Origin of the sequence: Lysinibacillus sphaericus (genome assembly GCF_006864135.1) — a bacterium.
Lineage (GTDB): Bacteria > Bacillota > Bacilli > Bacillales_A > Planococcaceae > Lysinibacillus.
Window position 1 is genome coordinate 1 of the sequence record NZ_SADV01000005.1, and the last position, 57,671, is coordinate 57,671.

60 protein-coding genes (1 of these 60 running past the window's edge) are annotated in these 57,671 nt (G+C 36.5%); 25 read left to right on the forward strand and 35 right to left on the reverse strand.

What is annotated here, in order from left to right:
- Positions 1-130: 130 nt before the first annotated feature.
- Positions 131-1,810 (reverse strand): formate--tetrahydrofolate ligase, encoded by a 1,680-nt coding sequence (locus C7Y47_RS07570; RefSeq protein WP_142508223.1) that lies wholly within the window; start codon positions 1,808-1,810, stop codon positions 131-133.
- 444 nt (positions 1,811-2,254) lie between these two features.
- On the opposite strand from C7Y47_RS07570, the gene C7Y47_RS07575 reads away from it, so the two are divergent.
- On the forward strand, positions 2,255-2,455 hold the full coding sequence (locus C7Y47_RS07575) for a cold-shock protein (RefSeq protein WP_132358884.1): 201 nt from the start codon (positions 2,255-2,257) through the stop codon (positions 2,453-2,455).
- Positions 2,456-2,534: 79 nt separating this feature from the next.
- Here C7Y47_RS07575 and C7Y47_RS07580 read toward each other — a convergent pair whose 3' ends face one another.
- Entirely contained in the window at positions 2,535-3,320 is a 786-nt protein-coding gene (locus C7Y47_RS07580; RefSeq protein WP_142508224.1) for a VOC family protein, read from the reverse strand.
- Positions 3,321-3,483: 163 nt separating this feature from the next.
- Between C7Y47_RS07580 and C7Y47_RS07585 the strand changes: the two genes are divergently transcribed.
- Together C7Y47_RS07585 and C7Y47_RS07590 are read left to right on the forward strand one after the other, a co-directional pair.
- On the forward strand, positions 3,484-3,972 hold the full coding sequence (locus tag C7Y47_RS07585; protein ID WP_142508225.1) for a flavin reductase family protein: 489 nt from the start codon (positions 3,484-3,486) through the stop codon (positions 3,970-3,972).
- 136 nt (positions 3,973-4,108) lie between these two features.
- On the forward strand, positions 4,109-4,651 hold the full coding sequence (locus C7Y47_RS07590) for a carbon monoxide dehydrogenase (protein ID WP_142508226.1): 543 nt from the start codon (positions 4,109-4,111) through the stop codon (positions 4,649-4,651).
- Positions 4,652-4,737: 86 nt separating this feature from the next.
- Here the strand turns inward: C7Y47_RS07590 and C7Y47_RS07595 are convergent, their stop codons facing one another.
- The 3 genes from C7Y47_RS07595 to C7Y47_RS07605 form a co-directional block, all read right to left on the reverse strand.
- A complete protein-coding gene (locus tag C7Y47_RS07595; protein WP_142508227.1) occupies positions 4,738-4,893 on the reverse strand; it encodes a YezD family protein in 156 nt (51 codons plus the stop codon).
- Between the two features lie 299 nt (positions 4,894-5,192).
- Positions 5,193-5,867 carry a phosphopantothenoylcysteine decarboxylase domain-containing protein gene (locus C7Y47_RS07600; protein WP_142508228.1) on the reverse strand — a complete coding sequence of 225 codons (675 nt, stop codon included), beginning with the start codon at positions 5,865-5,867 and terminating at the stop codon, positions 5,193-5,195.
- Between the two features lie 97 nt (positions 5,868-5,964).
- Positions 5,965-6,840 (reverse strand): LysR family transcriptional regulator, encoded by an 876-nt coding sequence (locus C7Y47_RS07605; RefSeq protein WP_142508229.1) that lies wholly within the window; start codon positions 6,838-6,840, stop codon positions 5,965-5,967.
- Positions 6,841-6,974: 134 nt separating this feature from the next.
- Here C7Y47_RS07605 and C7Y47_RS07610 point away from each other — a divergent pair, with 134 nt between their 5' ends.
- Positions 6,975-7,874 carry a DMT family transporter gene (locus C7Y47_RS07610; protein ID WP_142508230.1) on the forward strand — a complete coding sequence of 300 codons (900 nt, stop codon included), beginning with the start codon at positions 6,975-6,977 and terminating at the stop codon, positions 7,872-7,874.
- 116 nt (positions 7,875-7,990) lie between these two features.
- Here the strand turns inward: C7Y47_RS07610 and C7Y47_RS07615 are convergent, their stop codons facing one another.
- The 3 genes from C7Y47_RS07615 to C7Y47_RS24875 all read right to left on the reverse strand — a co-directional run bounded on the left by C7Y47_RS07615 (position 7,991) and on the right by C7Y47_RS24875 (position 9,435).
- On the reverse strand, positions 7,991-8,338 hold the full coding sequence (locus C7Y47_RS07615) for a general stress protein (RefSeq protein WP_142508231.1): 348 nt from the start codon (positions 8,336-8,338) through the stop codon (positions 7,991-7,993).
- A 219-nt stretch (positions 8,339-8,557) separates the two neighbouring features.
- Positions 8,558-8,998 (reverse strand): Dps family protein, encoded by a 441-nt coding sequence (locus C7Y47_RS07620; protein ID WP_142508232.1) that lies wholly within the window; start codon positions 8,996-8,998, stop codon positions 8,558-8,560.
- Between the two features lie 266 nt (positions 8,999-9,264).
- Positions 9,265-9,435 carry a hypothetical protein gene (locus tag C7Y47_RS24875; protein ID WP_185903430.1) on the reverse strand — a complete coding sequence of 57 codons (171 nt, stop codon included), beginning with the start codon at positions 9,433-9,435 and terminating at the stop codon, positions 9,265-9,267.
- A gap of 910 nt (positions 9,436-10,345) precedes the next feature.
- Between C7Y47_RS24875 and pepF the strand changes: the two genes are divergently transcribed.
- On the forward strand, positions 10,346-12,160 hold the full coding sequence (gene pepF / locus C7Y47_RS07625) for an oligoendopeptidase F (protein WP_142508233.1): 1,815 nt from the start codon (positions 10,346-10,348) through the stop codon (positions 12,158-12,160).
- Positions 12,161-12,383: 223 nt separating this feature from the next.
- Positions 12,384-13,367 carry an SEC-C domain-containing protein gene (locus tag C7Y47_RS07630; protein WP_142508234.1) on the forward strand — a complete coding sequence of 328 codons (984 nt, stop codon included), beginning with the start codon at positions 12,384-12,386 and terminating at the stop codon, positions 13,365-13,367.
- A gap of 298 nt (positions 13,368-13,665) precedes the next feature.
- Here the strand turns inward: C7Y47_RS07630 and C7Y47_RS07635 are convergent, their stop codons facing one another.
- Complete coding sequence (locus C7Y47_RS07635) at positions 13,666-13,857, reverse strand: zinc-finger domain-containing protein (RefSeq protein ID WP_142508235.1); 192 nt, start codon at positions 13,855-13,857, stop codon at positions 13,666-13,668.
- A 413-nt stretch (positions 13,858-14,270) separates the two neighbouring features.
- Here C7Y47_RS07635 and C7Y47_RS07640 point away from each other — a divergent pair, with 413 nt between their 5' ends.
- Together C7Y47_RS07640 and C7Y47_RS07645 are read left to right on the forward strand one after the other, a co-directional pair.
- On the forward strand, positions 14,271-14,663 hold the full coding sequence (locus C7Y47_RS07640) for a ribonuclease HI family protein (protein ID WP_142508236.1): 393 nt from the start codon (positions 14,271-14,273) through the stop codon (positions 14,661-14,663).
- A 360-nt stretch (positions 14,664-15,023) separates the two neighbouring features.
- The gene (locus C7Y47_RS07645) at positions 15,024-15,698 is read left to right on the forward strand and encodes a C40 family peptidase (protein ID WP_142508237.1); all 675 of its coding nucleotides are present in this window, start codon (positions 15,024-15,026) and stop codon (positions 15,696-15,698) included.
- Positions 15,699-15,737: 39 nt separating this feature from the next.
- Here C7Y47_RS07645 and C7Y47_RS07650 read toward each other — a convergent pair whose 3' ends face one another.
- Together C7Y47_RS07650 and C7Y47_RS07655 are read right to left on the reverse strand one after the other, a co-directional pair.
- Positions 15,738-16,934, reverse strand: a complete 1,197-nt coding sequence (locus C7Y47_RS07650) for an MFS transporter (RefSeq protein WP_142508471.1) — start codon at positions 16,932-16,934, stop codon at positions 15,738-15,740.
- Entirely contained in the window at positions 16,934-17,332 is a 399-nt protein-coding gene (locus tag C7Y47_RS07655) for a MarR family winged helix-turn-helix transcriptional regulator (protein WP_142508238.1), read from the reverse strand. Before C7Y47_RS07655 ends, C7Y47_RS07650 begins: the two co-directional genes overlap by 1 nt.
- A 234-nt stretch (positions 17,333-17,566) precedes the next feature.
- Here C7Y47_RS07655 and C7Y47_RS07660 point away from each other — a divergent pair, with 234 nt between their 5' ends.
- The gene (locus C7Y47_RS07660) at positions 17,567-18,121 is read left to right on the forward strand and encodes a DJ-1/PfpI family protein (RefSeq protein ID WP_142508239.1); all 555 of its coding nucleotides are present in this window, start codon (positions 17,567-17,569) and stop codon (positions 18,119-18,121) included.
- Between the two features lie 37 nt (positions 18,122-18,158).
- Here C7Y47_RS07660 and C7Y47_RS07665 read toward each other — a convergent pair whose 3' ends face one another.
- The 4 genes from C7Y47_RS07665 to coaW all read right to left on the reverse strand — a co-directional run bounded on the left by C7Y47_RS07665 (position 18,159) and on the right by coaW (position 20,266).
- On the reverse strand, positions 18,159-18,470 hold the full coding sequence (locus C7Y47_RS07665; protein WP_366151261.1) for a DUF3889 domain-containing protein: 312 nt from the start codon (positions 18,468-18,470) through the stop codon (positions 18,159-18,161).
- 111 nt (positions 18,471-18,581) lie between these two features.
- Complete coding sequence (locus C7Y47_RS24880) at positions 18,582-18,725, reverse strand: hypothetical protein (protein WP_185903432.1); 144 nt, start codon at positions 18,723-18,725, stop codon at positions 18,582-18,584.
- A gap of 21 nt (positions 18,726-18,746) precedes the next feature.
- Positions 18,747-18,935 (reverse strand): hypothetical protein, encoded by a 189-nt coding sequence (locus C7Y47_RS07670; RefSeq protein ID WP_049667178.1) that lies wholly within the window; start codon positions 18,933-18,935, stop codon positions 18,747-18,749.
- A 494-nt stretch (positions 18,936-19,429) separates the two neighbouring features.
- The gene (gene coaW, locus C7Y47_RS07675; protein ID WP_142508241.1) at positions 19,430-20,266 is read right to left on the reverse strand and encodes a type II pantothenate kinase; all 837 of its coding nucleotides are present in this window, start codon (positions 20,264-20,266) and stop codon (positions 19,430-19,432) included.
- Positions 20,267-21,025: 759 nt separating this feature from the next.
- Between coaW and C7Y47_RS07680 the strand changes: the two genes are divergently transcribed.
- A complete protein-coding gene (locus C7Y47_RS07680; protein WP_142508242.1) occupies positions 21,026-21,847 on the forward strand; it encodes a squalene/phytoene synthase family protein in 822 nt (273 codons plus the stop codon).
- A 57-nt stretch (positions 21,848-21,904) separates the two neighbouring features.
- Here C7Y47_RS07680 and C7Y47_RS07685 read toward each other — a convergent pair whose 3' ends face one another.
- Positions 21,905-22,393, reverse strand: a complete 489-nt coding sequence (locus C7Y47_RS07685) for a metal-dependent hydrolase (protein ID WP_142508243.1) — start codon at positions 22,391-22,393, stop codon at positions 21,905-21,907.
- A 202-nt stretch (positions 22,394-22,595) separates the two neighbouring features.
- On the opposite strand from C7Y47_RS07685, the gene C7Y47_RS07690 reads away from it, so the two are divergent.
- Together C7Y47_RS07690 and C7Y47_RS07695 are read left to right on the forward strand one after the other, a co-directional pair.
- Positions 22,596-23,840, forward strand: a complete 1,245-nt coding sequence (locus C7Y47_RS07690) for a ferredoxin reductase family protein (RefSeq protein WP_142508244.1) — start codon at positions 22,596-22,598, stop codon at positions 23,838-23,840.
- Between the two features lie 203 nt (positions 23,841-24,043).
- Positions 24,044-24,670 (forward strand): nitroreductase family protein, encoded by a 627-nt coding sequence (locus C7Y47_RS07695; RefSeq protein WP_142508245.1) that lies wholly within the window; start codon positions 24,044-24,046, stop codon positions 24,668-24,670.
- 212 nt (positions 24,671-24,882) lie between these two features.
- Here the strand turns inward: C7Y47_RS07695 and C7Y47_RS25225 are convergent, their stop codons facing one another.
- From C7Y47_RS25225 to C7Y47_RS07715, 6 genes are all read right to left on the reverse strand, one after another.
- Positions 24,883-24,990 (reverse strand): putative holin-like toxin, encoded by a 108-nt coding sequence (locus C7Y47_RS25225; protein ID WP_220443510.1) that lies wholly within the window; start codon positions 24,988-24,990, stop codon positions 24,883-24,885.
- Positions 24,991-25,161: 171 nt separating this feature from the next.
- A complete protein-coding gene (locus C7Y47_RS07700) occupies positions 25,162-25,389 on the reverse strand; it encodes a YdbC family protein (protein WP_142508246.1) in 228 nt (75 codons plus the stop codon).
- A 224-nt stretch (positions 25,390-25,613) separates the two neighbouring features.
- Positions 25,614-25,802, reverse strand: coding sequence for an HNH endonuclease domain-containing protein (locus C7Y47_RS25540; protein WP_255505101.1), 189 nt, complete (start codon positions 25,800-25,802; stop codon positions 25,614-25,616).
- A gap of 208 nt (positions 25,803-26,010) precedes the next feature.
- Positions 26,011-26,412, reverse strand: coding sequence for a hypothetical protein (locus C7Y47_RS25545; RefSeq protein WP_255505074.1), 402 nt, complete (start codon positions 26,410-26,412; stop codon positions 26,011-26,013).
- A 127-nt stretch (positions 26,413-26,539) separates the two neighbouring features.
- Positions 26,540-26,863, reverse strand: a complete 324-nt coding sequence (locus C7Y47_RS07710) for a nucleoside triphosphate pyrophosphohydrolase (RefSeq protein WP_142508247.1) — start codon at positions 26,861-26,863, stop codon at positions 26,540-26,542.
- Positions 26,864-26,888: 25 nt separating this feature from the next.
- Positions 26,889-27,575, reverse strand: a complete 687-nt coding sequence (locus tag C7Y47_RS07715) for a nuclease-related domain-containing protein (RefSeq protein ID WP_185903434.1) — start codon at positions 27,573-27,575, stop codon at positions 26,889-26,891.
- Positions 27,576-27,984: 409 nt separating this feature from the next.
- On the opposite strand from C7Y47_RS07715, the gene C7Y47_RS07720 reads away from it, so the two are divergent.
- Positions 27,985-28,476 (forward strand): hypothetical protein, encoded by a 492-nt coding sequence (locus C7Y47_RS07720; RefSeq protein WP_142508249.1) that lies wholly within the window; start codon positions 27,985-27,987, stop codon positions 28,474-28,476.
- 57 nt (positions 28,477-28,533) lie between these two features.
- Here the strand turns inward: C7Y47_RS07720 and C7Y47_RS07725 are convergent, their stop codons facing one another.
- The gene (locus C7Y47_RS07725) at positions 28,534-29,613 is read right to left on the reverse strand and encodes a DUF1835 domain-containing protein (protein WP_142508250.1); all 1,080 of its coding nucleotides are present in this window, start codon (positions 29,611-29,613) and stop codon (positions 28,534-28,536) included.
- Between the two features lie 174 nt (positions 29,614-29,787).
- Here C7Y47_RS07725 and C7Y47_RS07730 point away from each other — a divergent pair, with 174 nt between their 5' ends.
- The 3 genes from C7Y47_RS07730 to C7Y47_RS07740 all read left to right on the forward strand — a co-directional run bounded on the left by C7Y47_RS07730 (position 29,788) and on the right by C7Y47_RS07740 (position 32,246).
- Positions 29,788-30,969, forward strand: coding sequence for a pyridoxal-phosphate-dependent aminotransferase family protein (locus C7Y47_RS07730; protein ID WP_142508251.1), 1,182 nt, complete (start codon positions 29,788-29,790; stop codon positions 30,967-30,969).
- A 405-nt stretch (positions 30,970-31,374) separates the two neighbouring features.
- On the forward strand, positions 31,375-31,500 hold the full coding sequence (locus C7Y47_RS25550) for a hypothetical protein (protein WP_255505075.1): 126 nt from the start codon (positions 31,375-31,377) through the stop codon (positions 31,498-31,500).
- Positions 31,501-32,054: 554 nt separating this feature from the next.
- Positions 32,055-32,246 carry a hypothetical protein gene (locus C7Y47_RS07740; protein ID WP_049666523.1) on the forward strand — a complete coding sequence of 64 codons (192 nt, stop codon included), beginning with the start codon at positions 32,055-32,057 and terminating at the stop codon, positions 32,244-32,246.
- 87 nt (positions 32,247-32,333) lie between these two features.
- Here C7Y47_RS07740 and C7Y47_RS07745 read toward each other — a convergent pair whose 3' ends face one another.
- Positions 32,334-33,656, reverse strand: coding sequence for a D-serine ammonia-lyase (locus C7Y47_RS07745; RefSeq protein WP_142508253.1), 1,323 nt, complete (start codon positions 33,654-33,656; stop codon positions 32,334-32,336).
- Positions 33,646-34,119: a YaiI/YqxD family protein gene (locus tag C7Y47_RS07750; RefSeq protein WP_142508254.1), complete on the reverse strand. Its 474-nt coding sequence runs from the start codon at positions 34,117-34,119 to the stop codon at positions 33,646-33,648. Before C7Y47_RS07750 ends, C7Y47_RS07745 begins: the two co-directional genes overlap by 11 nt.
- Positions 34,120-34,306: 187 nt before the next feature.
- Between C7Y47_RS07750 and gdhA the strand changes: the two genes are divergently transcribed.
- The 3 genes from gdhA (at position 34,307) to C7Y47_RS07765 (ending at position 37,334) form a co-directional block, all read left to right on the forward strand.
- Complete coding sequence (gdhA, locus tag C7Y47_RS07755; RefSeq protein ID WP_142508255.1) at positions 34,307-35,680, forward strand: NADP-specific glutamate dehydrogenase; 1,374 nt, start codon at positions 34,307-34,309, stop codon at positions 35,678-35,680.
- A 185-nt stretch (positions 35,681-35,865) separates the two neighbouring features.
- The gene (locus C7Y47_RS07760) at positions 35,866-36,552 is read left to right on the forward strand and encodes a phosphoribosylaminoimidazolesuccinocarboxamide synthase (RefSeq protein WP_142508256.1); all 687 of its coding nucleotides are present in this window, start codon (positions 35,866-35,868) and stop codon (positions 36,550-36,552) included.
- 134 nt (positions 36,553-36,686) lie between these two features.
- Positions 36,687-37,334 (forward strand): YIP1 family protein, encoded by a 648-nt coding sequence (locus C7Y47_RS07765; protein ID WP_142508257.1) that lies wholly within the window; start codon positions 36,687-36,689, stop codon positions 37,332-37,334.
- A gap of 41 nt (positions 37,335-37,375) precedes the next feature.
- Here C7Y47_RS07765 and C7Y47_RS07770 read toward each other — a convergent pair whose 3' ends face one another.
- The 4 genes from C7Y47_RS07770 to C7Y47_RS07785 all read right to left on the reverse strand — a co-directional run bounded on the left by C7Y47_RS07770 (position 37,376) and on the right by C7Y47_RS07785 (position 44,825).
- Positions 37,376-38,578 carry an NAD(P)-dependent malic enzyme gene (locus tag C7Y47_RS07770; protein ID WP_142508258.1) on the reverse strand — a complete coding sequence of 401 codons (1,203 nt, stop codon included), beginning with the start codon at positions 38,576-38,578 and terminating at the stop codon, positions 37,376-37,378.
- Between the two features lie 422 nt (positions 38,579-39,000).
- On the reverse strand, positions 39,001-39,831 hold the full coding sequence (locus tag C7Y47_RS07775) for an MBL fold metallo-hydrolase (RefSeq protein ID WP_142508259.1): 831 nt from the start codon (positions 39,829-39,831) through the stop codon (positions 39,001-39,003).
- Between the two features lie 562 nt (positions 39,832-40,393).
- Positions 40,394-41,203 (reverse strand): sulfurtransferase, encoded by an 810-nt coding sequence (locus tag C7Y47_RS07780; RefSeq protein ID WP_142508260.1) that lies wholly within the window; start codon positions 41,201-41,203, stop codon positions 40,394-40,396.
- A 10-nt stretch (positions 41,204-41,213) separates the two neighbouring features.
- Positions 41,214-44,825: a dynamin family protein gene (locus tag C7Y47_RS07785; protein ID WP_142508261.1), complete on the reverse strand. Its 3,612-nt coding sequence runs from the start codon at positions 44,823-44,825 to the stop codon at positions 41,214-41,216.
- An 853-nt stretch (positions 44,826-45,678) separates the two neighbouring features.
- Between C7Y47_RS07785 and C7Y47_RS07790 the strand changes: the two genes are divergently transcribed.
- Together C7Y47_RS07790 and C7Y47_RS07795 are read left to right on the forward strand one after the other, a co-directional pair.
- Entirely contained in the window at positions 45,679-46,104 is a 426-nt protein-coding gene (locus C7Y47_RS07790) for a DUF4183 domain-containing protein (protein ID WP_142508262.1), read from the forward strand.
- Positions 46,105-46,133: 29 nt separating this feature from the next.
- Positions 46,134-46,454 carry a DUF4183 domain-containing protein gene (locus tag C7Y47_RS07795; RefSeq protein ID WP_142508263.1) on the forward strand — a complete coding sequence of 107 codons (321 nt, stop codon included), beginning with the start codon at positions 46,134-46,136 and terminating at the stop codon, positions 46,452-46,454.
- Positions 46,455-46,773: 319 nt separating this feature from the next.
- Here the strand turns inward: C7Y47_RS07795 and C7Y47_RS07800 are convergent, their stop codons facing one another.
- On the reverse strand, positions 46,774-47,388 hold the full coding sequence (locus C7Y47_RS07800) for a pyroglutamyl-peptidase I (protein WP_142508264.1): 615 nt from the start codon (positions 47,386-47,388) through the stop codon (positions 46,774-46,776).
- Positions 47,389-47,968: 580 nt separating this feature from the next.
- On the opposite strand from C7Y47_RS07800, the gene C7Y47_RS07805 reads away from it, so the two are divergent.
- The 4 genes from C7Y47_RS07805 to C7Y47_RS07815 all read left to right on the forward strand — a co-directional run bounded on the left by C7Y47_RS07805 (position 47,969) and on the right by C7Y47_RS07815 (position 51,392).
- Entirely contained in the window at positions 47,969-48,424 is a 456-nt protein-coding gene (locus tag C7Y47_RS07805; RefSeq protein ID WP_142508472.1) for a chemotaxis protein CheX, read from the forward strand.
- A gap of 358 nt (positions 48,425-48,782) precedes the next feature.
- A complete protein-coding gene (locus tag C7Y47_RS25555) occupies positions 48,783-48,905 on the forward strand; it encodes a hypothetical protein (RefSeq protein WP_255505077.1) in 123 nt (40 codons plus the stop codon).
- A 347-nt stretch (positions 48,906-49,252) separates the two neighbouring features.
- Positions 49,253-49,747 carry a cytochrome c oxidase subunit II gene (locus C7Y47_RS07810; RefSeq protein ID WP_142508265.1) on the forward strand — a complete coding sequence of 165 codons (495 nt, stop codon included), beginning with the start codon at positions 49,253-49,255 and terminating at the stop codon, positions 49,745-49,747.
- Positions 49,731-51,392: a b(o/a)3-type cytochrome-c oxidase subunit 1 gene (locus C7Y47_RS07815; protein ID WP_142508266.1), complete on the forward strand. Its 1,662-nt coding sequence runs from the start codon at positions 49,731-49,733 to the stop codon at positions 51,390-51,392. The genes C7Y47_RS07810 and C7Y47_RS07815 overlap by 17 nt, the downstream gene beginning before the upstream one ends.
- A gap of 601 nt (positions 51,393-51,993) precedes the next feature.
- On the opposite strand, the gene C7Y47_RS07820 is transcribed toward C7Y47_RS07815, so the two are convergent.
- The 5 genes from C7Y47_RS07820 to mdh all read right to left on the reverse strand — a co-directional run.
- Entirely contained in the window at positions 51,994-53,490 is a 1,497-nt protein-coding gene (locus tag C7Y47_RS07820) for a carboxypeptidase M32 (RefSeq protein WP_142508267.1), read from the reverse strand.
- A gap of 218 nt (positions 53,491-53,708) precedes the next feature.
- Positions 53,709-54,158 carry a CcdC protein domain-containing protein gene (locus C7Y47_RS07825; protein ID WP_142508268.1) on the reverse strand — a complete coding sequence of 150 codons (450 nt, stop codon included), beginning with the start codon at positions 54,156-54,158 and terminating at the stop codon, positions 53,709-53,711.
- 500 nt (positions 54,159-54,658) lie between these two features.
- On the reverse strand, positions 54,659-55,663 hold the full coding sequence (locus tag C7Y47_RS07830; RefSeq protein WP_142508269.1) for a serine hydrolase domain-containing protein: 1,005 nt from the start codon (positions 55,661-55,663) through the stop codon (positions 54,659-54,661).
- Positions 55,664-55,684: 21 nt separating this feature from the next.
- Complete coding sequence (locus tag C7Y47_RS07835) at positions 55,685-56,509, reverse strand: MerR family transcriptional regulator (RefSeq protein ID WP_142508270.1); 825 nt, start codon at positions 56,507-56,509, stop codon at positions 55,685-55,687.
- A 363-nt stretch (positions 56,510-56,872) separates the two neighbouring features.
- A protein-coding gene (mdh, locus tag C7Y47_RS07840) for a malate dehydrogenase (RefSeq protein WP_142508271.1) crosses the window boundary here: on the reverse strand, positions 56,873-57,671 show its 3' portion. It continues 146 nt past the right edge of the window; 799 of the gene's 945 nt are visible here — the last part of the coding sequence; its start codon lies beyond the right edge, outside the window — the gene reads right to left on this strand; the stop codon is at positions 56,873-56,875.

The following is a 57,671-nucleotide window of genomic DNA, read 5'->3' on the forward strand; positions in this document are numbered from 1 at the left end:
CTTTTTTCTCATTATAAACAAAAGTACCCTATAGGATAGACTTTTTTCAAAGTGTCTATCTTATAGGGTACAGTTTACAACTTAAAGGAGCAGCTTTTGTATTTATATGTTCTTTTGTAATTCTTTCACTCTAGAACAACCCTACCGCATGTCCTTCATTATCAACATTCATACGCAAAGCAGCTGGTGCTTTTGGTAAACCTGGCATTGTCATAATATCCCCAGTTAAGCATACAAGGAAGCCTGCACCAAGTTTTGGAATGACTTCGCGAATAGTGATTGTAAAGCCTTCTGGACGTCCTAAAAGACTTGGTTGGTCTGATAATGAATATTGCGTTTTCGCCATACAAATCGGTAAAGAATCCCAACCGAATTTTTCAATTTGGGCAATTTGTTTTTTCGCTTGGTCGGTAAATTGCACATCTTTCCCACCATAAACTTTTTGCACAATTGTACGTACTTTTTCCTCAATAGATTCTGTTACATCATATAAAGGTGAGAAATTGTTTTCTTCATCAAGAACAGCTAGTACTTGTTCAGCTAAACCTAGACCACCTTTTCCGCCTTCCTCCCAGACATTTGTACGCGCGATACGAACATGATTTTCTTGACACCAATTCAGGACTGCTTCTAACTCAGCCTCTGTGTCCGTAATAAAACGATTTAAAGCGATAATCGGCTCAACGCCAAATGTACGAATCGTCTCAACGTGCTTGGCTAAATTTTCAATTCCTTGTAAAAGTGCCTCTACATTTTCGCCAACTAGTTCCGTTTTCGCTACACCGCCATGCATTTTTAATGCACGAATTGTAGCTACGATTACAACTGCACTTGGCTTAAAGCCCCCTTTACGCGCTTTAATATTCATAAATTTTTCAGCACCTAAATCTGAACCAAAGCCCGCTTCAGTCACAACGATATCTGCAAGCTTACGAGCTGTTTGTGTCGCCATAATCGAGTTACAGCCGTGTGCGATGTTGGCAAATGGTCCACCGTGAATAATGGCAGGTGTCCCTTCAAGCGTTTGCACTAAGTTTGGTTTGAAGGCATCTTTTAATAACAATGTTAAGGCCCCTTCTACTTGAAGATCACGCACGAATACAGGCTCACGATCAAATGTATAACCGATGACGATACTTGATAAACGTTCCCGTAAATCTTCAATACTTGTAGCTAAACAGAAAACTGCCATAATTTCTGATGCAACAGTAATGTCAAAGCCATCCTCACGTGGCATCCCTTGAACAGGACCACCTAGACCAACAACAACTTTACGAAGGGCGCGATCATTTAAATCCATTACACGCTTCCAGATTATACGGCGAGGATCAATGTTTAAAGCATTTCCTTGATGGATATGATTATCAATAAAGGCTGATAATGCATTATTCGCAGTAGTTATCGCATGAAGGTCACCAGTGAAATGCAAGTTAATATCTTCCATCGGCACCACCTGTGCATATCCACCACCTGTTGCTCCACCTTTTACACCCATTACAGGGCCAAGTGATGGCTCACGTAAAGCAACAACAACATTTTTATTTAATTGGTGAAGTGCATCAGCAAGCCCAACCGTTACAGTTGATTTCCCTTCACCCGCTGGAGTTGGACTAATAGCTGTTACCAATACAACCTTTGCCTCCTCACCATGTGCTGTAATTTTTAATGGATCAATTTTTGCTTTGTAGCGACCATACTGTTCAAGTGAATCCTCTGGAATACCTGCTGCTTTCGCTATTTCAGTAATAGGTTGCATAACCGCTTGATTAGCGATTTCTAGATCTGTCAAAGGTTGTTTTTTCGTTGTCATTTGGCATCCTACTTTCTATGTCGGTCAATTATGCCTCGGCATAATTGCGTCCGGAATCGGCTTTGTGCTTAGGCCTGCACGAGGGCCGACACGATGTCGGTCATTTCGGTAATGCCACAGGACATTTGCAGGTCAGTTAGCCTTTATCGCATGGATACGATGATTTTAGGCTAACATCCTCTAAGACTTCCTTTCCGATTCTGTGACATCCGCCGGAGGTCTTAACTCCTTTCAGCAGGAATTTACTGAAAGAAGTTAATTCCATTATAGACTTTATTGTGAATAAAATCATAGTAAGTTATTCAAGTATTTCGACAATCGATTGACAACATTGCACAATTCATGTATGTTCTAAATGAAAATGCATTTTTTCACATTTTCACAATTTATGTCACGACTTAATTGATTTTATTCTACATTCAAGCGCATGGGAGGCGAATGCTTATGCAACAGGGAATCGTAAAGTGGTTCAATAATGAAAAAGGTTATGGCTTTATTGAATGTGATGATGGAGAAGATGTATTTGTACATTTTACGGGAATCCAAGAGGAAGGCTTCCGTACACTTGAAGAAGGTCAAAAGGTATCATTTGAAGTGGTCGAAGGCAATCGAGGGCCACAGGCGTCAAATGTTGTGAAAGTATAAACTCAAAGGAGCTGTTCGATGGATGAACGGCTCCTTTTTTCAAATGCTGAAATTAGCGCTGCTTTATAACATTATAACTTCAGCGATTGATCCAATAAAAAGCTCCGGGAAAAACTAGCGTTTCCTTCGTTCTATTAGTATCCATAAGTGTAACCCCAAACGCCGCTTCATTTAAATGACCTAGTGTCATAGCCGCTGCAGCCACTTCGTCATAAAAATCCAGTCGAATATTTGGTAGATGTAAGGAGATAAACTGCTCTTGTTGGTCAGGCTCTGGTAGTTGTAATACTTCCTTCCATAAATTCACTGTTGCTTGCACATCTTCCACATAAAATTGGACAGATTCCATCGATATTGTTTGATTCGTATCAATGGCTCCATTTGCTTTTAATTGTGCCACACGTTCCTCATCTGTATCAGTCCACTCAATCAAAAATGGAAAATCAATTGCCTGCTCTGGCTTCCCAAAATGCAATAGCTTCCATTCTACTACAGAGCCATCTGGTCTTGTACGACTACAAGCATCAGGCCCATATACTTCAAATCCAAGTGCACGTAAACGTTGTGCCTCTTCTTCAATATTTTTTGTACGTAATGCAATTCTTGAAAAACCATAGCGCTCGTTAGCACGTTTAAACGTATAATGTAGGGAATAAGGTAATTTCACTGCATTTTCAAATAAATTACGATCATAAATCGCTATTTGCTCAATATAGTTTAATCCAAAATAGCTTAACGTATTGTATGTCCCCCACATTGTATGTTGACCACCGTTAACTGTATGGATATTACGTTTATTTAAAAAAACCTTTGTATTTTCTGGTGATTGAACTTGATGAACTAGATGGTCAAAATATAAAGTCATGACTGAACCCCCTTTTTTTCTCTATTATATACTTTACCTGTTAGTTTTGTTGGTTTAGAATAAAATTTAGAATATTATAATTATTAGAAGTTGCTATATTTCAATGCTAGTAGTTCATTAAAAAGATTTTTTATTTTCGTAAATCAATGAAGAGGTGATTAGAATGACAAACAAAGTAGCTGCTTTTAAACTAGCATTAGGTAATTATCCAACAGGTGTTACCGTTGTCACTGCTTGTAATGACGTAGGTGAACCTATTGGCTTAACTGTCAATTCCTTTGCGTCAGTTTCCATAGACCCACTCCTTATTTTATGGTCGCTCGATAAAAAATCACAGCTACATCCATATTTTACAGCGACTCAAAAGTTTGCTGTCAATATTTTAGCGAGCAATCAAGAACACTTATGTACGCTATTTTCAAGTAAAATCCCAGATCGTTTCGCCCAGGCTAAATGGTCAATCTCTGCTTTAGGTCTACCGGTTTTACATGATACTGCGGCCATTTTACAATGCAAAACATCTCAGCAAATCGATGCTGGAGATCATACGATATTTATCGGGCAGGTCCTAGAAATTGAAAATCCACAGAAGGAACCCTTACTATATCATCGCAGGCATATTGGTGAAATCCCAAATAGTTTTTATGAATAGGCTATTGCAAGAAATTTATACGCAAAAAACAGGATGACTCGTCGTGATCACCCTGTTTTTTTTGACGTATTTTTCCGCTCTTTATCGAAATAATAAGTTTGATTGATGAAACAATAATTGATGAGGTGAAGTACAAATGTTAAAAAAATCCCTTTACATGATACCTATTATTTTTTTATTTTCGGCTTATGAATGGGTAACTGCAAATTTTCACACCCCCCTTCCTTCATTTGAAGAAAAATTCGCTGAAGGTGGATATATATCCGTGGAAAAGTCCGTTAAGAAATTTGAATATCATTGTAAGTGCAAGGTAAAGTTACCTCAATTTATGCCACCGATTTCCTTCACACATCAATTTGGGAAATTTTACGAAGATAAAAAATATAACGTGAATGATGCATTGAGTATTATGTTTGTTAATAAAGAAATAAAAGAAAATATTTATAAAATTGAGATTCGATCAATAGAGAATAAAATAAACTTCAAAGACAAATTGAACTTTAAAGGTAAAGAATATACTCTTCAAGATGATACAAAAGCAATTTATTTTGAAGACCAACTATTTAACTTTTTTGTCTTCGAAAAACACAATTTGCAATATTTACTAGGTATTTATAAAGAGGTAACTAACACTGATACACCTCATACATTAGTTAAAATAGCTAATTCTTTAAAATAACCTATGCTGTTGCTATGGATAGTAAGCTCAACAGTTCCTAAACATAAAATGGCCAACCTAAACAATGGAAATATCCTCCATACTGTTTATTTTTTCTGCGGAAATCTTTGCTTTTCAAGTCTGTTAATTTGCACAATGACACCATCTTGAATCGTAATGTGTATTTCTCCAAATTCCAAATTTTGAATTGCCTTTGCAATTGCCTCTAGTTTATTGTCATCTACCTTTGCCTGTTGAGTCATCCGATACACCCCTTCTTTTAACATTTTTTAAGGCCAAAACATCAATCATAGCCGACTTATCCTAAATAACTCTTGACCTACTATATTATTATCAAAGCTTCTTTTTAGGCCAAGTTGTAGGTATTTCGTTTCTTTGAAATAATTCTATAATTCTGAAAACCTGTTGTCAATATAAATATTATAAATCTTATTTGTTTACTAAGGAATAAAAAATCAATAAGCACCAGCATCGTCCTCATGGACAAAAAACATCAAAACAAAAACTGTGCAGATTTATTTACCTCTACACAGTTTTTTCATTAATTATTTTGTAGGCAATCCATTAGTGCTTTCGCTGTCTTTTGCTTGCCCATAACCTTCATCGGTTCGCCTTGAGCCGGTACTATCCAGTGTGGCTCATCTCCACCATATAAAGATTGTGAGCTATTCGCTACCATAAACTGAGCGTTGGCGGATTCCATCCGTAGACGTGCACGGGATAGTAAAAATTCCTCGTCATCTGTTGCCTCGAGTTTAAAGCCTACTAAAGTTACTTTAGGCTGCCACCCTTTTATTTGACCTAATACTTTAGGTGCCTTTTTAAAGTGAATGATAGGTGGCTCATCAGATGGCATTTTACCTGCTTCCTCCATTAAATTCCCAGATTGGTCATACACTTTGTCAATGAGCCAATCAGAACCTGCAGCTGCCATAATAACGATATCCACTTGTTCTTCCTGAACAGCATGTCGAACTTTCTCGCCCAAATCTTCAATACCTTCAAATCGAATGGTACGCATTTTATCTTTGTTCGCTGGAAGCTGTGCAAAATAACCGTGCATATACAATACGTTTGCCCCAGCCTTTAGTGCCGCTTCAGCTAAATAACAGCCCATCGACCCTTTCGATAAATTCGTATGCCCTCGCACACGATCCCATTTTTCAAGTGTTCCCCCACTTGTAATGAGTACGGTCTTACCTCGTAATGTCCCCATACACTCACCTTTTTCTAGAAAATATACAATTACTATTTTATCGTAATGCTATGTTATGCTTCAATGTTGTTTTTATAAGATTGGCGTTAAATTAATACTATTTCATATTTTGCTCTTTTAACCAGGAACTTAATATCTCAGCAAATTTCTTGGTCACTGGTGAAGCATGATGTTTCATCGCAATTCCAATTGTGCGATAGCCACCTTGTTTTAAAGGTATAGCTTTTATCGTAGCAGGTAAGTTATACGTCACTAATTTCGGTAAAATACTAATTCCAAGCTGGTGAGCAATCATTGAAATGATCCCTACCTCTTCCGATAGTTCAAAACGAATATTTGGCTTCACGTGATATTGCTCTAACAGCACTTTTACATCATTTGTCCCTTTATATGAAGTCATGATAAATGGCATGTTTTCTAGTTCAACAATATCAATTTCGGCTTTATTATAAAGTGGACTTTTATCGGAGACAATACACAGCAATGGATCCTGCTGAAGTTCGGTAAACTGATACTGCTTAGACTTTTGACCATTTAAAAATCCCACATCAACCTCTCCACTCAATAGCCATTGTTCAATTTCATAATAATCTCCCTCACGCAATTCGACTTGTATACCAGGAAATTGATTGTCCATAATACGAACAATTTCCGGCATCCAGTTTGAAGAAATACTTGAAATTACTCCAATTCTTACTTTTCCTCGAGTAACGCCAAGTATGTGTGCGGCTTCTTGCTGTAATAGTTCTTGTGCATCGAGCACATGTCTCATTGCCCTCAGCATTGTATTACCTTCACTCGTTAACGTGACACCTGCTCGACTTCTGTGAATGAGTGCAAAGCCGAACTCCTTTTCTAAGCTTGAAACAGCATGACTTACAGCAGATTGGGTTAATCCCAATGCATCTGCTGCTTTTGTAAAGCTAGATACCTCAGCCACTTTATTCAAAATCTCATATTTGACTAAACTCATCGCCTTGTCCTCTATATACATGAATTTTTTTAATACCAACCATTATAAACATTCGTTTTACTAATCACAACACAAGATTTATAGTAAATTTTAGAATAAAAACTGTTTTAGTACACAGATTGTAGGTGAGCATAATGAGTATCCAAGGAAAAGCAAATTTATTAATGGTTATTGTGACAATGTTTTGGGGCTTATCTTATACTTTTATGGTAATGGGGCTTGAAACATTGGCTGTTTATAATGTGGTGGCATTGCGTTGTATCATCGCATTTTTCGTAGCTGGTATTATCTTTTATAAACGCATGATTAAAGTCGATGTTAAAACACTAAAATATGCAGCTATACAAGGGTTTCTATTATTCATTGTGTTCGTTCTAAGCTTATTCGGACTAGCAACAACATCGGTATCAAATGCTGGTTTTATTTTAAGTCTAACAGTTATCTTAGTACCTATTTTCAGCAGTTTTATTGACAAGAAATTACCTTCAAGAGCAGTTAGCTTTGCAATTATTTGCACAATGATTGGGATTACAATTTTAACGGCACATGGCTCATTTACCTTTCAAAAAGGAGATATTCTAGTAGCCATTGCTGCACTATGTTATTCGTTTTACTTACTATTAAACAGCTCATTTACACGGAGCGTTGAATCAATTTCTTATGGCATTTACCAGCTCGGTTTTGCTGGACTGTATGCACTTGTATTAACATTTATTTTCGAAACACCAACACTTCCAAATACAACGACTTCTTGGATTGCTATTATAGGACTTGGTGTCATTTGTAGTGCATTTTGCTTCGTAGGTCAAACTGTTGCACAACAGTTTACTTCTGCTACACATACAGGACTAATATTTTCCTTAGAGCCAATTTTCGCAGCGATGTTTGCCATGCTGCTTATTGGTGAAGGAATAACAGTAAAAATAGTAATAGGTGGTAGCTTTATTCTAATTGGTAATCTTGTTGCCCAATTAGAGCATCTCCATGCTTTACGCTTTATTAAAAAACATGAACATGAAAAAGCTATAAATTAATTCAGAGTGGTGCATGTGCACTCACTCTGTTTTTTAATTTATATTTAGCTCTAGCATTTAAACTCTCCTTGTTAAATGTGAATCAAGACAAATAGCAATTATCATCATAGTATACATTATGTCGTCATAGGTTCAGCTGAATGCTCAGCAAATAATACGATGACACCCTGTTCAACGAGATGAGCATAGTAAGCTGTTTGACCTTCCGTAAGATCAAATCGCTTAAATCCTTCTTTTACAGCCGATTCACCGGTAAACCAAGACTTAATTTGATCAACCCAATTCCCTACCTCATATGTTTTAACATTAGCATCCCATTTTACACCCTTAAATTTACTTGGATCCTTTGCAATAACGTAAATATCCTCTATTTGGCATGCTTCTAAACGTATACTTTCTAAAATATGGAGCATTTCTTCCCTTGTATGGGCCACTTCAATTTGTGGGCTTTGCTCATTTATCATGCTCAATTCCTCCTAATTTGTATGGCTTACTAAGTATCTTACCTTCCTATTCAAAAAATAAATCCATTTTACCCATTCTTTTAACGAACTTTAATATTTGTAATATCTCTGTGATCCATGTTCACCTTTTGAAACAATGGTCTAATACTTTTATGAAACATTAAAAAATAGGCAATGGAAGTACATTAAAGTCCCCTTTGCCTATCATTTACTTGGTTTTCAATGCTCAAGGAATGCCTTCAACATCCATGTATGCTTTTCTAAGGACTGATACATAGCATTTAGTATATCCTCTGTTCGATCGTCTCCTTCTTCTGCCGCAAGCTCCATCGTTGAATTCAAAGCCTTCATAAGTTTTTGGAAATCTGCAATGATTGTTGCTACCATTTCCTCTGTCGTCTCATTTCCTGCCGCTTCCTCTATAAAGGATAGCTCAAGATGTTCTTTTAACGTAGCAACTGGTTTTCCATCTTTCGAAAGAATACGTTCTGCAATTTCATCTAGATTTAACGTTGTTTCATTATATAATTCTTCAAATTTTGCATGTAGTGTAAAGAAAGCTTTCCCCGTCACATACCAATGATAATTGTGCAATTTCGTATAAAGTACAGACCATGTAGCGACAAGTTTATTTAATTGTTTGTTTAAGTTTTGTGACATTATTTCTCCTCCAATGTGCCAGTTATTCTAGTCATTAGTATGCGTTGTAAAGTATGCTAGCTATACACACATTTTTCTCATTGAAAAAATTCTAAGGTCATCTGTAGATAAAAAATACAAAACCAAAACATTTTTCGCTACATAGCCTGTCCTAAAAAACAGATGGATACCATCAAATGGACGTTTAAACATCACAACAAACCGAATAAGAGCTTGTCATTTACAATTAGACTACTTTAGTTCCTTACGAATTTCGTTTATCTTTGTCACTGGAAGCTTTGAAACTTCAGCAGTCCTCTCATCGTCACACCCGTTTCAATCAAACCACTGATTATTTGTTTAATGGTTTGTTCGATTCCTTGCTCAATTCCTTCCTGCCTTTCTAATTCCAAATCTCCAGCAAATATCGGCGGTAAATCTTTTTTATTTAGATGCAAAATATCTTCCTCCCTTTCTGCTCAGACATAGATTTTGGTAGCTTTAATAAATAATCAATGAAGGAAAGAAGCTTACGTATCTCTTTGCGTTCAACTTTACTTAATAACGAAACTTCTCTTAATAATGCTCTTTTGTAAGCACTACGATAGCTCGTTTCGTTTTTTGTTTGATTTAAATAAATTGATGCTAGTAAAGCTTTACTTAACAGCTTCGTTGATTTTTTTTAATTCAAAATCTGACACGACAAACTTGTTAAATGTATAAGATATTTTTCATGATACTGATTCGTGCTTTTGGTACTCGTGTCTGTAAAAATTGCACTTGCCACAATCTTCTTACCATAACGATCACTAATGTCGATAAAAATACTCAAACATCCGCTTCGCAAAGTGCTCTTCATCTACCGCTTGAATCTCTGTATGGACAAGAATCCATTGCTCACTCCCACTCTTTAAATGAACTTTCGCAATTTGATCAGCTACGTTAACAATGCTCAATAATTTCTTTGAAAAGCTCTTGCTGTAAAAACTCAACTTACTATCAATTATGCCTCGGCATAATTGCGTCCGGAGGCTTTAACTTCTTTCAGGGGTGTTTGGACACCTACTGAAAGAAGTTGAAAAATCCACTTCTTCATGTAATTCTGGCAAAAAGAACAACAAAAAATCTTCAAACAAATACGCAATTAACTTCTTCCATAGATTATTTTGATTCACTTGACTAAGCTTATACACATCTGATTTCTCCTAAACTAGCTGCATAATAACTACATCCCCCCTTACCTTAAATACATTACAGCTATTACGAACATACATTTTTAAGAACATTAAAACTATTCTCTATAATTATTTCACTTTCCGAAATAGTTTCGCTATAATGGAATCACTTACTAAAAAGGGGTGTTAATTCATGAAGGTATTACCATTACGAAAAGATGTACCAGTAGAACAAACATGGGATTTAACAGATTTACTTAAAAATGACGCGGATTTTGAACGTGTTTTAGCGCAGCTTGTGGAAAATGCAATAAATTTCGAAAGCACGTATCAAGGTACAATTACGGATGCTCAAAAAGTAATTGATGTTTTAAAAGCTTATGAAGCACTATATGAAAGCATAGTTCCTATTGGTACTTATGCAAGTTTAAATAATCGAGCTGACCATACAGATAACGAAGCTCAAATGCGTGCTGCAAAATATGGTACGGCAGTCGGAAAAATTAGTAGTACAATTTCTTTTGTACGCAGTGAATTACTAGCACTAGATGAGTCTATTTTAGAGGAAGCTGCTACATTAAGCCCTAATTATAAAGTCTATTTAGAGGAATTATTAAAACAAAAGCCGCATCAGCTACATCCAGAGGTAGAAAAAGCACTAGCTGCATTTAGCTCTACTTTTAAAGCACCATATGAAACGTATAATACGACAAAGCTTGTAGATATGCATTTTGGAGAGTTTGATGCCAATGGCGAAAAACATCCACTTAGTTTTGTATTATACGAGAATGATTGGGAGTTTGACGCTGATACAAATGTTCGCCGTGCAGCTTTCCAAGCATTTTCGAATAAGTTGCGCGATTATCAGCACACAACTGCAAAAATTTATAACACACACATTCAACAGGAAAAAACGATGGCTGATTTACGAGGTTTTGATTCTGTCATTGACTATTTATTATTTGATCAAGATGTTGATCGTACGCTTTATAATCGTCAAATAGATCTGATTACGAAAGAGCTTGCTCCACATATGCGCCGTTACGCAAAGCTTATTCAACAAGCAAACGGCATTGAAAAAATGACATTTGCCGATCTAAAGATTGCCCTTGACCCAGACTATGATCCGAAATTAACAATGGCTGAAGCAAAAGAATATGTTGAAAAAGCATTAGATGTTATGGGTGAAGGTTATAAAGAGATGCTCGAAAAGGCCTTTAACGAACGATGGATTGATTATGCACCTAACAAAGGAAAATCGACTGGGGCATTCTGTTCAAGTCCATATGGTAGTCATCCGTATATTTTAATGTCTTGGAATGAACGTATGAATGAGGTATTCACTTTAATTCATGAGCTTGGGCACGCAGGTCATTTTGTGAATGCACATACCCATCAATCCTATTTTAACTGTCGTCCGTCGTTATACTTTATCGAGGCACCATCAACAATGAATGAAATGCTGCTAGCTAATTATTTATTAACCCATAACGACGATCTTCGCTTCAAACGTTGGGTAATTTCAAATATTGTGTCCAAAACGTATTATCATAACTTCGTCACACACTTACTAGAGGCAGCTTATCAACGAAAAGTATATGAATTAATTGATGCTGGAGAAGCTGTGAATGCTACTGTTTTAAATCACTTAAAACGCACCGTATTAGAAAATTTCTGGGGTGACACCGTCGATATTACGGAGGGAGCAGAGCTTACTTGGATGCGTCAACCACACTATTATATGGGCCTATATCCATACACATATAGCGCTGGCTTAACAATTTCCACACAAGTATCTAAGCGTATCTTAAAAGAAGGTAAGACGGCTGTAGATGAATGGTTAGCAGTCCTTCAAGCTGGAGGTACGAAATCACCTGTAGAGCTAGCTCAAATGGCGGGTGTCGATGTTACAACAGATCAGCCGCTTCGAGATACGATTGCTTATATTGGTCACCTTATTGATGAGCTCGAAAGATTAACGATAGAAATGGAAGCTGTCAAAGGCTAAACAAAGCAAGAACCATCTATGCTATTTTTAAAGCGTAGATGGTTTTTTTAGTTCTAAGCAGGAAAATACATACATATACTAGAATCAGGCCGTCCCTCTATGTTTTTTGATATTTCTAAATAGACAATCATTTTTCTTCATACAAATGTACCGTTATTATTAATTGTATGCAATTTATTTAGCAAAATTCTACTAACAATTTTCAAAGGAAGTGTTTCTAATTATGGTAAAACGTAATGATCCATGCCCATGCGGTAGCGGCAAAAAATATAAAAAATGTTGTGAAGGTAAACAACAGGTTACCGTAGAAGCTGTAGCAATCGAAGAATTAGAGCGTGTACTACAAACATTTTACTTAGAATATCCAGAACGTAAAGATGTTCGCGCCTATATAGAGCATGTAGGTACATGGCAGCCTAAATTAGAGAGCGTACTACAAAGAGAGCTGATCGAGGCGATCGCGTTAGACGACTTCTTCTTCCATCAAGAACCATCAATTTGGAAAGGTTACTTAAAGAAAACAAAGAAAAAAACGGTAAGACCTTCTACGGTAAAAGTGTTAGAAGGCTGGTCACAACCTCGTCTATTTATTGGTTCCGTGTCAGATGTAGAAGAAAAATATTTCAAGGCTACACATGTGTTAACAAATGAAGAGATTCATATTCGTCGTGAAAATGACAAACCAATCCCTGAAGGTATGCATGTCTTTGCATTCATCTTACCAGATGGTACAAAAAAATCAGAGCATTATTTAGCTGTATCAACACTTATCTTCTTCCCAGAAGATCATGCTAAAGTATTTGAGCAATTTAAGAAAACTTTTGATGCTTCTGAGAAGAAGGCTGGAGCATTCCTAAAAGAAGAGCATTTATCCTTCTGGGAATTACTTGTGTCAAACGGTTATAAAGGCGAGGAGTTCACGAATTTTGAGAGCAATGTAATCACACAGGTTAAAGATTTCCTTGAGCAAAATGAGCGTGAAACAGCTCCTTTGTTAGAGCTTTTAGAGGATTATTTAATTGAAGGACAACCATCTGCGCGCAAAGAGGCTGCTATTGCTGCCGGCGCAATTCGATATGGTCAAGAAAAAGAGCTATTCGAGCCGTTATCACTGACTGTAAAAGAAATTGCGGCGACGTTCGATATTTCAGCTTCCTCTCTCACAAAATACTACCAAGACTTAAGTAGCTATGCTGCAACTAAATAATGCTTAAAATAGCGCCACACATTCTAAGGAGTTTTAGAGTGTGTGGCGCATTTTAGTTACCATAGAAAAAAGCTACTTTTATTATCGGCAATGAGCCAACAACAAAGTAGCTTTCTCTATGGTAACCAACCAATACTATTATTTCCGAACATATTGTTATTTATGCATCGAAATTAGTAAATATGATTATTTATTGAGCAAAAATGAAATAAGCTTTATTTTATTTAAACATAGTCTGTTTAGTTCCTATGATTACTTTGCCATAGTTGTAAGACATTTCTGTACTGGTTTAAAAACATTATTTACTATACACCTTCAAGAGCTCTTCTCCAAGAAATTGTAGTCGCTCTCCTACGGTGCACCCCTCTATACAGAAGCGGTGAGCTCCAGGTTTACCACGATCTTTTCGTAATTGCTTTATCACTAAGCAATCTGCACAATACGTATCATGTAGTTCATTAATATCTTTCATAACCGTCACTTTATCCAAATTGAACTCTCGCTCCTTTCACGTCCAAATTTCGCTTCCTACTATTATGAAGTGAACATTTTGAACAAGCAACTATTTTGTTTATCCATTTAACATCTTTCTGCAAATCTCTTTTGTATCGACAGGCACAGATGCTTTTTGTAACGTAAGTGAAACGGCAGTTACAAATGTCTTTTGTACCGAAAGCATAGCGACAGGTACAGATTTTTACCATCTCTTTAGGTAGTGAGATAAAAGCGGATTTGAGCTACTTTCTTTTCAGCAGGTGTCTAAACCTCGCTGAAAGACGTTAAAGCCTCCGGCGGATGCCACGGAATTATGCCAAGGCATAGTCGATCATCTACTTAGATATTGTGAAAAAGCACTATTGATGTACAATTAATGTATAATCTAAATCAAAAAGTAGGGATTTTATGTTAGAAGTATATATTGATGCTGCTAGTGCAGGAAATCCTGGCCACAGTGGTATTGGGATATTTATTAAAGGAGAAGGCCATCATATACAAATCAGTGAGTATATAGGGCAAACCAATAACCATATTGCCGAGTTTACTGCCTTAGTACGCGGTCTTGAGGAAGCACGAAAGCTTGGTTCAAATCTAGTCTCAGTACGCTCCGATTCAAAAATTGTTGTAGCCTCTATGGAAAAAGAATATGTGAAAAATGAGGAATTTAAACCTTATCTTGAGCAGGCACTTACACTTGCAAATAGCTTCGATTTATTTTTCATCAAATGGGTTTCAGATACGCAAAATAAAGCAGCAGATGCACTTGCACGTAAAGCGATTCAAAAAGAAAAAAATTAAACTACGGGGACTGTCCCTTGCCTTATCAAGAGTCGGTCTCTCCCTTCACTTCATTCAGATACTTAATATCCCCCAATATTTCATTTTTATCATTTTTCATATATAAACAAAATATATGCCATGCTCATAATTAATCGCATAGGGATCGCCAAGTCCTCATCCAATTAACTTACATACATGGCATATATACATAAATATCACCCCTAATTTTTGATGATGAGCCATAAATCAATATATTTTCCAATTATTATTAGTATAATTTGTCTCTTTAATGTTATTTTATTGACATACCATTGTAATATTACAATGGTAATATCATATATATATTAAGCTTTTAAAGTTTTTAGGAGGATATATATTATGAAAAAGAATAAAAAGTATAGATGGGGATTGAAATTAGCTACATTGGCTTTAAGTTCATCTGTACTTTTTTCAACAATTGACACAGCATCAGCAGCAACTTATACAGTAAAATCTGGTGATTCTTTATGGAAGATTGCCAATCAGTACGGTGTTACTTATCAAACATTGATGAAATGGAATAACTTATCTTCTACGACAATTCGCGTTGGACAAAAGTTAAACCTCAATACTCAACTCACATCAGCAACAATATCAACACCTACACCTAAGCCAACAGCTGCACCTAAACCAACAGTTACAGTTACACCTAAACTAACAACTAACCTAGTGCAAGTTGCTAAAAAACAATTGGGCGTAAAATATACATTTGGTGGAAGTAAGCCGAGTACAGGTTTTGATTGCTCAGGCTACGTCACTTATGTATATAATAATGCTGGTATTTCGACAGCTCGTAAGTCTGCAGCAGGTTTTTACAGTTCAGCTAAAAAAGTAAGTTCACCTCAAGTAGGTGATTTAGTATTCTTCGCTAATACATATAAAGCTGGTATTTCTCATGTAGGCATTTATATTGGAAATAGTCAAATGATTAGTGCAAGTGACGGTGGTGTTTCTGTTGCTAACATAAATAGCTCTTATTGGAAAACACACTTTGCTGGATATGGTCGTATATAGTGAATAAAAAACAGTTGGGATGCCCCAACTGTTTTTTATTTATACATGTGCTACTTTTTTCGATTTTATTTTTGCTAACCGTATTAAATAAATGATAAAGACTACAACTAGCGAGCCTGCTCCAGTTAGATATACAGAAGAATAGCCTACTTGCACGGCCACCATTCCTAAAATATAAGAGCCAAGCGCAATACCAATGTCAAACATCGTAAAGAACGTTGCTGTTGCATAACCACTGCGTGTATGTGATGTAGACTGTATAGCTAATGCTTGTAAGCTTGTAGTTACTGCCCCATAGCCAAATCCAATAAAAATGGCTGCCAATAAAAATAATGCTGGTCCTGAGACAAATGCGAGCATAACAAGACCGATAGCAAAGAGTATAATACCAGGTATAATAACGAACTGCGGCCCTTTCGTATCATAAAGTTTACCTGTATATGGACGTGTAATAAGCATTGCTGCTGCAAAAACTGCATAAAATAGACTCGCTACAGCCATTAAATCTTTTTGCTGAGCGTAGACTGATAAAAACGATAAAACACTCGAATATGAAAAAGCTACTAAACTAGCAATCGCCGCAACTGGAAGTGCACGACATTCAAATAAATCATCAAATTTAAATGTCAATTTACCCTGATGTTCTGGCTTAGATAAATCATCCGTATTTATCGTTACAGCTAGGATGCCCCCTGCTAATATACAAATACTCATCACAATAAATAGTACATTGAAGCTACTATATTGAATAAGCAGCAAACCGATAAATGGTCCAATAACTACTGCTAAGTTAGTAGACATTGCGAAATACCCTAGCCCTGCACCTTTTCGATTGGCTGGCACTATATCTGCGGCTAAAGAGCCAGCTGCTGTTGTAATAACACTAAAGAATATCCCTTGAATAAAACGTAATCCTAGTAAAAGTCCAAAAGGATGAATAAATAAATATAAAACTGTACATAAAAAATAGCCTATTATTGATATAACTAAAAGCTTTTTCTTCCCAAAAACATCTAATAATTTACCCGAAAAAGGACGAACTATAATGGCTGATAATAAAAATCCTGATATTAACAATCCCGCTTCCTTGTCTGTCTGATGCAACTCACCAATCGCATATAACGGCAAAGTCGTTACCAATCCATAAAAAACAAAAAATACCGAGATATTTGTTAAAAAGAGACTAATAAACCGTTTCGTCCATATTTTTGTATTTCCCTCTTGCTGCACGTCTATCAACCTTTCATTTTTTCCAATAAAATTATAAATTGCTGTTGTTCCTCAACAGTCAATGCCCCTACCATTTCTTCCTCAAAAGCTAAGATGGTTTCAGTGATAGCAGTCAAATGTTCCTCTGCATATGGTGATAAAGTAACGATTTTTTCACGTTTATCTTCACCATCCATTCTAAGCACCCAACCTAAAGCCTCAAGTCGAGTAATTGCTCTAGTTATACTCGGTGCTTCAACATTTAAATACTTCCAAATTTGTGTTAATGTCATTGGCCCATGATTATGTAAGCAATATAAAATAGCCCATTGTGAGCTATACAAGTTGTGCTGTTTCAGTACTTCATTTAAACAATTCGTTAAATAACGACTTGTTTGGAATAAAGCATGAAAAATAGGATTCATGTTAGCGACCTCCTTATTTATTTACCTAGCTAAATAAATACTATACGCTTCATTTTTTTCGCTGTAAAGTGTTTGAAGTTTTGATGGCGTATAACCACAGCGACTTACGTATTTGTTCATCAGTGATTAGCTTGCATTTTATCAGCGATTTTCTCCGACGCACTACTATCAGAAGGGAATTTTTTGAAAGTGTCGAATTAAGCTAATAGATTACAAATAAAAGGAGATGGAAGCATGGAGAAAAAGGTATTAATACTTGCAGGAGACGCAGTTGAAGCTTTAGAAATTTTTTATCCTTATTACCGTTGTCTTGAGGCTGGCTATGATGTAACGATTGCAGCACCATCCGTAAAAAAATTACAGACTGTATTGCACGATTTTGTCGATGGTGTCGATACATACATCGAGCGTACAGCATATGGCATAGAAGCACACGCATCCTTTGCAGAAGTTGATCCAGCACAATTTGACGGACTCATCATTCCTGGTGGACGAGCGCCAGAATACATTCGTTTAAATGAACATGTTCCGGCACTAGTGAGCCATTTCTTTGAAAAAAATAAACCAATCGCTGCTGTATGTCACGCAGCTCAAATATTCGGGACCATTCCAGAAATATTGAAAGGACGTGGACTAACAGCCTATATTGCCTGCAAGCCCGAAGTTCAAGTAGCAGGTGCAACGTATATCGATTCTAATCTTCATACAGACGATAATTTAATTAGTGGTCATGCATGGCCAGATTTACCCGGCTTAATGCGAGAATTTATTCAAAAGCTAGAAAGCTAACAGAATGAGGATGCCTAAAAACAGGCATCCTCTTATTTTATGGAGTGGTTTCTTGGAATTCAATTTTTACTACTTTCTTTGTATTGGTTTCATATTTGATTCGAACATGTACACCGAATTCCTTGTCACTTTGTTTTAGCAAAAGTTTAAATTTTTCAATAGTGGCATTCTCAACAATCTCGCTTCCCTCATACAAATAATCGAGGATTTTTGCTTGAGGGTATTTTACATGTGTCTCTTTTATCGCTACTTTTCCCCATTGAGCATGGGCTGGAATTCCCTGTTGTGCATAAGTAATCGTTGGAGTGATGAATACAGTAAACAATACAAGAAAAATGCCAAGTTTCACACAAAATTTTCGCAAGTTCATCAACCTTTCCTATTTCTTTGGTATAAAGTAGCCAAAACAGCAAAAAATAAGTGCTCCTTAAGTATTCTCAACCTTAAGGAGCAGTTTTCATTATCTTTTACTGGATTGTTTTGGTTGTTGAGGATTGTTATGAATTACTTGATTAAATTCTGCTGAATATTCTTCACGATCATTTCTTTTATGTGTATCTTCTTTCTTTTTCTTTTTGAAGCTCGTTTTATTTTTCTTTGCCATTATTTTAGCCTCCAATTTCGGTTATTTATTTTTGTTGGACTGCTGATTTTTCTTATGGTTCGTTTTATTATCTTTATTTTTGGCTTTCGCATCAAATTCTGCAGCGAATTCTTCATTGAGATTGTCATTCGGGTTATTGTTATTACTATTTGATTTATCGAGGTCTATTTTTTTGTAGGTATCAAAAGGATTATGCGTTCTCACATTCATTGTTTTATTGTTGTTTCTGTTGTTTCTATTGGTGTTTCTATTGGCCACGGATATTCACCTCCTACATGTAATGTGCTCAGGATAAAAGGTTTTATGCTTTGGGGATAACTGCTGGCATTACTAAAAGGTTTCCAGTCCAATCAATTTCGCCTTAGCATAATTGCATCCGGATGTTGAATTGTGCCCGCACAATTCCTTCCTTTCAAATTCGTGACATCCGCCGGAGGCTTTGGGCCAACAGATGTTTTTTACGGGAAAGCGTAGCGTTAGCGGCATGATATTGGTCACTCAGTCGTGTGTTGTTGTTGCTGTCGCTTTCGCACAGATAAGATATGGCGTCTTTATTTCAGTAGGTGTTTGGAAAAAGGAACCACATCTGTATTCTTTCAGCTCTTCTTTCCGTCGCTTTGATTTTAATCCGTCTTATAGGTAGAACTTTGAATAAAAATAAAAAAATGTACATCACTAACTTTAATTAGTAATGCACATTGTATTTAGACAATCGTATATTCAGTTATATTTAATAATGCACCAACTGCACCTGAAAAACCGTGGTCATTAATAAAGACTGGTGTATGCTTTTTCGTACGTGTGTAATTGGCAATAACACGTGTAAGATGATCATTATTACTTAAAGTTGAACCAATATAAACGATATGTTGAGCATTTTTTTCTTCAGCATATTGAATACTAAGTGTGGTAATAACCTCACCTACTAGTCCTTGTACAGTTGCAATAATATCTTCTGTTGGATGTTTGATAGATTCCGTAATACCAACTTTCCCAAAATTACTAGCTGTCAGTTGTCCATCAATAGGTGTGTCCATCCCTTGATAAATATCCTTTACTAGTAAATCAATTTCTTCTCGATTACCCTTAGAGGCCAGTTCTCTTATTTCATTATAATCCGTGATGCCAGTTGTAAGCGCTGACAATCCAATCAATGTTCCACCACCAACGCCTGTACCACCAACACGAACATGCGTATTATCTTCCATATAATGAATTGAAGTACCAGTACCAATATTAGTAATCATACTTCTCTCGAAGAAGTAGCCCTCTTTATGCAATAAAAATCGAACGCCCTTCAATGTGGCTTCAAACTCTACTATATAATGAATCGATTTCATTGTTTTGATGACATCCAGTAATTGTTCTGTACGCCCTCCCGTAACACCAATATCCTCAATATCTGGATGATTAATAATCCAATTTTGCACTGCTAGCAAATCATTTGACGGGAAAGTTATTAAAACGAGCTCATTATGCTCATCTAAATAAGCAACTTTTGTCAATGTTCCGCCTGCATCAATACCTATAGCCTTTGGCATACCATTCTCCTTTGACTTTACGTACAATCTCTATTTCAGATGGTGAGATATATACTTAGATTTTGCTTGTATTCAAGAGGCGATTAGAAGCCAGTTGAATAACGTTCATGCCTCCACAAATGTCACGGATTTTGCAAGGAGTTATTGTGCCAAAATCCGATGTATTGTATTTCAGTACCGACAGCAAATCAACTGCTACAATTACTCGAAAAGTGAAGTTGTATCTCAGTCCTTCCTAAACTTTAACGCTGTTGAAATAAATGTGCAATAACTTAGCAAACTTTCATGAAAAAAAGACGAAAAATATCAATTTTTTTCTATTAATCACACGATTTTCGTCGCATTTTTATAACTTTAACATTATTCTACTATAAAAACACAAAAGAACTGAAAATGCAATGACACTCGATGCATTATCGATTTTAGCAAAGTTGAGCGCTAATTCCTGAAAGTGTTCCGATAAAAGGAAAAATGTCATTTTGTTAAAACGTATGTCATATGAACTAGTTGATGGCGACTCCTAGGGGGATTAGCTGATATCCTCCAACAATCACTAGTTCGCTTCTCGAAATCAATTTTGCCATTGCCGTGCCTACCTATAAAAATTGCAATCTCGTTATTCGTTATTTATCCCCACTTTGTCTTAATCTATACCATTTGAAAATAGTTGATTATAAATTGAACAATCTGTTTTATCTTTCATCACTTTTGCGATACGATATACTATAGATGTGTTACTATTTGAACGGAGGAATACAAGTGAAAGATCAAAAAAAACTTTATAAAGAAGCGATGCAAGTTTTAAAGGAAACTAGTCGCACTTTTTATATACCGATTACTTTTTTAAAAAATGATTTAAAATTGTCTGTGGCAGCCGCGTATTTAGCAATGCGTGCTATAGATGAAATTGAGGATCATGAAAACCTTTCTAATGACGTAAAATTCGATTTACTTAATGCAACAAGTGAGTTATTAAAGGAATCATTTAATGCTGAGGCCTATGAAGCATTATTAGCGCCATATGTAGATCAGCTACCTGAAGTATCTCTTCGTTTAGCAGATTGGCTAACGTTTTGTCCTGAAGGCTCACGTAAAATTGTCCAAGCTTCAACAAGTGAAATGGCGTTTGGGATGGCAAAATGGGCAAAAGCAAACTGGCAGGTGCATACGCGAGAGGATTTAGATGATTATACATACTACGTTGCAGGGCTAGTTGGGACAATGCTGTCCGAGCTTTGGGCGTGGGGTGCTGACATTCAAACGGATCGCGATTTAGCAATTGGCTATGGCCGCGGTCTCCAAGCAGTCAATATTTTACGCAATCAGCATGAGGATATGGACGAGCGCGGAGTAAGTTTCGTTCCTGATGGCTGGACTCGTGAAGATTTATTTGCATATGCGGAGGAAAATCTCGCGAAAGCGGATCTTTATATGAAAGATATTAATAAACGTACTGTATTATTATTCTGTCGTCTACCACTTGCATTAGCCCATAAAACATTGAAGGCAATGCAAGAAGGTCGTGAAAAAATGTCACGAGCAGAAGTAGAACAAACAGTCGAAGAGGTACAGGTTGACTAAAACTTTCACCATAAAACAGCCTCAGTATGAGAAACTCTCGTACTGGGGCTGTTTTAGTTATACGGACTGAACTAGATTAACAATCATTTCATAACTAAAAAAGACTGAAAGCATCGTTAACAACATAAATACTACCTTTTCAGCTTTACTACCCGTTTTTATAGTAATAGGTAGACGTACTGAAATGGATACTGGGAAGAACAGCTTAACACCCTTCTTAGTTCCCATATCAAGGAAAACATGACTTGCCATCCCTAATAAAATACCTAGTGAAATGGATTCGTAAGGTATAAATGTATGTAGTAACATCCCTACTAGAAATAAAAAAAGCAAACTATGTGTAAATGAACGATGTCCAAACAACGTATTGACAATCTTTGAAATGACGGGAAACTTCCTCCCGATTTTGCTGCCCCCATGGCAAATATCTGGAAGTAATGCACCGATAACGCCCGCTCCTACTAAAACAAGTGGATTATCATTAGAAATTTGTGCAAAAGCAAGGCTTGCAGTGATGCCCCCGATAATATGTGTATTCCCTTGCATTATTTACTTCTGCTCCTTATATCTCTATATTTTTACCCTTCTTAATTTAACACACTCCAGCGCAAAAGGGAACATATATTCCGAACGTATAATCCCTTTTTTTGTTAGCGAAATTAACTTTCATATTAAATTCAGAAACATTTCAGGTTCTTATTGTATATATAGGATATTTAGAGATAAAAATGAATATTGGAGGTTATTTATGAAATCTATCAAAGGAATTTTGTTTATCATACTAATAATGAGTAGTAGTGCTTTACTGTGGTCTTTCGCTACACCTATAGAACCTATCCAGTCAGTTAACAGGCTCAGCCACATCATTGGAGGTATGGCCATTACAGGCTTCTTTCTTGTTTTTTTGTTAGCAACAAGAATGAAAATTTTTGAGCGTTGGTTCCATGGTCTAGAAAATGTTTATTTTTATCATAAATCTTTAGCCATTCTTTCACTAGTATTAGTGGTTATTCATGGTCAATTACAAGGTTTAGTCCCCCACTGGGATAAAGTACCAAGAACTTCACTCAGCGAATTTGCGAAAGAACTAGGATCACTTGGGCAATATGGTTTCATAGCGTTAATTGTCATTGCGCTTTTTGCTAAATTTCTAAAATATGAGCACTGGCGCATCTTTCATCGGTTAATGCTTATCCCTTATACATTTGGAATTTATCATGCCTATTTTTCAAGCAGATACGATTTATTGCAGCCTACACCTTTAGGAATTTTTACAGCGATAACTACAACTATTGGATTTATGTCCGCATTATATATGTTGACAATGTATCAGGATATGTTTTTCAAATATACAGGCAACATTACAGGAATCAAGAAAATGAGCTCCAATGTTATTGAACTGGAGCTAACTCTTGAAAGAAACCTCCCCTTTCGTCATGGACAATTTATTTTTATCAAAATTATGCAAGATGGCATAGAAAAGGCGCCTCATCCCTTTTCAATTTCAGGTGGCGATGAAAAAAAATTATTTGTCACTATAAAGGCGGTTGGTGATTTCACAAAAAAAGTATATAATTCAGTTCAACTGAATACACCCATCACACTTGATGGTCCTTATGGTCATTTAAACTTTGAAAATGGAACACAACAACAAATTTGGATAGCTGGCGGTATAGGGATTACTCCATTTTTAGCTTATTTGCAATCACAACCATTGGATCGTAATATTGAGTTATTTTACACTTATCATGGTCAAAACAATGCTATCTATAAAGATTTTTTACAGGAGTATGCAATAACTAATCAACAATTCAAAGTGAACTTTATTGATACTACCCAAATGGACAGGCTTTCATTTGAAAATTTTTCAGTACCCCCACAAACAAGTATTTTTATGTGTGGCCCCGAAAAAATGCTAAAACATTTTGCCAAGCAATTGAAATCCCACAATAAAGATATAAACGTTGACTTCGAGGCATTTAAATTTAAGTAATAATTATCGATTTATGCCCCGGCATCATTGCGTCCGAAATCCGCGGAGGCTTTAGGTCAACACATGTTTTTTTGCGCGAAAGCGTAGCGCAGCTGTTTGGACATCCGCTGAAAGAAGTTAATCAATTTCGAGCAATTTACTTGGAATTTCAAAAAGTATATCGTATAGTAAAATCTCATCAAAAATAAAGGAGATCTTTTGACTTGAGTACACCAATAAGTTATTTAAATAAAGTAATACATGATCGTAAATCTGTTCGTAAATATGAAGCTAATTATAAAATTCCTCAATCAGATTTAGAGGAATTACTTGTGCAGGCAACAACCGCTCCATCATCAAGTAATTTACAACCTTGGCGCTTTTTAGTGATCCAGGATGAGGAAGTGAAAAAGGAACTACGTTTAATTGCAAATAACCAGGAGCAAGTAGAAACTGCGTCTGCCATCATTGCGGTATTAGGCGATACTGCAATGTACAATAATGTTGAAGAAATCTATACAAAAAACTTCGAGCTTGGCTATATGGATGAAGCAACAAAAAACATGATGATTGAAAATTCATTAAAGATTTATTCAAACCTTCCTACAGAAGTTCTAAAAAATATAGCTACATTTGATGCAGGCTTAATTTCTATGCAAATCATGCTTTTAGCAAAAGATATGGGCTATGATACGGTTACAATGGGTGGCTTCAATAAAGAGGCTTTTGCGAAGCGCTTTGCATTAACAGATAATCTAGTGCCAATTGTCTTAATCGCTATCGGAAAAGCAGCAGCACCAGCTTACGGCTCATCTCGTTTAGCGCTAAATGACATCGCAAAATTCATTTAATCCAAGAGAAAGACTGTATCAATTACGCTTGGTTTGAAGTGCTCGCTGAATGAAGAAAAATGTTCTTTTTCGAATAAATATGATACACTAAATATAGAATAAAAAAGACTGGATGCGTCAACATCCAGTCAAAGCAACAATCATGCCGCAACCATAGCGGCTGACTAAGTTAAAGTTATAGCATTAGCCACCTTACTTAGCCGGCAGGGTGGCTATTTCTTTTTATTTTGAGAGACAATAATGCTAAGCATCAGTGTCAGTACTGCAATTAGCAAAAGGCTACACTGCACAATCAAACTGAATGCTTCAAATACTGTCATCCGCCTCACCCCCCTTCAAAAGGGAGTTCAGCCGCCACCTGCATTATGAATTGTTACTATTGTTAGTCTAACAATTTTACGAAATATATTCTATGGAAAATCCTCAGAAAATTTAAAATTGCTACTCACTTACATAATTAGTCAAACAACTCTAAAGAGTTGCTCTGTACATTAATCCAAGTCTGACAACTTAGCTAATGACTCTTTCAAAAGCTGTAATTCAGACAGTGAAAACGTAACACCCTTCCCCATCTTTGTATGATCTTCCGACCAGTCTCTAATATCGTATTTCGGCTCACGACCATTCCAGCTAATTAAATTCAATTCTTTTTTCCAGCCTTTATTGCCTTCCGATAATACCGCAACTGTTTCAACAATTTCGTATTTAATTTCAGCCATATTCATTCCTCCTTATTGTATCTGTAATAAGAACTATATCTTGAAATAATAGGATTATCAAACGTGACAACACTTGCAATAATTACACTTCCTAAGAAACGTAAAATCCTTCAGAATTAATCTATTTTATTCCGTCATAAAATTAAATTAATTTTTTAACTTGTATACCTTCCTTAGTTCCCATAATGTCGTATATCCGTTCATTATTGAGTAATCATATAAATCTACAAGTTTGTTATTTTCATATGTATAAAAATAATTGGTTCTCTAATTGACACTAAATTATAGTTTCTTTCAAGCATGGACTCTAAATAAAATTTAGTTGTGATTTTGTCACTTTTTTGCAAGTTACAATCATTACACGCCAACACTAAAATCCATAAATTATCATTTTTAACAAAGCTCCACGGAATGAAGTGATCGACGTGTGTTTTTCGGCGATTAGTTGATAAATCACAATTACAATAGAAGCATCGATTTTGTTCAAATTGTGTAGGAACCTTGTAAAAATTAAAGAACTGCGCTTTGAAATCACTTCTACTTTCGAAAGCAAAGCCATTGTACTTGTAACTTCATTCACTTTTTCGAGATATTTGGCTAAATGATAATTTGTTAGATTTGTTAAAACCCACTGGTATTTTTCATGAATTGATAGACAGGATTGTTGAAACGAAAATGTGCATGTTTGATGTCAAATTCATAGAATACCCCTGCTGTATCTCCGTAAAATGCGCCGATCACGTTCTGCTTACAATCACGCTTTACCTCATTGACGATTTTTAGTTGCAACGAATCTAAAAGTTGATCGAATTGCCATTCGGGAGGGATAGCATTATCATTAGCATATTTCTGCAAGATGGTTTGCGCACGAGCAGGTTTATTTTTATTTGGTGATTGTGCTAATTTGTGATGGATTACTAGATTCCAATATATATTTGTGAAAGAATAAAATATTTGATCATAACTGAGTATTAACTTTTCATCTACATTGTATAAGTTTTCAAGCAATGCTTTTAAAAACACAAACTTATAAGAAGTTGCGACTGATGACCGATAGTAAAAATTATTCAGATGATGCCAAATCTGATCCTCAGTTACATATTGTTCGCGTATTTCACCGACCTTTAAATTATACGACTACTGCTTCCTCCTACTCCTTCACCTCAACTAAATATATACCTTTCGAAAAGCCTCCGCGTTGGCTCTTCTTCTGAGTACGTATTTGTTCTAATTGTTCGTAGGGCACGTCGTACATTTGTATAGCTGTATGTACTAATTCTAAAATATCCGCAAGTTCCTCAACGGCCTCTTTTGGTGAGGCTGCCTCTAGAAATTCTAATGCTTCTTCTTGCATTTTCACTTTTATTTCCTCTACGTGTTCTCCTTGTTCTAATACTCTTATGCTACATGTTTTACCCTGCGCTTCAATTACTTGAGGAATTAAATCACGTACTAATTTATTGTATATTGGCATGCCAACTGCCCCCCTTTACATACGATTATTTTCCATATTTCTGCTGAATCGTTTGAATATGTTGTTTTTTGACTTCATTGGATACTTGCATTTGAGGTACAAGCTTATTGTAAATTGCTTGAATATCGTCTTGAGAGAAAAACTGTTGTGCAGTTTGCTTTTGTGTTTGGATAAAACGCCTTACATTTTCTCGTTTTATAACATGAACATTTTGGGAAGTTACTAACACCTTTTTTAATGTACAGCGTTCACTAAAGACAATGACTGAATAAATTGCTTCTTTCGGGAGGTCTAAAAAATCTTGAATTGCACGGATATGCGTAGCATTTTGACGGATTGGATTGAAAAATTTATATTTTTTCTTATTCGGCATCATTTGTGTCCATTGTTGTTGTGTTTCATTGCCAAAAATCCAACCACTATAGTTTTTTGACTCAATTACATATAGACCAGTTCGATCAATATAAAGTAAATCAATCTCCGTTAATTCATCTGAATTTCTTTTTGGAATATATACATTTAATAATTGTCTATGACTTTGTAAGGCATGCCGTTCAATAATTTTCGATGTTAAGTACTCACCATTTCTCCCTTTATTTAGTTTAACTGCAAAGTAATTATTTTTTGTCTGTTTATAATAGACACTTTTCCGATAATGTTTTTCCATAAAGTAAAAGCTTATCACTATCGATATAAAAATTATAATTAGCATAAACATACTCTCCTATCTCTTGTTTCTTTCACTTCATATAACCCAAAAATCCTAAAACTATTATACCAATTTTTTTATGGATATTTTTAGTATTTTTGACATTAGTGTTCAATTTTCCATCAAAATAGTTTCTTGTAGCATTTTAGTTTGAATTAAATTATTTTTTGGAAGCTATCTTGTTCAAACACTGATTTTTTGTGACATCTACAACCCTTGGCTACTAGTTTGCTAACCCCTTTTTTGTTCCAATCAATCATTTATCAAAAATTCATTATTAATACAATTTTCATATCCGTTGAAATAGTGTAAATGCATTATTAACATTAAATTCCGGATATAATTAACTGTAGATATATGACTTTAGTATTGTTATTATTATGAAGTATTTTTTAAGAAAGGGGGTTTTCTTATGTACGATTCTTCATATTACAATGATTTCGATGATTTAGACGTGGTATTTCTCATTATTATGTTAATTTGTATTGCATTGATAAGTATTGCAAGCTATGTAATTAGTTCACTTATTTATTACCAGGCATCTAAAGTAAATGGCTTTAGCAAACTGGCTTATATTGCTTGGATTCCGATTATTGGTATTTATAACCTTTTCTTATTAACAGCAAAGGGTAATAATGACGTAACCGTTCGAGCAGCAGCAATGAAAAATGCTATTATTTATGCTGTATTGACATTTGTCTCTTTTATTCCGTTTCTGTTTCTGGATGCGATTGCTTCAATAGGTCTTCTCGGCTTTATTTTCTATATCACATATCGCCTCTTCTATCGTTGGACTGGTGGAACTGGGAAAGCTGTACTTTATACGATTTTATCGGTCATCACATTAGGACTATTCTATTTTATCTATGGCTTAATAAAAATGAATAAACCTTTCGTTGCATAATACATATGCAAGTACAAAGACCTCTTTTTACCATTTAAGGTTAAAGAGGTTTTCTAGTTATTCACGTAATTTTACACTATAGTGCCTTATGGACTTAGGAATACCTTTTAATGCAAGCACCCCACTATAGACTAAAAATCTTATTCTAGATTCTAAAAAGAAGACACTAGGAAGCTCTTCTATCAAAGGTAAGAGTTCCGCAATCACTGCCCCTGTCTTGATAAAATCTGTTGTTGCTTGTTCACTATGTAGCCTTTCTATCGTCTCTATAATAAAGGGATCAAAATAATTTTCTGGTACCCCTTTTATTCCATTATTAATCCATAAGCGCAGAATATCGTTAGTTTGCGATAATGTTTCCCATTCATTTTGGAATATACGACGGTCCTGGATAGTTAATGGCTTTTTTTCTTCTATGTTCATAAAAAGCTGCGCTAATTGCTGTGAACTAAGATGGCTTGTCGCACAATTAACCTTACTCTGTTCTGTTGTATTAATAAGAAAAATCTCATTTGATTTATTTCGCAATAAATAGAGGAAAAAACGAAGCCCGCATTGTTCATCGGCATTATTACCATACCAAATATAGATAGGAACATGATTCGAAATATCTTCTATTTCACGCAAAGTATTTGTAAACTTATTTTGATAAACATCTTCTTGTTCATCGTTAATATTTTCAAATAACCAATTGTTTCGGAATGTTTGGCCTCTTTTCTCCTCTAGCTTCCACAATGGTCCAATTGAGAAGCAATCAGGCAATCCAATCACATGTTTAGGTGGTGCTAGTGCTACTCTCACTGAACCAGCTGCAGATTCGGAGCTCACAATATGAACTGCCTGTGTTGTTATTCGTTGATCCACAGAACAATGTTTTTGAATACAGTCATTGATAATTTCTACGATGTCGCTTAATTTATGTTGCTCAAGCCAGAATCCCCACTCGTCAATTGCTTTACTTTCTTCATGGTTGAATGCTTCAAATTGAACATGATGCTGTAATTCATAAGCCTCCCATTCACTCCTATCTATCAAATCCGATGCGTTCATATAATTATGTGTTTTAATTCGGTAGACAAAAACCATATTTGATTCCAATAAAAAATAAATATATGGATACTTTACTTTCGATTCCATAACTTAGCCCCCCTTCTATAAAAATTTTACCATATAAAAGTTAGGAACTATTCAGTTGTATGACACTTGATCTATCAAATTTTGAAAAAGAAGTTAGCTAACAGAAAAAATATGCTATATTATAGTTAGAAAATTTTGAATTTCTAATTTTAAATACAAAGGGGTTTGATGATTGTGTATGAAAATATTTTAAGACATCCAGGACCTACGCCAATTCCTAAAAAGGTTCAGCTTGCGATGAATCGCGATATTATTAGTCATCGAAGCAATGAATTTGTAGCGCTTTACCGTGAAACAATTGAATTAGTAAAACCTATTTTCGGGACAAAGCAGGATATTTTACTTCTTCCATCAGGTGGAACAGCAGCTTTAGAGGCCGCGGCGGTTAACACTGTTTCTGCTGGTGAAAATGTTGTTGTGATCACTGTTGGAGCATTCGGAGACTATTTTGTTTCGATTTGTGAGAAATTCGGCTTTCATGTACATAAGCTTGAAAAAGAATGGGGACAAGCTTGCACAGCTAAGGAGCTACGAGAATTCTTGCAACCGTTGAAAGATATTAAAGCTGTTTTTGTCACATACAATGAAACTTCGACTGGTATCTTAAACCCAATTGCTGAATTAGCACAAGTTGTACGTGAGGAAACGGATGCATTGTGTATTGTCGATGGTGTAAGTTGCATAGGTGGAGCTCCTGCTGAAATGGATGCCTGGGGAATCGATATTCTTGTTACTGGATCTCAAAAAGCGATGATGTTACCTCCTGGACTTTCTCTTGTCAGCGTTAGTGATAGGGCTTGGAACGTTATTGAAGAAAATAATACACCGTCCTATTATTTAAACCTATTAAGCTATCGTAGCTGGGCAGAAAAAGGGATGACTCCAAACACGCCTACTGTGACACTTATTTCTGGACTTCATGAGGTTTGTAAACTTATAGAGGAAGAAGGAGGCTTTGAACATACAGTTGCTCGCCATAAACTAATGAAAAACATGGTGCGTCATGCGATGAATGCCCTTCATATTGAACTTCTCACTACGGATGAGCATGCTTCTCCGACCATTACAGCGATTATGGCACCAAAAGGGATTGCACTCGGTAACTTCTTGGCACATTTAAAACAACAATATCATTTAGATTTTGCTGGTGGCCTCGGCCATTTGCAAGGTAAAATTTTTAGATTCGGCCATATGGGCTATTGTTTCCCCAGTGATATTTTACAAGCAGTTTCTTTAATGGAAGCGGCACTTCAAGACTTTGAATATGACTTTGAGCCAGGTGCAGGTGTGCGGGCAGCACAGGAAGTATTTTTAACCGCTCAGCGAAAACAATGCCACGATAAAGTGAAACTTTAATCAGCGAGGCCTTCTTCATCCCCACAGATATGATTTGCCTTCACCAATTAGGATTATATAGGTAATTATTCTTCCTCTTATTACTTGATAATGTGGGATAAAGATTTAAACTTCCAAATCTATGTATGGATTTGGAAGTTTGTTTATTTATTGTCCCTATTCAATCTCTAATTAAGCAAAAGGGCCATATAATGTAGTAACTGATTGTACTAATTCAAAATGGTTTCATTCCTCATAATGAAAGGAGTTATTTCAATCAAAAACAATAATGATTGCCATCCTCTAGACAAAATAGAAAAGTGGTTGGTTTTTACTGGTTATGCAGCTTTTGTTTGGTCGACTCTATTCGGGTTGATCCACATTTACTGGGCTACAGGAGGCACTATAGGATTTGAAGGCCAGACAATGGGCGAAGTGTTATTCATCATTAATCTGGTTGCAATTGGCCTATGTATAATTGCTGCATTTACTGCACTTGCACTTGTTCAAGCATGGGGACGACGGTTTCCACCTGGTTGTTGCTCATTTTAGCATGGGGAGCATGTGTGGTTTTAGGTTTGCGGGGTGGTGTAGGGATAATTCAAAGCTTATTGGGATCAGAATCACTTCCTTTACTTTTAGTAATTGTTGAACCGTTTTTCTTGTTAGGAGGAATCTTATATGGTCTTCTTGCTTTTCTTTATATCTATACGAAGAAAAGTAAAACAGGACGGAATAAATAGGAGATAACCCTTTAGTAATTCAAGAAACGAGCGTGATTACTGAGCAAGAAGAAATGTTCAATTTAAAAAATCTTTTTAGACTGAACATCCTTATTTAGACTAATATCTTCAACATTGATCTCATCATGTATACCTGTCATTAAATTGAAAGTTCTTAATGCATAATGAAACGCATATACTATTTCATTTTTTAGTTATTATTATTAAATATTAAACAAGCATTGAAATCGTAAGAGAACGATACACCTAAGTACATGATCGACTGAATAATCTTTTACAGCCCGAATTATGAATATGAGTACATTTTCAAAAGCTAAAAGTGTTATACTAATAAACACGTTATAAATTGAGGAGTTAGACAGTATGAAATATTTTAAACCACAAATGCAGCAACTTGTGAAAGAAAACCGTGAATTACATGATCGCCTAAAAGAGTTAATGTCCGAAATGGATTTGCAAAAAAATTATGCTTTAAAAGCTTTATATCACGCTGAAGTAGCGGACGGTGGACGCTATCAGCAAGATTATCAAGCGTTGGACTATTTATATAAATAACTTTAAAAGTAATAAACGCAAGAATGTTGATTCCGATAGCATTCTTGCGTTTTCTTATTAACTAACTACCTTAATCATTAATTTTTGCTACTGGCACACCTTTGCCATGTACTCCCCACGCATTTCCTCCGGCACCATACTTCCACCTGTTGCCCATACAAGATGGGTAGCTTGCTCCATCTTATTAACTAAATCATGCTTTTCTAAATAACTTTGTCCATTTTTCATTAACTGAATTGGTCCGAACATCCCTGCATGTGCAGATGGTTCTAAAAATAGACCTTCCGAATCTATCGCTAAACCGAGCGACGTAAATAATTCTTCATCTTTCACTGTATAACAACCACTAATATATGTTTCCATCACTTTGCCAACAAATTTTGACGCACGACCAACAGCAAGGCCATCTGCTTCGGTTTTATTAGTAAGACCGATATCTTCTACACTAATTTCATCATGTAAACCTGTCATTAAGCCAATTGTCATACAAGGGGATGCTACGGGCTCTGCGAAAAATATATGGGCATGCTCTCCAAAAATTTCACGTATCCCGTACGCAACTCCCCCCGGTCCTCCACCTACACCACATGGTAAATACACGAACAATGGATGAGCAGCATCCACAGAAATATTCGTCTTTTCAAACTGTGCTTTTAAACGCTTCGCCGCCACTGCATAGCCGGCAAATAGGTCCTTCGAATTTTCATCATCAATAAAATGACACATAGGATCTTGTTCAGCCTCTCGACGACCTTGTTCTACAGCAACACTATAATCTGCTTCATATTCAATAACTGTCGCACCTTTTTCACGCAGTAATGCTTTTTTCCACTCTTTTGCATCACTCGACATATGTACAACGACATTAAAGCCGAGTCTTTTGCCCATAATGCCGATACTCAATCCTAAATTACCTGTAGAACCTACGGCAATTGTGTATTGCTGAAAGAACGATTGAAAGTCCTCTGTTGCCAACACCGCATAACTATCCTCTTTTGTTAGCTTGCCACTAGCGATCGCAAGCCGTTCTGCCTGCCTTAATACTTCAAAAATACCACCACGGGCTTTAATAGAGCCGGAAATTGGCAAGGCATGATCGCATTTTAAGATAAATTGACCTGGTATTAATACATCAAATTCTTTTTCAAGAGCTTTCTTCATGCAAGGTATATCTAGTAAAGACGATTCAATAAGCCCTTTGCTTTCCAAAAGCTCTGGAAATGCTAAAGTTAAATAGGTAGAAAAGCGTTTAAGTGTTTCCTCTGCCTCCTCAACTTCCTCCATTGAAAAAAGATTTGTTTGCGCCTTTTTTTCTCGATTTGTATTTTTCCAAAGTACAGTATGATGATTTGCTAACTCATTTAGTCCTGGAAATTGATTTAATAGTTCGTGTTTACGCTCATTTTCCACCTTCAGATTCCTCCATTTTTTGAGCCGAAATCGCTCGTTCACAAATTTGTCGAAATTTCAATTCAAACGAAATATTGTTTTCTTGAGTTCGTTTTTTAGGCCCTTTCGTCCGTCCTCCAGCACGTCTAATTTTCTGTCCAACATGGCGCATATCGAGCAAACGTTCGATATTTTCATTGGACATCTCTCTTCCATTTTGATCGATTGGATAACCTCCTCTTGCCAAAACCATAGCTGCTAAACCGTAATCCTGCGTAATGACAATATCATGTTTTGAAAGCGCATTCACTAGCGTAAAATCAACCGAATCTGGACCCTTCGGAACCATAATTGTTATTATATTATCACGTTCGATACGGTGGGATGTATCGCAAAACAAGATTGTTTCAATCTCAAACTCAGATGATATAGATAACGCCAAATCCACGACTGGACAGGCATCAGCGTCAATTAAAACCTTCACAATAAAGCATCATTCCTTTCTCATAATTAGATAGATCGCTCAACCAATCATTATTTTAATATAATAAATTCTTTCCCCCATTTGTTCAATTCTTCACAAACTTTAGACTGTTTGAAAAAGTATTTTATTGAATAGTGCGAAAAATAGATATACGATAAAAATATCAAATAACTGGAGGTTTTTTACTATGACAACTACAACTGTAAGCAACGAACAATTAGCAAAAGAATACGTTGATGGCGTATTCGAGCAACTAAAACAACAAAATAGTTATCAAGCAGAGTTCTTACAAGCAGCTGAAGAAATTTTCATTTCATTAGTGCCTGTATTTGCACAACACCCTGAATATATTAAAGCCAATATCTTATCTCGTATCGTTGAGCCAGATCGTATCATTTCTTTCCGTGTAGCTTGGCAAGATGATAACAATGAAGTTCAAGTAAACCGTGGTTACCGTGTGCAATACAGCAACGTAATGGGGCCATACAAAGGCGGTCTTCGCTTCCACCCTTCCGTAAATGAATCCATTATCAAATTCTTAGGCTTTGAACAAATCTTTAAAAATGCTTTAACAGGCCAACCAATCGGTGGTGGTAAAGGTGGTTCAAACTTCGATCCTAAAGGTAAATCAGATTCGGAAATTATGCGTTTCTGTCAAGCATTCATGACTGAATTATACCGCCATATTGGTCCAGATGTCGATGTTCCAGCAGGTGATATCGGTGTTGGCGCTCGTGAAGTAGGTTATTTATGGGGCCAATATAAACGTTTAACAAAAGCAAGCGAATCTGGTGTATTAACTGGTAAAACTCCTGGCTACGGTGGTTCTTTAGCCCGTAAAGAGGCAACTGGCTATGGTACTGTATATTTTGTAAACGAAATGCTAAAAGATGTCAATGATTCATTCGAAGGTAAAACAGTTGTAGTTTCTGGTTCTGGAAACGTTTCAACATATGCTATTGAAAAAGCACAAGCTTATGGCGCAAAAGTTATTGCTTGCTCTGACTCTTCAGGCTATGTTTACGACCCAGAAGGTTTAGATCTTGATGCAATTAAAGCAATTAAAGAAGTAAAAGGCGATCGTATCTCCACTTACCTAAACTATCGTCCAAATGCTACATTTACAGAAGGTTGCACTGGTATTTGGACGATCCCTTGTGACATCGCGCTTCCATGTGCTACACAAAATGAAATTAATGGCGATTCGGCTCGTACTTTAATCTCTAACGGAGTGAAAGCTATTGGTGAAGGCGCAAACATGCCATCAGATCTTGAAGCAATTAACGAATTCTTAAATGCTGGCGTATTATTCGGTCCTGCTAAAGCTGCTAATGCCGGAGGGGTTGCTGTATCTGCTCTTGAAATGGCGCAAGATTCAAGTCGCGTTTTCTGGTCATTTGAAAAAGTAGATGCTAAATTACATGAAATTATGAAAAACATTTACGCGGACAGCAAAGCAGCTGCTGAAAAATATGGCTACCCCGGCAATCTTGTAGTTGGCGCGAACATCGCTGGCTTTATAAAAGTTGCTGATGGTATGCTAGCTGAAGGCGTTTATTAATATTAATTTCAGAATCCTTTCAATACACTTAAGGTGATAACGAACATTCGTTATTACCTTGATTCATCATTAGAAACGAAGTTGAAAACATAAAAAAATCGTTTAAAACGAACATTTTTACTATTAAATATTCAAAACATTCGTGTTATAATAATGAAGTAGTACGAAATATTGGAGGGTTGTTTGTGGAATTATTGTATACAGGTAAAACGAAAAATGTGTTTCAATTAGAAGATGGTCATTACTTATTACAATTTAAAGATGATGTAACTGGAGAAAACGGCGTATTCGATCCGGGTGCTAATACTGTAGGGTTAACAATCGACGGTGCTGGTTTAGCTGGACTTCGCTTAACTTCTTATTTCTACTCAAAACTAAACGAACAAGGTGTTCCTACTCACTACGTTGATGCAAACTTCAACGATGCAACAATGACAGTAAAGCCTGCAACTGTTTTTGGTAAGGGTTTAGAGGTCATCTGCCGCTTCAAGGCAGTAGGCTCTTTCCTACGTCGCTTTGGTGCTTACGTAAAAGAAGGACAAGACTTAGATTCTTTCGTAGAAGTTACCATCAAAGATGATGATCGACTAGATCCTCCCATTTCTGAAGATGCTTTAGCCATGTTAAACCTGTTAACACGTGAAGAATACGCAATTTTAAAGCAACGTACAATTGAAATTGCTAAATTTGTTGCTGCAGAGCTTGACAAAAAAGGGTTAACACTTTTTGATATCAAACTAGAGTTTGGCCGCGACGCTAAAACAAATGAAATTTTATTAATAGATGAAATTTCAGGTGGTAATATGCGTGCTTACAAAGGCGAACAATACATAGAACCATTAGAGCTTGAAAAAATTATGTTAGCTGAATAAAAAACTATTCTATTAGAGTCGCTTTCTTGCGGCTCTTTTTGTTGCTAAAATGTTTTTTCGAAACTTTTCATCGAATCACTCGTATACTAATTATACGCATCATGCATTTATACTATTATTTTGGAGGTAATTTAATGGATGACTTTAATGAAACATCACAAGAAAGGGTAAAGGTTAATCCATTTTTGTCTATTTGGTTGCACCCAAAGCAAACAACCCGTTATATGATAGAAGAAAAATCAATAGGTTTTGCTCTTCTTCTTTTGTCAATTGGTTATATTGGTGTTACACTTTCAGACCTTATTGATAAGATATCCGTGATAGACTTTTCTCCGTGGCTTATCTTATTAATTTGTGTTATTGCATCACCGATTTCAGGAATAATCGGTACAGCTTTTGTTGCACTAATCGCTTGGCTGTTCGGTAAACTTTTTAAAGGAACAGGTACGTACTCACACTTATTCAAAGGGTTAAGTTTAACTGCTATTCCATCTATAGTACTTATCCCTTTTTATTTAATTTGGTTATTTACATCACCTGAGTCTTTAATGGATCCTAACTTCGCCGGGCCTTACCCTTGGGTTTTTTGGATTGCAATTTTATTATCGATTGTGGTAGCAATTTGGAACCTCATTATTACAGTAGGAATTATTGCAGAAGCACACCAAATAACCAATTGGAGGGCCTTCTTTACTCTCTATATTCCAGGCATTCTTCTCATTGTCCTCATTATTCTGATGATTATTCTCTTTGCAGTTATCGGCATTTTAGCCGGAACGTAAAAAATCTCCCTTCTCTCTATGAGAGGGGAGATTTTTTCACGTTAAACAGAAAGCACTGTATTTTGTTGGAATAGCTCCGACACACCAGACTCAACAGCTGCTCCACTTACAGCTTGGGAAACAATTTCAACAACCCGCTCATCTAATGATTTAGGTACAATATATTCCTCCGTTAATTCCTCATCACTTACAAGAGCGGCTATCGCTTCCACTGCAGCTATTTTCATAGCCTCATTAATATCTGTTGCTCGAACATCCAATGCCCCACGAAAAATACCAGGGAAAGCAAGCACATTGTTAATTTGATTTGGATAATCGGAGCGTCCTGTCCCCATAATACGCACACCCCATGCTTTAGCGTTTTCATACGTAATTTCAGGATTTGGATTTGCTAGTGCAAACACGACTGGATCATCATTCATTGAAGCAATATGTGCTTCAGTTAATAAATTAGCAACCGATACGCCGATAAAGACGTCAGCACCTTTAATGGCATCTTCCAATGTTCCATGTATTTTTTCAGGATTTGTTAAATGGGCCACTGTTTCTTTAATTGGATTCATACCTTCAGCGCGACCTTCATAAATGAGACCTTTTGTATCGCACATATAAATATTTTTATAGCCCATTTGCACAAGAATACGCAAAATAGCAATACCGGCTGCTCCTGCACCATTAATTACGACCTTCATCGTTGCCACATCTTTCTTCACAATACGATTGGCATTAACCATCCCTGCACCTACTACAATCGCCGTTCCATGCTGATCATCATGGAACACAGGAATATCACATTCTTGGCGCAGACGATCTTCAATTTCAAAGCATCTTGGCGCTGAAATATCTTCTAAATTTACAGCACCAAAAGTGGGAGCAAGCGCCTTCACAATGCTGACGATTTCATCCGTATTTTTCGTATCTAAACAAATAGGAAAAGCATCAACATTGGCAAAACGCTTTAATAAAATAGCCTTCCCCTCCATTACTGGTAATGCTGCCTTCGGGCCAATATCCCCTAACCCTAATACCGCCGTACCATCTGAAACAACCGCTACCATATTACCTTTCATTGTATAGTCGTAAACAAGCGATGGATTTCTTTCAATCTCTATACAAGGCGCAGCTACCCCAGGCGAATACGCGAGACTTAAATCATATGAATCTTGCACAGGTACTTTCGAAATTATCTCTAATTTCCCACTATAATACTCGTGCATTTCTAAAGCCTTCTTCATAATATCCATTCAATCCCATCCTTTTCTTTTCGAATTATTATATATTTCAGAATCATAATACTTTGTGAAAATAAAGTCAACGAATTTTCTGTCAATTTTAATTTTCCTTCGAAATATCGCTATTTATTATTAACTTTGATCATTTAATGCTTTGTTATTAAGTTCACAATCAATTATTTTAATATAACACTTACATCCATTGGCTTTATACAAAATGTACAAATACCGCCACTAAACCTGTTCAACTTTTCACATAGTATTTTTCTTGTGTAAATGAGAAATTTTTCACAAACTAATGTAAGCGTATCCATTATTCCATCTGGTTCCGTCACATTTTCTTCACATTTTTTCACAAAGTTTTTTATTATGCATCCTCAAGTATTCTTTTTTACTTTCTGAATCCCTCGACTTCAAAGCACAAAAAAGAGCCCTTATTTTAAGGACTCTTGCGCAAACTTATTTATAAAAGCAGTGATAATATGCTTGGAAGACCACTGTTCTTCCGATACTTTGGTAATCGGATAATCACGAGAAAAGATTGATTTTGTTATTTCTTCTACTGAATAACCTTTATCAAATAATTGCCTTATATTGCTCTCCATTTCTTCTAAATAAGCAATTTTTTCTTGTATTTTCGCTCGACCATCCGCTAAAAAGCCCGCATGACAGCAATAAACTTCTTCGAAATCATAGTTTAATATTTTCTGCAATGACGCCAAGGTATGTACGATATTTTCTTCATCAAGGACAACCTTAGTTTTCGTCTGAATATACAAATCACCTGTAAACATTGCACCTGTTTCCCGATTGTAAAATGATACATGATCTGTCGTATGCCCCGGTGTTTCGATAACATCCCATGTAGCTGATTTCGTTTGTAATGTATTGCCTAAAGGTTGAGCAATAAACGCAGGTCGCTCCCCCCATAATGCCTGTCGATAAAAAGGATATTCACCATCCTTTGTACAAAGACTTACCGAATCACGGTGAACATAGATAGGAATACCCTTATGTTGCTGAATCCATGCTGCATTTCCTGAGTGATCCTCATGAGAATGAGTGAGCGCTAATTGTTCAATCAGTATTTCGTTAAAAAAGGATTGGAACTCCTGTGAAAGTGAATATGAGCCTGTATCAATTAGTAAACCATCCACAAAAAAACTATAAACACTCATTCCTATCCCCTGAACTGCCACTTTACCGTGAGCACATCGCACATCACGATTTTGTTGAATCTCTATACTTTTCTCTCGTTTAATCATCCTTTTCCCCCTTTGTAAAAAGAGTGTAGCATAAAATGAATAACCAGTCATTTTATGAATACATCACAACTCGTATTGTTATTACTCGCTCTGACGGGGCTATCCATCATTTTGACATTTTTATCCACGTTTTGAGCAGGACTATCCACGTTTTTGGATTTCTATCCGTCGCTCTGACGATTCTATCCACGATTTGAGCAGGGCTATCCACGACTTTGGATTTCTATCCGTCACCTCGGCTCTTCTTTCCGCCGCTCCTACCTTTCTTTCCGTCGCTTCAGCTCTTCTTTCCGTCGCTTCAGCTTTTCTTTCCGTTGCTTCGGCTCTTCTTTCCGTCACTCTAATTTCTATCCGTCACTTCGACTCTTCTTTCCGTCACCTTGGCTCTTCTTTCCGTCGCTCTGATTTCTATCCGTCGCTGCAGCTTTTATTTCCATCGCTCTTGCCTTTCTTTTCTTTCCGTCGCCTCTGCTCTTCTTTCCGTCGCTCCGCCCTTACTCCCCTTTCCACTCCAATAAAAACAAAAAACGCCCACAAAAGTGAGCGTTTCTTCCTCAATCATTTATTCATTAGTTCCTTTTTCTACATCATATTGTGTAATCCAGTCACTAAAGCTACCTACATATAGTTGAATATTTTCATAACCTTCATCTGCTAGTACTGCATACAATGGAGATGCTGTAACACCGCTGCCACAATACACAACAACGTGCTCGTCTTGAGAAACCTTGCTGCGTAACTCATCATTCGCTTGTAGACAACCATCTGACTTTAATTGTTCCCAGTCAAAGTTTTTCGCCGTTGGTATATGCCCAGCTACCATATCAAGAGGCTCTATGTCACCACGGTAGCGAGCTGCGGCACGTGCATCAAGCAACGTCGCTTCGACTTCTCCATCGACAATGGCTTTAACTGCTTCACGCGGAGCATACAGTTCATCTCGCCAAACAAATTCAATCGTAGATGGTGGGTATTTTATAATGTCCTTTGTAAAAGATATTTTTTCCTCGAGTGCAGGTGCACCACCATTCACAATCACTACATTTGAAAAGCCCGCATATGTCAGCATCCACCAGGCACGTGGTGCAAATGGGGCAGCGCCTTGATCGTAAACGACAATTTGATCTTCATAATTTAATCCTAATCCTTGAAATAATGCCGATAGCTTTTCTTTATTTGGCATAGGATGGCGGCCATTGCTAGACCCCATATCTGATAGATCCTGCTCTAGATCGATATAAATCGCTCCTGGTGCGTGTCCCTCTTCAAATAGTTTATTCCCTGCCTCTTTGTTTTGTAAATCAAAGCGAGCATCTACGAAACGGACTCCATCTAACTGAATTTCCTCAACTGATTTGAATACTTTTCCCAAACGAATCACCTCATGCGTATTGTAATTGTTCGTAAATAGCTTTCCAAGAAGCTAAACGACTTTCTTCCTGAAGTGCAAGTCTTTCTGTTGCAATTTGTTCAAGTGCCTGATGGTAAATATGCAGACGTAATTGCTCTGCTTCCTCAGCAATATTGGTAATAGCCCATGTCATAAGGGATACTTTCTGTGAATCTAAATAGTTTTGCGCATCTGGTTTTGTTAATACTTCAAGCGCCTCACTTAGCTTCACTTTTTCATTTTTCTCAAAGAATGCCTTTTGATTGCGGAAGTGTGATTTAACACCCGAATATTTCGCGATATCTGTAAATGGTCCTTCAAAATCAAGTAAATCTGGCTCGGAAGATTCAAACGCTAGGAACGAGAAGCTACGGTTTAATTCTTTCAGCTCACGTACTTCATCTTTAAAGCGTAATTGCATCTTCTTACTAATAAACTGTGATAAACGGAAGTTTGTTACACGCATTTCTTGTGTAAAGTCAAAGCGTAAGCTTTGCATTACTTCTTTTAAAGCATGCTCTAATGCTTGCTGAGCTGGCATTGCTGCAAATGTTGAAGGATTGTAGCCTTCCTTAAAGAACTCTGGGTAACGATAATACACACGCTGAAGAACATAATATAATAATTCATCAAGTTCTTGCTTCGTTTCACTTTCTAACATACTTGTATTAAGTGAATTAAACTTCGATGTTATATGCTGTTCAAGAGTTGTTAATTCCTCTAAACGTTCATCCTTACGCTTTAAGTTCTCTTCAGTCTGCGTAATTAAGTCACCTAAACGTTGCTCCGTTTTATCAACTTCCTCTGCAAGTGCCTGAACAGCCAATGCACTTAATTCATCATTTAAGAATGTGTGGAAGGCATCTTCGAAAGGTGGCATACCTGATGTTAAATCTGCACCCTCTACTTTTTCCTTCAATGCCAATAAGCTTGACACACCGTAAAGTCGAGGGAAGCGAATGCCAAAGCGTTGTAGCTCTGAACGTACATAGCCTTTGACATCTTCCTGCTCTTCTTCTGTTGTCGCTAAATCAATCGCATTGACGATAAAGAACATCTTATCAAGTTCGAAGGCATCCTTCACACGCCCTAACTGAATTAAAAACTCACGGTCAGCTTTAGCAAAAGCATGATTATAATAAGTAATAAACAAGATTGCATCAGCATTACGAATATATTCAAATGCAACTCCTGTATGACGCGCATTAATAGAATCTGCTCCTGGTGTGTCAACAAGTGTCACACCCATTCGTGTTAAAGGACAATCATAATAGAAATCAATATTATCGACAAAGCATGATTTATTTTCCTGCGCAACAAATTTTTCGAACTCTTCACGGTTAACACGTAATACTTTTCCAAGCTCAGACTTAAATGTTGGGAATCCTTCTTTATATGCACGAATAAATGATTTATGCACATTTAAGCGTTCGTCCGATAGCTGTACCGCAAGTCCTTCATCTGCACGAGTAAATGCCTCTTCTAAAGAAGAAACTGATAAACCTACTGCTGCATATGAAGCTTGAATATCCTCTAGCATTTGGTCAGCTGTTTTTAACAGTACATCGGCTGTTTCATGCGGATGCTCTGGTGTCACAGGACGAATTTTATTAATAGCCGCTGTAGTTGGGTTTGGTGATACTGGTAAAACTTTAGCACCCATTAACGCATTAGAGAATGAAGATTTCCCTGCACTAAATGCACCGAAAAGCGCGATTGTGAAATCTTTTTTCTGTAATCGTTCTACTTTATTTTCTAAGTAAGTTGCTACTTCCGCAAAGCCTTGTACATCCTTTACCGAATTTGCCGTATGAAGTGCACGCTTAACTACACCTTCAATAGGTAGGCTTGTTGCACTTACTGCTTGCTGTACCTCTTCCTGTTGTAACGCTTCCTCTTTTGGCTTTAACATCGATTCATCAAACAATCGAATATCCGCTAAATCTTGCTTAAAGGCTTGATCCCAATTTGAAAGCTGTTGATTTGCTAGCTGACGTATTTCAATGCTTGCCTGATGCATAATACTCGCACTATATTGTTGATAACCCTCGATTTCAAGCACTGCCTGAATAGCATCAACTTTCGCTTGCATCCCAGCCATTTTTAATTTAGATGGTGCTGCTGTTTCAGTAGCCACTGCTTCTAAAGTTGTCGCTTGTGCATCCTTCCAATTATCAGTTTCCTGGATGAAGTAGCGTTTTGTTGCCTCTGCTACACGGTTTGCGAAGTTTAGAACTGCATCTCCAGTTAATAGAGCACCAACTTGTACCTGCTGCTCAATAAGGGAGAAAGGTAATTCAAAGGCGTAGGCATCAATAGCGGTAGCACGTTCTTCATTTAATGCACTAACATCCTTTAACACCTTTTTCATTAGCCCTTTTAAATGTCCAGTAATTTGCGCATGCACAACATTTTGATAGGCACTATAGGCATCCTCTTTGCGGCGGTTACGCTCTTCCTCTGTTTTTTTCTTAGCAGTAAATAAGCCTCCTACTTTGAAACCATCTTGCTGACTCTCTAAATATAGACGTAATTTATCGCGTAAATCAGCTGGCATAATGGCTGCATTCGTAAGAAGTTCTTTACGCTGGTCCTCGAACGTTTCATTCCAGGCCTCAATCGAAAACAATTCAACTTGACGATTTAGCTTATTGTACTGCTCTAAAATATCTTTATGGTTTGCCCAGTCATCGGCACTTAATACATCTTCATCGATGTCTAAACGATCTTCTCTTTCTTCTGTTAAATAAGTGTCATGTTCACTTTGTAATAAACGCAGTGTATTTGATGCTGTCTGTACAAGTTGATCCTGCCAATCATTCATACTATCCATAACAATTTTTTTAACAGCTTTAAAATCATTATAAGGGTGCTCAGGCTCTCTTAAAGAAGTGAAAAATACACCTTTAGGAACTACTCCCCAAGCTGCAAAGGAATTGTGAACAGTTGCTTTAAATTCCTCAAAGCTTAATTCATTTTCATTATGCTTATCAATCATGTTTACGATTAAATAAACGTTTGGATTGTACTTCATTAATTGCTTTGTAAATTGAAAATTCAATTCTGATTGCACATGATTGTAGTCCATTGTATAAAATACGATATCAGCAATATGAAGGGCTGACTCTGTTGACATACGGTGTGCATCATCTGTCGAGTCGACACCTGGCGTATCCATAACTGTGACGCCTAATGGTAATGTCGATGTACTATGACCAATTTCAATTTGAGACACTAGGTCCCCATTTTTACTAAGCTCTTTCACTGTTTTAAAATCATAACCCGCTTCAAATTTTACAGGTTTTTCATTGTGCATATAGACAATCGCAAAGTCTTCATCTGATTTATGGACTTTGACGATATTGGCACTCGTTGGAATAGGACTTGACGCAAGTAAATCTTCACCTGATAGCGCGTTAATCATGCTAGACTTACCAGCAGAGAAATGGCCAGCAAAGCCGATAACATATTCTTTTTGCTGTATTTTACGCGCAAAAAGTGATGTCTTATCCATACGCTCTGTATCACCATTATGCTGATAAATTATGTATTGTAACGAAGCTTGCTTTAATAGCGCCTCCAACTGTTGTTCAAAATCATTCATAAAACCAGTAACCCCTTTATTCATATTAATCAATTTCGCCTTGGCGTAATTGCCGCTGTCGCGCCGATCAACAATGCGTCGGATTTTTCCGCCGGAAGCTTTAGGCCAACAAATGTTTTTTGTGCGAAAGCGAAGCGGCAGCAACACGATGTTGGTCACTCAGTCGTTGCCACAGGACGTGGCGTTCTTAGACTGAGTTCCTCTATTTCAGTAATGTTTAGAAAGAAACTATATCCGCATTCATCTTACCACTTCAGAGGTGGTATTTTTCTGAATGAAGATAGTCATAATTAGTATTCTACCTTATTCGACAAACAAAGTATAACACTAATTTACTTTGAAAAGCATATATATAAAGGTTTCAGACGCCATATTCATCCATATCGTCCTGTTTAATCAAAAAAAATGCACTATTCAGGTTCACTATCAAAACGTGTGGTTGATTTCCGTTCCGACTGGGCGCTTTGTTGCTGACGCTTCGCTTTCGCACAGGTAATACATTGTTGCTGACGCTTCGCTTTCGCACAGGTAATACATTGTTGCTGACGCTTCGCTTTCGCACAGAACAAAGCTCTTGGGGGCGTCCGATGAGCCGCTTCGCTCCAAGGTCTCTAACAAATGGTATCTTCAATTTATGATAGTAGGCCATTATTTTTTTATAAAACTACCAATTTCTATTCCAAAATGGTTGCACAACTAAGTAAATAATAATTTTCTCCATATTTTAAAGTAAGGAAAATTAAGTTTTAAAAAAAGGTATTAGGCGATTGCAATACTAAAATTTCCAAATGCAGTCGAAATTTTAACCACAAAGCGAAATGAGGGACAAACAATTAAATGAGGTGATAAAAAAATGGTGAATTATAGGGATCACGGTAAAATCGAGCAAAAGTGTAAATGTGGGTGTGAAGATCGGTTTATTTGGCCTCGAATAAAAGCTAGTACCATTCCTTCGGTAGACCCTCCCCCAGTTATTACACCTAATGGAAATATCATTCCAACAGTAAATAGATATTTCTTTATTGCTACATCAGATATTCATTTAACGAATGGAGTGACTCTACCTGCTAGCCAATTTTGGGATGATGATGGAAATCCAGTAACTGAATTTAAGATTTTTAATCCGAATGGCTACGTTAATCTTTTTATCAATGCCGTAATGCAGGAAGGTGGAATTTATACTATAATCCCAACCTCGTTAACCTTAAGTCCAGATAATTCAACAATTTATAAAGGAACTCCAATCATTATAGAATCATTAGGATTTTCTACAATGTAAGAAACAAACCTGAAAGGGGGTGAAAATAAGTGGCACTTTCTATTATTAATATTCATGTCAATGTTACAAGTACTTCGACTAGATTTTTCAATGTTTTAGCTACACCTTTAACGATCTCTGATGGTACAACGGTTGCCGCTACTACCTTTTTAAATGATAGCGGTTCTGCTGCAACTACTTTCCCAATCGTAACAAACGGGTACTATAATTTATATATAAACGGGGTGCTTCAGGAGGGTGGTTCCTATTCTGTTTCTGCAACGGAATTAACATTCCAAACTGTTACAGGCACTTTGCCAGCAGGAACACCAATTATTGTTGAGGCTGTTGAATTAGTGACTACACTTTAATCATCTTGGGGAAATTGGGTAGAGAAAGAAATATATGTTGTTATACGAATCTATAAAAAAATAAACTTCATATAATAAAAATAATGGATGCCTTAAAAAACTTAAGAGCATCCATTATTTTTATTTTCCATTTGACATTTAAGCTCATATTTTTTTCATAATCCAGTGCACTCCGTGTTACACAGTGTTTGCAACTGAAATTTTATTTTTCTTTTGCTATACTGACATGACATCACTTCATTTGATGTTAGAATACTTTGACATGTACAAGCCTATTTGAATCAATGCATTAGATTGAAATCGACTCACAAATAGGAAATTAATTATTTGTTGCACGAATTGTCTCCTCGATACAGAGCCTAATGGACGTTATTAAATCTTGAATATTCCATCCCGGGATTTTTCCATGCTGAATCGCCAAATCAAATGACGCAGGAATATGAATAAATCCAGCGCGGACCCCTTTATGTTGCTTTGCGTAAACTAGCCCTTCATACATAATATTGTTGCATAAATAGGTACCCGCCGTATTTGATATTTCCGCTGGATACCCCTCTTTGCATAATCGATTCACCATATTTCTAATAGGTAAATTCGTTATATACGCGTCTTCACCGCCATCATAAATGCTCTCATCTGCTGGTGTATAACCATTATTATCCGCATCGCCATCTTTAATATTAATCGCTATTCGCTCAGGTGTTATTTTAAAACGTCCTCCAGCTAAACCTAATGAAATAATGATTTCTGGCTTTATCTCAGCAATATATTGTTTCAGCTGCTGAGCAGATTGCTGAAAATCTACTGACAAAATGCGTCCTATAATTTCATAGCCATCCATCATTTCTCCATGTAAGTTTTCTACAATTTGCATTGTTGGATTAATTTTATACTCAAGAAATGGTACAAACCCTGTTAACAATATTTTTGTCATGTTTTCTTCACCTTAATTTCTATAGGACGTCGCTTGATTGCCCATCCTTTTTATTATTTTTATTTACTGGTCCGAATTCTGTAACCGAAATAACAACTGAATCCATCAATGACCCACATTGCACTGATATACTAATTTTTTTAATTCTACAAAAAAATGCCTCCCATTTACAATATATTTCAGAAAAAACAAACAACTACCCTCTTTTTATTACAACAAAAATATGAAAGATCAATAAAAAAAGCATGATCTCAAAATTACTTAGACCATGCTCTAGCTATATAAAAATTGTCTTTATTGATACCCTCTTATTTCAAATGTGCAGTCGCCTGTTTCATAACGTGTTTTCCCACTCCAATATAGATAACCACTGCCGCTCCAATAAATACGAATGTCATCGCTAACCGCTCCTTTTAATATAAATATTTGTATTCGAAAAGACTTAACGTCCACTTATTGATTTTGAAAATCATTCTCATTAATATAATATAAATTTCCCACTAATTCGTCAAGACATACTTTCATCTTACCCATTTAACATGGTAAGATGTAGAAAAGTCGGAAAAAGGATGCGGTAATGATGAGTAATTCGAAGTACTTTCAAACTATTTTAAACGGGACAATTCACGCTTTAAAATCGATCCTTCCTATGGATATAGAGGTGAAAACACCTAGTATTATTTCTGAGCCATTTCAACAACAGCAAATGGGTGTTTTAATCGGTTTAATAGGAGATTTAAAGGGCCGTGTAATCATTGATTCCTCTCCTGAAATTTTTAGTGGTATCGGCAATATAATGTTTGGTATGCCTCTTGAAGGAGAAATGTTGGAATCCTTTACAGGGGAATTCGGAAATATGATTGCAGGAAATTTATGCACTACTGTAGGACAAGAAAGCTTAGAAATTGATATCACACCGCCAACAGTGATGGTTGGCAACACAAAGTTATACGGCTTTGAAAAGGCATTTATACTCCCTGTTACAATTCCAAGTGTTGGTCCGCTGACAGTTCTTTTAACAATTGAAGGAGAATAGAGTACTAGAATATCGAACTATTCCAAATGATATATCCTATGCCAATTCATTAAACATTTATGAACACACTTTGTCATTCTCTATAATTAACAGAGGATGCCCCATTAGGCTTAAGTCCAAAATACAATTAGTAAAATTTCTTGAAAATAAAGATATTTTAATAACAATTCCTCTAATTCTAACCAATAAGTGGCTATCTCAATGACTATTGAGGTGGCTATTTTTTATTCTACCCTCAATTTTTCACATTTTTTTCACACATTTCGCCAATATATGTGATTTTTTTCACATCTAAAAGAAATTTATTTATATATCATGGCAATAAGAAAGACACAATAAAAGCGTAGGAGGAGCAAAAATGGCAAATAAAAAAAAGTCAGATGAAAATTTAAAAGGTTCACTCTATGCGGTATTTGGAGTAGGAATCATCATTATCTTGCTTTGGGTGTACTGCTTCGATTTGTTCATCAATCGTTTTTAACTTCTTTCAGCAATTGTTTTTTGTAGCAAAAGTGAAGCGTCAGCTACAGATGTTTTATGAAACGTAAGTAAAACGTCAAGTCTTTTGTACCAAAAGCATAGCGACAGGTACAAAAGTCTCCACCTCTATAAGTGGTGGATGAATGCGGATTTAAGCTACTTTTCTGCGAGTATTCAAACGCCCGCTGAAAGAAGTTAAAGCCTCTGGCGGATGTCACGGAATCGGAAAAGAGTTCTTTGTGCAAGCACAAAGCCGATTTCAGAAGCATTGTTTATCTGCGCGAAAGCGTAGCGACAGCGGCAATTATGCCGAGGCATAATGATTCTACTAAGAAAGGACAGAGACATATGCACTTACATAAGTATGAAAAATATTGGCTTGTGTTTGGAGTTACTACTTTAGTAGCATTCCTTATCATTCTAGGCATCGGTGCATTCCATCAAGGCTCACATCCAAACAATGGTAAAAAAACACTAGATTATGAGAAAGTAAGAGAATTTGCACCCTTCGATAACCCGGGTGTACATAAAGTAGAAGGTAAAAATTGGGATTACGAAGTAGTTGTTTTAGCATCAGCATTTAACTACAATCCTCCAGAAATTGAAGTGCCACTTGGAGCTAAAGTGAAATTTATTGCAACGAGTGCAGATGTAATGCACGGTTTTGAAGTTGCAGGTACAAATATTAATATGATGCTTGAACCAGGTTACATTTCTGAATATGTAACTACAGTAAATAAAGAGGGAGAGTTTTTAATCGTATGTAATGAATATTGTGGTACAGGACATACGATGATGCACTCTATGCTAAAGGTGGTGAAGCCAAATGAGTCTCAACAATAATTTGACAAAAGTGGATCGTCGTGATGCGAAGCTAGCGATGGCACATATTTATGTGGCATTCATCGCATTGTTATTAGGGGGTCTTGCTGGTTTATTACAAGTTTTCGTTCGTTCTGGTCAATTTACATTACCAGCAGGCATTGGTTACTATCAAGTTTTAACCGTACATGGTGTTTTACTCGGTCTTATTTTAACAACATTCTTTATTTTTGGTTTCCAAATTGCTAGTGTTAGCCGTACGTCAGGGACTTTTTCAGACGGTCAACGTCGCCTTGGCTGGATCGGCTTCTGGTTAATGACTATCGGTACAGCAGCAGCTGCAACAATGGTTCTACTTAATGAGGCATCTGTTTTATATACGTTCTATGCTCCATTGAAAGCTCACTGGATATTCTATTTTGGCCTTACATTAGTCGTTGTTGGTTCTTGGGTTGGCGGCGCGGGTCAAATATTACGCTATGCACAGTGGCGCAAAGAAAACAAAGGAAGCGGACAACGAAGCCCATTACTATCATTTATGGTTGTTGTTAATAATTTAATGTGGTTTGTAGCAACTCTAGGTGTAGCTGCTTCTGTTCTATTCCAGTTACTACCATGGTCCTTAGGCTTTGTTGAACGTGTCGACATAGCACTATCCCGTACATTATTCTGGTATTTTGGTCATGCGCTTGTGTATTTCTGGTTATTACCAGCATACATGGTTTGGTATGTCATTATTCCGAAGGTTATTGGTGGAAAAATTTTCTCTGATTCTTTAGCAAGACTATCATTTATGCTATTCTTAATTTTCTCTGTACCAGTTGGGATTCATCACCAATTAACAGAGCCTGGTATTGCTAGCACATGGAAATTCATACAAGTTGTATTAACGTTTGCCGTAATCGTACCATCCTTAATGACTGCCTTTTCGATGTTTGCAATGTTTGAACTACGTGGTCGTGAATTAGGTGGTAAAGGTCTTTTCGGCTGGCTCAAAAAGTTACCATGGAAAGATGCTCGTTTCTTCGTGCCATTTATCGGTATGCTAGCGTTTATTCCCGGTGGCGCTGGCGGTATCATCAATGCTTCTTACCAAATGAACCAAGTAATCCATAATACTATTTGGGTTACAGGGCATTTCCATTTAACAATTGCAACAACAGCCGTTTTAACTTATTTCGGTGCAGCATTTTGGTTAATTCCATATTTAACAGGTCGTACATTGACTAAATCTTTAAACAATCTTGGTAATTTTGCCGCTATTTTATGGGCTACTGGTATGACAATTATGTCTTCCGCTATGCATATCGCTGGGCTGATCGGTGCACCCCGTCGATCTGATTACTCTGAGTATGGCGGTGCTCAACAAGCTTATGATTGGATTCCTTATCAAATCGCTCAAGCTGTTGGTGGTACGATTCTATTCATCGCTATCTTAATCATCCTTTATATTGTGGTGAAATTAGCATGGTTTGCACCAAAAGGAGAAGAGGAATTCCCAGTTGGTGAAGTACATGAAAACGGTGGTACTACTCCAGCTATCTTAGAGAACTTTAAAGTATGGCTTGTTATTTTAGTAGCATTAATTTTATTTGCTTATACTATTCCAATTATCGATATTATTTCTAATTCCCCTCCAGGCTCTAAAGGCTATAAACTTTGGTAACAATGTTTTGCATCTTCATAAAAAAAAGCGATTTCTCTAGCTGAGAAATCGCTTTTCACTTTGCTGAAAAAATGTAATTAAGGTATTAATTAAAGTAAAGCTTTTATGCAAAACGAGGGGTTGATTTCAGTTCCGGTTGGGCGCTTTGTTGCTGTCGCTTCACTTTCGCTACAGAAAACATTTGTTGCTGTCGCTTCGCTTTCGCACAGATAAAACATTTGTAGCTGACGCTTCGCTTTCGCACAGAGCATAGCTTCCTGGGGGCGTCCGATGAGCCGCTTCACTCGCGAAGCTCGCTCCAGGATCTTATCTGTGACGCAGATCCCCAAGAGTCGTCAGCCTCCACTTCAATCAACCAATTCACATAGCATATTTTTTATGTACGAAACGGAGCGGCAGTAACAAGATGTGTTTTTATGCCAAAGCGAATCAGCAAAATACTTAAACGGAGGAAGTTGCACAACTCCCTCCCCCAGGTGAGCGAGTAACTTAGCTCCACCCTCATCGAAAACGCCACAACATACAAAGTAATTTCCTTGACCATTTCCTTTTCGACATTATGAAAAGCGATTTCTCTGTAGTTGAGAAATCGCTTTGTCCTTTAGAGCTGATACAGCTTCGTATACTTTTCTTGTAAATAGTTTGCTAAATATTTGGCGTTTAAGCCTTCTCCTGTTGCCTCTTGTAACAATTCGAACGGCTTCTTCAACGCGCCGTATTGATGGACTTTGTCTGTTAACCACTCTCGAATTGGTAGGAGCTCTCCCTTTACTAACAGCTCATCAAAGTTTGGAAGATCTTTATCCATTGCATGCTTCCATTGTGCAGCGTAAATCATTCCTAAAGCATAGGATGGGAAATAGCCAAACATGCCCCCTGACCAGTGCATATCTTGTAGTACCCCTTTTGCATCTGTTTCAGGACGAATGCCTAAATATTCTTCGTATTTATCATTCCATACTTGTGGAAGATCTTTCGCTTGAAGATCGCCGTTGAATAAATCACGTTCAATTTCATAGCGAATCATAATATGTAGTGGATACGTTAACTCATCTGCTTCAATGCGAATAAACGATGGCTCCACCATATTAATTGCTCGTAGGAATTCAGCTAATGCTACATCACCAAATTGCTCAGGTGAATACTTTTGAAGTCGCTCGTAGTTATGCTCCCAGAACTTTTCGTTCCTACCAACAAAATTTTCATAAAATAAAGATTGGGACTCATGTATTCCCATAGATGTACCTGTTGCTAACGGTAAACCATCAAGCTTCACATCAATATTTTGCTCGTACATGGCATGTCCACACTCATGGATAGTTCCAAAAATTGCTGAGCGGAAATCATTTTCATCATATTTCGTTGTAATACGATTATCTCCATGATTTATGCCTATCATAAATGGATGCACACTTTCGTCTAAGCGACCTGCATCAAAATCATAGCCAAGTTGTGCTAACATTTCTAATGATAATGCACGCTGAGATTCACGAGGGAAATGCTTAAATAATAGGCTTGTATCTGGTTTCTTAGGTGAAGCTGCAATTTTTTGCACAAGAGAAACAATTGTTTCACGTAAGTCACTAAAAACTTGATCTAAAACATCAGTCGTCATATCAGGTTCATATAAATCTAGTAATGTATTGTATGGAGAACCATTTTTAATCCCCCAATATTGAATGAATTTCTTCTGCCAGCTTATAATTTCCTCTAGATAAGGTAGGAACAAAGCAAAATTATTAGCTTCCTTTGCTTCTTCCCATGCTGTTTCCGCTTTAGATTGTAAAATTACAAATTTCTTATATTCATCAGCCGGAATTTTTTTATTTTGATCATACTCTTTACGTACTTCCTCAACTAAACGCAGTGTAACATAATCAAGATCTGCCTTTTGCCCCTCTAGATCCGTTAGTAATTGCCCTAACTCTTCACTAGTTTGCATGTCAAATAAGGAGGCAGATAATGTTCCAACTACCTCTGAACGCTGAGCTAATCCCTTCTTAGGTGCACCCGTGCGCATATCCCAATAAATCACACTTAATGCTTCTCCGTAATGCTTCATTTTTTTTACATAGTCAGTAAATTGTTGTACGGTCATGCTAACATCCTCCTTTTCACGCTACTAGTTTATCATATTTTCGAAAATTTTGTATATTATGGACTTTATAGTATTTTTTATAGGAATAGTAACTGTTCACAATTTTATTTCTACAAAACTATTCCATTGCGAATAGCATATACAACCGCTCTCGTTCGATCCACTGCACCAATTTTTTGTAAAATGCGAAAAGAAACGTTTTAAAATCCATATTTTTTTCATCCAGTAAGTTGTTTGTATTTCATATAAATAATAAACCGACGAGCACATACACTACCAAGCGGTATAAACATAAGAGCATTCGTTAATGATATTACAGCATGCTCTTTTCCCCATTTTGCTGCAAGTAGACGCAAAAGAAGAATTCCTAGAAATACAATAACTCCAGCGACAGAGCTTTGTGTAGTTACGATTCCTCTTTCATGATTAACACGGATTTTTTCTAATTTTCCTCTCCAAATCCCGATACCTATGCCAATTGTTAAACAAATGAAGTACAAGATATAGCTTATCAGTGTTAATTTATCTGAACTTAAAATAGAAGTACACGTTATCCCAATTAACAAAATCGGTATTATCCACATTCTAGTTGGTCTAACTTTTTTCTCCCTTAACATAAGAAGAATCATGACTATAAGGACAACCAAGTAGCTACTCATTTCACTCATTTCTTTCCCTCTCTTTCTTTAATAAATTTTTAGTAAAAGTAGAATATCAATTATAGCTCGGCATAATTGCGTCCGGAAGGCAGAAGGCTTTTGGCCAAGACGAGTTGGTTACTCAGTCATTGCCACAGGACGTGGCGTATTTAGACAGAGTTCCTCTATTTCAGCGGATGTTTGAACACCCGCTCCAAAAGTGACTTAAAACCGCATTCTTCTTTACCACCAATAGAGATGGTAGACTTCTGTAGCTGTCACTTTGTTTTCGCTATAGAAAATAATTGCTGAAAGAAGTTAAAGAAAATAAAAAAAGTCCATTTTTTACGATTGATTTTTTTCCTGATAAATGACTTTGTTCCTCATAAAAAAACCTCCTCATTAGGAATGTAAAAGACTTTCGCCACCTTTTCATTTCTACTCGGAGAGGATCAACTTAATTGTAAGATTTGTATAAGTAGATGTTATTTTGATAACTCATATATCTACTTTTATGTACAATATAAAAATTATAATACCGCTGGGATTATATACTCTTTTATTAATGGCCATCTATCTCGTGGATTCATGATGAATTCTGAACTAATTGCTACAATCATATTCATGTTTGGTATACAACAAATCATATTGCCCCCATCCCCTATTGCTGAAAAGGTAGAAAGTCCATCTTCTTGCCGTAGCCACCATAAATAACCGTAATTGTTATGGTTCATCTCCGTTGATTTACGAATCCATGCCTCAGAGAGAATCCTTTTATAATCCCAAATACCATTGTTTAAATAAAGGTAGCCAAATCGTGCCATATCACGTGTAGTTAATGTTAGCCCCCATCCACCTGTCGAATGACCGTTTGGATCATGGACCCACCCCTTAACGTTTTTTCCGAATAAATCATCAAACCCATATGCGTTCATTTGATAGTTAGGAATTTCTTTCATGCCAAGCGGTGTAAACAAATGTTCATTAGCGAAAGCTCGTGCACTCTTGCCTGTACTTTCAGTAAGAATAGCTGACAATAAATGTGCTCCAGCTGTGGAGTATTTAAACGCGCCTAAATCCCCATTTTCACCTATTATATCAAGTGTATATTTTATCCAATCCTGCTGTTGACATAGAATATCTAGCGGTTCATGCCAATCCTCATATGGATATGGTACTGTCATCGTGAGAAGATGTCGTATTGTAATTTGCTGTTTCTGCTTATTAGCATCAGCACTATATTTAGGGAAAAAATCTAACACCTTTTCTTCAACGCTTTTAATATATCCTTTATCGATAGCGATGCCTATAAGTGCAGATAGTACACTTTTCGTTACAGATGCTACATGTTGACAATCATCAGGACTTTTCCCATTAAAATATTTTTCATATGCTAAATTACCATTTTTAATGATAACAATACCATTTATATTGTTATAATCACTTTTTATCGTGTGCTCTAGCTTGGAAAGCTTTTCATTATTCAAATATATGCTTTCAGGCTTTACCGTGTGCCAATTTATTGTTGTTTGCATAGGAACCTCCAAATGGTTTTGTCATTTTTTCTTGACAGGAAAATATACCTCAGTCATATAATCCTCAGAAGAGTTTGCTTGATTTGGATCTGTTACATATATTTCATATGGCGGCAATATCAATTCATAACCCTCGTTTTCAATCCACTTCATCAAATTAGCATAGACAGATGTTAATTCAGGATATGCTCCCTTTAAAACGGATTTAGCACAGAGACTACCAGGCAAATCTCTCGTTCCTTTAACAGACTCAGCTATTGGAATAGCGAACTCAGTATCATTACCAGTAGGGTTAAATTCAGGGCTGTGGTAAATCGTCATCGGCTTACCGAGTAAAGTAAGCTGCTCCGTCGCAATCTTTTCATATAGCTTGCTAAAATAGTTACCGTATCCTGATGAATAGTCATCACTGCTCATTATTAGACGCTTAAAAAGAATATTTATTGGCTTTGTTTCAACTAGCTGTACTTCGATATCGTCAAGGTACGACATGATTGGCAACCCCTTTTCTAAGTTTGCAATATCATGACTTAGTTGTTTTACAAGATATTCAAAAGCCTTTAGTTTTTCTTGCATCTCATTTCTTTTATGGTTAAGCGCAGAAAAAAGCATTTCTTCGGATTGATCCTCTTCCAATTCCAACATTGCTTTAATTTCTTCAAGAGAAAAATGATAGGATTTTAAACGGTTGATATAAAGCATCCTTTTTAGTTGTTCGATGGAATAATACCTATAACCGCTTTCAGCATTAATCTCATCTGGGTTAATTAATCCAATTTCATCGTAATATCGAAGTGTTTTTGTCGAGACACCACATATTTTTGAGAATTCTCCTATTGATAACACAAAACCACCTCATTTATTAATTTGTTACTTGCTACAATTCATTTATACACCTTCCCCTTAGGGCAAAGTCAATTACTTTCATTATTCCCATATGAACTACATTACGTGTGTTCCGGTGGCTCCAAGCCGTTTTTCAGCAGGTGTGTCCAAACATTCACCCTATCTTAAATTACTCAATTTGGGTTGTATATACCAAAGAAGCTCTCCTCATCATTTTCATGATCAAGGAGAGCTTCTTACTTTTATATAAATAAGGGGAAATACTAGCTTTTAAGTGCAATGTTCGGTTTCCAATCAAACATTTTTAAGCGCTAAATTTTATAACAACAAATATATAGTTGGGGATGCTACATATTAAAGAAGTTAAATGTTTTGACAAATTGTTAATACTTGTTTAACGGCTTCTGCTGATTGATGGAGCGCCTCTTTTTCTTCATTCGTCAGGTGCAACTCAATAACTGACTCAATGCCATTGCCTCCTAATATTGTCGGCACTCCTAAAAATAATTCGTGGTAACCATACTCTCCTTCTAAAAGGGCGATAGAAGGAATTATTTTACGTTGATCTTTCATGATGATTTCGACCATCTGTGCACATGCAGCAGCTGGTGCATAATAAGCACTACCATTGCCTAACAAACCAACAATTTCCCCGCCACCTTTACGTGTACGTTCTACGATTAGTTGCAGTCTGTCTTGAGGAATCAATTTTTCTAAAGGGATCCCTCCAGCATAGGAATATCGAATTAAAGGGACCATTTCGTCGCCATGTCCACCTAAGACGAATCCTGATACATCCTCCGGTGCAATTTGCAATTCTTGTGCCACAAATGTATTAAAACGTGCTGTATCTAACACACCTGATTGACCAATGATACGATTTTTCGGAAAGCCTGTTTCCTTATAGCAAACATAGGTCATGGCATCGACTGGATTGCTTAATATAAGGATTATGCTGTTTGGAGCATAATGTTTTATTTGTCTAGATACTTGTTGAATAATTTTTGCATTCGTCGTCACTAAATCATCTCGGCTCATGCCTGGTTTACGAGGAATACCAGCTGTAATAATGACAATATTTGCTCCAGCAATATCCTCATAATTGCTCGTTCCTTTAATAGAAACATTAAATTTTTCTATTGGTCCTGTTTGTAATAAATCT

Excerpts from the sequence above, each read along its gene's own strand:
- C7Y47_RS07765 (WP_142508257.1), top strand. The coding sequence starts at position 36,687 with ATGGATGACTTTAATGAAACATCACAAGAAAGGGTAAAGGTTAATCCA.
- C7Y47_RS07590 (WP_142508226.1), top strand. The coding sequence starts at position 4,109 with ATGTTAAAAAAATCCCTTTACATGATACCTATTATTTTTTTATTTTCG.
- C7Y47_RS07580 (WP_142508224.1), bottom strand. The coding sequence starts at position 3,320 with ATGACTTTATATTTTGACCATCTAGTTCATCAAGTTCAATCACCAGAA.
- C7Y47_RS07685 (WP_142508243.1), bottom strand. The coding sequence starts at position 22,393 with ATGCAAGGGAATACACATATTATCGGGGGCATCACTGCAAGCCTTGCT.
- C7Y47_RS07670 (WP_049667178.1), bottom strand. The coding sequence starts at position 18,935 with ATGAATGTGAGAACGCATAATCCTTTTGATACCTACAAAAAAATAGAC.
- gdhA (WP_142508255.1), top strand. The coding sequence starts at position 34,307 with ATGACAACTACAACTGTAAGCAACGAACAATTAGCAAAAGAATACGTT.
- C7Y47_RS07570 (WP_142508223.1), bottom strand. The coding sequence starts at position 1,810 with ATGACAACGAAAAAACAACCTTTGACAGATCTAGAAATCGCTAATCAA.
- C7Y47_RS07805 (WP_142508472.1), top strand. The coding sequence starts at position 47,969 with ATGAGTAATTCGAAGTACTTTCAAACTATTTTAAACGGGACAATTCAC.
- C7Y47_RS07770 (WP_142508258.1), bottom strand. The coding sequence starts at position 38,578 with ATGGATATTATGAAGAAGGCTTTAGAAATGCACGAGTATTATAGTGGG.
- C7Y47_RS25555 (WP_255505077.1), top strand. The coding sequence starts at position 48,783 with ATGGCAAATAAAAAAAAGTCAGATGAAAATTTAAAAGGTTCACTCTAT.
- pepF (WP_142508233.1), top strand. The coding sequence starts at position 10,346 with ATGAAGGTATTACCATTACGAAAAGATGTACCAGTAGAACAAACATGG.
- C7Y47_RS07825 (WP_142508268.1), bottom strand. The coding sequence starts at position 54,158 with ATGAGTGAAATGAGTAGCTACTTGGTTGTCCTTATAGTCATGATTCTT.
- C7Y47_RS07605 (WP_142508229.1), bottom strand. The coding sequence starts at position 6,840 with ATGAGTTTAGTCAAATATGAGATTTTGAATAAAGTGGCTGAGGTATCT.
- C7Y47_RS07630 (WP_142508234.1), top strand. The coding sequence starts at position 12,384 with ATGGTAAAACGTAATGATCCATGCCCATGCGGTAGCGGCAAAAAATAT.
- C7Y47_RS07810 (WP_142508265.1), top strand. The coding sequence starts at position 49,253 with ATGCACTTACATAAGTATGAAAAATATTGGCTTGTGTTTGGAGTTACT.
- C7Y47_RS07640 (WP_142508236.1), top strand. The coding sequence starts at position 14,271 with ATGTTAGAAGTATATATTGATGCTGCTAGTGCAGGAAATCCTGGCCAC.
- C7Y47_RS24880 (WP_185903432.1), bottom strand. The coding sequence starts at position 18,725 with ATGGCAAAGAAAAATAAAACGAGCTTCAAAAAGAAAAAGAAAGAAGAT.
- C7Y47_RS07655 (WP_142508238.1), bottom strand. The coding sequence starts at position 17,332 with ATGAATCCTATTTTTCATGCTTTATTCCAAACAAGTCGTTATTTAACG.
- C7Y47_RS07690 (WP_142508244.1), top strand. The coding sequence starts at position 22,596 with ATGAAATCTATCAAAGGAATTTTGTTTATCATACTAATAATGAGTAGT.
- C7Y47_RS07715 (WP_185903434.1), bottom strand. The coding sequence starts at position 27,575 with ATGCTAATTATAATTTTTATATCGATAGTGATAAGCTTTTACTTTATG.
- C7Y47_RS07610 (WP_142508230.1), top strand. The coding sequence starts at position 6,975 with ATGAGTATCCAAGGAAAAGCAAATTTATTAATGGTTATTGTGACAATG.
- C7Y47_RS07615 (WP_142508231.1), bottom strand. The coding sequence starts at position 8,338 with ATGATAAATGAGCAAAGCCCACAAATTGAAGTGGCCCATACAAGGGAA.
- C7Y47_RS07660 (WP_142508239.1), top strand. The coding sequence starts at position 17,567 with ATGGAGAAAAAGGTATTAATACTTGCAGGAGACGCAGTTGAAGCTTTA.
- C7Y47_RS25225 (WP_220443510.1), bottom strand. The coding sequence starts at position 24,990 with ATGACAGTATTTGAAGCATTCAGTTTGATTGTGCAGTGTAGCCTTTTG.
- C7Y47_RS07725 (WP_142508250.1), bottom strand. The coding sequence starts at position 29,613 with ATGGAATCGAAAGTAAAGTATCCATATATTTATTTTTTATTGGAATCA.
- C7Y47_RS07815 (WP_142508266.1), top strand. The coding sequence starts at position 49,731 with ATGAGTCTCAACAATAATTTGACAAAAGTGGATCGTCGTGATGCGAAG.
- C7Y47_RS07585 (WP_142508225.1), top strand. The coding sequence starts at position 3,484 with ATGACAAACAAAGTAGCTGCTTTTAAACTAGCATTAGGTAATTATCCA.
- C7Y47_RS07785 (WP_142508261.1), bottom strand. The coding sequence starts at position 44,825 with ATGAATGATTTTGAACAACAGTTGGAGGCGCTATTAAAGCAAGCTTCG.
- C7Y47_RS07720 (WP_142508249.1), top strand. The coding sequence starts at position 27,985 with ATGTACGATTCTTCATATTACAATGATTTCGATGATTTAGACGTGGTA.
- C7Y47_RS07595 (WP_142508227.1), bottom strand. The coding sequence starts at position 4,893 with ATGACTCAACAGGCAAAGGTAGATGACAATAAACTAGAGGCAATTGCA.
- C7Y47_RS25550 (WP_255505075.1), top strand. The coding sequence starts at position 31,375 with ATGGGCGAAGTGTTATTCATCATTAATCTGGTTGCAATTGGCCTATGT.
- C7Y47_RS07710 (WP_142508247.1), bottom strand. The coding sequence starts at position 26,863 with ATGCCAATATACAATAAATTAGTACGTGATTTAATTCCTCAAGTAATT.
- C7Y47_RS07830 (WP_142508269.1), bottom strand. The coding sequence starts at position 55,663 with ATGCAAACAACAATAAATTGGCACACGGTAAAGCCTGAAAGCATATAT.
- C7Y47_RS07700 (WP_142508246.1), bottom strand. The coding sequence starts at position 25,389 with ATGGCTGAAATTAAATACGAAATTGTTGAAACAGTTGCGGTATTATCG.
- C7Y47_RS07740 (WP_049666523.1), top strand. The coding sequence starts at position 32,055 with ATGAAATATTTTAAACCACAAATGCAGCAACTTGTGAAAGAAAACCGT.
- C7Y47_RS07575 (WP_132358884.1), top strand. The coding sequence starts at position 2,255 with ATGCAACAGGGAATCGTAAAGTGGTTCAATAATGAAAAAGGTTATGGC.
- C7Y47_RS07790 (WP_142508262.1), top strand. The coding sequence starts at position 45,679 with ATGGTGAATTATAGGGATCACGGTAAAATCGAGCAAAAGTGTAAATGT.
- C7Y47_RS07820 (WP_142508267.1), bottom strand. The coding sequence starts at position 53,490 with ATGACCGTACAACAATTTACTGACTATGTAAAAAAAATGAAGCATTAC.
- C7Y47_RS07800 (WP_142508264.1), bottom strand. The coding sequence starts at position 47,388 with ATGACAAAAATATTGTTAACAGGGTTTGTACCATTTCTTGAGTATAAA.
- C7Y47_RS07645 (WP_142508237.1), top strand. The coding sequence starts at position 15,024 with ATGAAAAAGAATAAAAAGTATAGATGGGGATTGAAATTAGCTACATTG.
- C7Y47_RS07620 (WP_142508232.1), bottom strand. The coding sequence starts at position 8,998 with ATGTCACAAAACTTAAACAAACAATTAAATAAACTTGTCGCTACATGG.
- C7Y47_RS07775 (WP_142508259.1), bottom strand. The coding sequence starts at position 39,831 with ATGATTAAACGAGAGAAAAGTATAGAGATTCAACAAAATCGTGATGTG.
- C7Y47_RS07600 (WP_142508228.1), bottom strand. The coding sequence starts at position 5,867 with ATGGGGACATTACGAGGTAAGACCGTACTCATTACAAGTGGGGGAACA.
- coaW (WP_142508241.1), bottom strand. The coding sequence starts at position 20,266 with ATGCCAAAGGCTATAGGTATTGATGCAGGCGGAACATTGACAAAAGTT.